We start from the raw sequence: 56,567 nt of genomic DNA, 5'->3' as shown, positions 1-56,567 counted from the left end.
GGTGCCCAGACGTTCACCGATGGCGACGGCGATGGCCACGCTGTCCCGGAACTCGCTCGAGGTGTGCGGATGCGACAGCAGTCCGCGTTCTCCGGCAGCGATGTTCCCGGCCGCGAAGTTCAGATGTGTCAGTCGGACCCCGGCGTCGGAGACCGCACCGATGAACGCTTCGACGTCGCGATCGGTGGGGACGGCGGTGTCGAAAGGCCACCAGAACTCGACGGCGTCGAAACCGGCGTCTCGGGCGGCCCGGGGACGCTGCAGCAGGGGAGTGTCGGTCAGCAGGATCGAGCAGTTGACGGTCAGTCGCTGCGTGTCCACCGCGGTCTAGATCTCGACAGCGTCGACGGTCATGGGATCACTCTAGCCAGGCGCGTCAAGAACAACGAGCGCCGCAAGTCCAACCTGGGTCTCACCGCAATAGCCAATGTTTCGTGACAATAAACACCGGCGTCACATTTCGGTAATGCGAATTCGGTCTCATCTTGTTAGACAAAGTTTCCTGATGTGAATCACCACAAACACCCGCAAGGAGAAGATATGACCGTCGACAGCGCCAAGGCCTTGGAGTTCCGTGTCACCAGCGACGCCTGGAAGTCGCTGCCCAAGATGCCCGAGGCAGAGTACCCCGGCACGGAGGGATTTATCGGTGACGTCTACGAGAACCCGGACGGCAGCACGATGTGCAGCGGGTTCTTCGAACTCCGCAGCACCGACGCCCCCCTGTACTACGAATACGAGTACGACGAGATGAAGGTCGTCCTCGAAGGCGAGTTCCTGCTGGAGAACAAGGAGACCGGTCAGAAGACCGTTGCGAAGGCCAAGGATGCGATCTTCTTCCCGAAGGGTTCGAAGATCTACTTCAGCACACCCGACCACGCGCTGGCGTTCTACACCGGCCACCGCGACGCGACGCTGCTCTGACCGCCATGTCCCAGATCGAGGTCTCCAGCATTCCCGACTGGGCGCGTCCCGAGGCGTCGACGACCGATCGCCTGCCAGATCTCGGTGAGCGTTCGTGCGTGGTTGTCGGCGTGGGCCGCACAGCCGAATCGGTCGTCGACCGTTGGACGCGGGAGTTCGGCGAAAGTACCGAGGTGACCCGAATCGTGGTCGACGATGTCGCCGATGCGGTCGACGAGCTCCGGCGACGAATCGGCTCGGCGACCGTCGGCCTACGGGTCGGATTCGCCGGACCCGCCGGTGCCTGTCTGCGGCTGCGCGGTGTCGCCACCTCCGCCGGTCTCGAGGATGACGAGATCTTCGTCGTCTGCTGTGGCGCCGGGCCGATCGACATCTTCTGCTCGCATTGCGGCACCACCACCGTTGCGATCGCGGATGTCGACGAGCTCGTCGACTGCGCGGCGTGTGGACGCACCCTGCTGGTCTATCACCACGTCTCCCGCCGCACCGGCCGGTACCTCGGATTCATGGTCGACGCCGAAACCCGACACCGGGCAGAACCCGCAAAGGAACTACAATCATGACCGCCATCGCGCCCGACGAGACGAGCTCGGTGGCCGCGCGTCCCGCCGAGCTGATGTCTCTCGTCGTCACCTCGATCGTCGAACCGGCGCCGGACATCCGCACGTTCACCCTTGCCGCCGACGACGGCCGAGAACTGCCCGGCTTCATCCCCGGCAGTCATCTCGTCGTCCACGCGGGGGCCCACACCAACGCCTACAGCCTGACCAACGACGGGACGCGTCCGACCGGGTACGTCATGTCGGTCCTGCGTGTCCCCGCCGGGCGCGGGGGATCGGTGTGGCTGCACGAGTCGGTCGGCATCGGCGACACCATCAGCGTCGGCCTCCCGCGCAGCGCGTTCGCGCCCATCGCCCGTGCGCGTAAGCATCTGCTCATCGCGGGTGGAATCGGCATCACGCCGATCCTCTCGCACGCTCGCGCGGCCCGGCGGTGGGGACGGGAGATGCAGGTGCTCTACACATTCCGTGAGGGCGCTGCCGCACACGTGCACGACGTCGTCGAGCTGACGGGCGGGTCGGCCGAACTGTTCACCGACCGTGCGACATTCACCGAACGTCTCGGCGCCGCCCTCGCCGGGCAACCCGTCGGCACCCACCTCTACACCTGCGGTCCGGCAGCGATGATCGACCATGTCGTCGGGGCCGCCACCGCCGCGGGCTGGCCGGATTCCCGGATTCATTTCGAGCGCTTCGGTATCGATGCACTCGACGCCGGCGATCCGTTCACCGTGCGGCTCACCGAGTCCGGTCGACTCGTCGAGGTTCCGTCCGGAACCAGCCTCCTGGAGTCGTTGGAGGACAACGACATCGACGTCCCCAACCGCTGCCGACAAGGTGTCTGCGGGGAATGCCGGATCCCCCTCACCGGAGGCCGGCCACTCCATCGCGACCTGTACCTCAGTGACGAGGAGAAGAACGCCTGTACCGCCCTGATGCCCTGCGTGTCCCGGGCCGAGCCCGGAGAAGTCCTGGAGTTGCCGCTGTGACCGTCACCGCCACCAAATGCTCTCTCGTCGAAGGCTTTCCGTTCCCCTTTATCGACGACCAGTACCGCTACAGCACCAACGTCGAACCCGCCGCGCACCCGGTCGTCACCGCCGCCGGCCAGTGGGGCGAGACCGTAATCGACATCGACGACGAGTACCACGACGAACTCGCCGAGCGTGCAGCGATCCTCGACGCGGACCCCACTCGTCATGCCGTACTCCCGCATATGCGGCCGGCCGCCTGGGATGCCATGGTCACCATCATGCGGGAGCTGGCGCTCACCAACCCGAACCAGATGCGATTGACCTCGACCGGCGGCGACGCGTGGCGGTGGGAGAACGACATCCTCGGCCTCGTGCAGGACTTCCGCTACGGCGACGCGGCGACCCTGCCCGAGGAACCGTTGCGGTACATCACCACTCAGGTGCAAGAGGACATCGCACTGCTCGACCAGCGCAACGGACAGCTGTTCGTCGACGCCGGCCTGATCACGTTCGCCGCCGACTGGAGCTTCGGCTTCGACGTCGGCATGAGCTTCCTCGAGATCCATGGCCCGGTGCCGCGTGTCCGCAAGGAAGGCGTGATCACCAGGGCGCACGAATTCCTGAAAAGGCTTCAGCCTCATCAGCCCTACCGGCGCACCAACTGGACGATGACCATCGGGCGGCGACTGGACGTCTCGACTGAACGTTATCCCGAATGGGGACCGGACCGGGAGATGATCCAACACGTCGACGACGAGACGTTCGGGCGGCTGGTGCATCTGCGTGTCGAGGTACAGCATCTCATCCGGCTGCCCGATTCGGGTGCGATCATGTTCCTGATCCGAACCCATCTGTTGCCGCTCGAAACCCTTGCCACCGTGGAGTCGTGGCGGCAGCGCACCGCCGCGGTGCTCGCCGGGTTACCCGACGACATGGCCGACTACAAGGGAATCATCAAGTACCGCAACCGGGCTGCCGATTGGCTGCGTGCGGCGGTGCCCCCGGCCGCGACCGCGGCGTCGGCCGAGCCGCATCCGGGATTGCCGCGGTGGCCGACGATTCCGGAGAAGGTGGACCCGACGGCGTCGGCCTTTCTGATCGTGGCCGCCGGGCAGCATCCACAGACCGGCCACGTGTCACGAAACTGGGTGGCGGCAGCCGAATCCGCCGCACCGACCCGGTTGCTGGTACTCGACACAGTGGAACGGGACACCGATCGGCGTTCGCTCGCCGACGCTCTCGCGCTCTGTACCACCGGCACGCGGATCATGGTCGTCGGCGGGCAGTACGACGTTCTGGTGGCGCTGTCGCAGGCACGAGCGGCAGGAGCCATCGCCGACGAGCTGATCGCCTTTGTCACCGACACCTCCGATCTCCCGCTGTACTGTGCGCACTGTCGTGACACCTATCGTGTGACGGGTATGCCCGGCGATGTCGTGGAGTGCCCCGGCTGTTCCCGGCACCTGGAGATCCATTCGCATCATTCAGCTACGCGCGGAAGCTTTCTCGCGTCCGCCGCCGACGTCGGGTAAGGGAGCCGATGACCATCACTGCCGCACACCCGCACCCCGGATATCTCACCGGCATCCGGACCGTCCGCGTGGTCGAGGTCAGACCTCTGACCCCCGAGATCACCCACTTCCGGTTCGCGCCCGACACCGCGGACAGTCCGTTGACCCCCTATCAACCCGGCAGTCACCTGATCGTGACCGCGGGCGACAAACGCAACGCGTACTCCCTCGTCGACGACGGCATGCTTCCCGACTCGTACGGCATCTCGGTGCTCCGCAAGGCAACCGGGGGAGGCTCGGAATGGTTGCACACCAACCTCGTCGAAGGGGCGAGCATCGAGATCGAAGGTCCCCGTTCGATGTTCGCTCCGGTGCTCGATCAGCGCCACGCGCTGCTGATCGCCGGCGGCATCGGAGTCACACCGATCCTGTCCCATGCCCGCGCCGCGGTTCGCTCGGGCACCAGCCTCGACATCGTCTACTCCTACCGCCCCGGCCACGCCGCGCATCTCGCGGATTTGAGAGCTCTCGCCGAGCATCCTGAGATCGCTCTGTACGAAGCGACCACCGTCGATAACACCCTCGACGTGCTCACCGAACGTCTTGCGGCACAACCGCTCGGCACGCATGCATATGCATGCGGGCCCGCGCCGCTGCTCGACGGCTACCAGACGCTGGCCGAAACGGCCGGCTGGCCGAGTGCCCGCGTGCACCTCGAACGATTCACCGCACCGCGGCAGGACCCCGGAGATCCGTTCACCGTGACTCTTGCCGATGGCGCCGTCCTCGACGTCCCCGCCGGCGTGTCGTTGCTCCAACGTCTGCTGGATCACGGTGTGCCCGTGCCGAATCTGTGCCGGCAGGGGGTCTGTGGTGAATGTCGTATCCCGGTGCGTTCCGGCACCGTCATCCATCGCGACTTCGTCCTCGACGAGGACGAGAAGCATGCCGGTGACTCCATGCTGTGCTGCGTATCGCGCGGCCACGACCTCGAGGTGGACCTATGACCCTGGCCATGCAACCGCCGACCCCGACCTCACGCGCCTACCTGGCACAGCCGGTCGATCACCTCGCCAATCTGCCCTGGCCGTTCCCGGACGAGCTCGAGGAATTCTCCTACAGCGTCAACGTCGAGCCCGCGCGGATTCCCCGGCGTACCCGTGGCGGCGAATGGGGTCGCCATCTCGTCGACCTGGGTGGCGCCGAATACCCGAGCATCATGGCCGACCGTCGACGCATCCTCGACGCCGACCCGTCCCGGCTCCGGGTCCGACCGGGGATGGAACTCGCGTGCTGGGATCTGCTGCTCTACTACCTGCGCGACCTCGATCTGGCCTACCCCGACCTCATGCATCTCACCGAATTGGGTGGCGGCCGATTCCGTTGGCGCAATGACCTTCTCGGCACCGACGCCGAGTTCGTCCTCGGCGATAGCGACACGCTTGCGGCCGGCCCACTCGACTTCCTCGCCCGTGAGGTCCCCGATGACCTGCTCCTCGTCGTCGAACGCGATGGCCGGCTCTACTTCGATGCCGGACTCGTGACCTTTGCCGCGGCATGGTCGGTGTCCTTCGACGTCGGCATGGACATGTACGAGATCCACGCGCCCGTACCCGGACTCATCCGCGACGGGGTGGTCGCTCGAGCGGAACAGTTTCTGCGCCGGTTACCCGCCGACCAGGTGTACCGACGCGTGAATTGGACACTGTCGGCATCGGATTCGCACAAGCTCGATGTCAGTCTCGAAGAACTCCCCGAATGGCACGACGACGTACCGGCGATGGTCCGGGATGGCGACTTCGCCCGCGCGCGGCTGCGCATCGAGCTCGAACACTTTGTGCGGCTACCGATGTCGGGCGCGGTGACCTTCAACATCCGCACCTTCATGGCTTCACTGGAGGAGATCCGACGGATCCCCGAATGGGCCTCGCAACTGGCCACGGTCATCGAGACGCTGGATGAGAACATCGCCGCCTACAAGGGTTTTCTCGACTACCGCGGCGACGTCGTCGCCTATCTCCGCGGACAGTGACGTCCCACCCACTCAACCCGATCGATCGAAGGATTGTCATGGAAGCCACGCTTTCCGCGCATGCGGATCTGTCATGGATGCTGGCCGCATTCGCATTCTTGGTGCTCATGATTCCCGGCCTCGCCCTCTACTACGGGGGCATGCTGGGGTCGCGCAACGTGCTCAACATGATGTCGATGGTGTTCGCCACGCTCGGCATCACCTGCGTCATCTACGTCCTCTACGGCTACGGGCTGGTCTCCGGGTCGTCGGTGCATGGGTGGGGGATCATCGGGAATCCGATGGACTACCTCGGCCTGAACGACCATCTCGCCGACGACGAGTCGGGTGGTGTGCAAGTCCTCTACCTCGCCGCCTGGTTCATCCTGTTCGCCGCCATCACGGTCGCCATCGTGGCGAGCGGCGCGGCAGGTCGGATGAAGTTCTCGGCCTGGCTCCTGTTCGTGCCGGTCTGGCTCACCCTGGTGTACTTCCCGGTGGCGCACTGGGTGTTCTCGGCCGATACCGACACCGGTTCCGGCGGGTTCCTGCTGAACAAGCTGAAGATCCACGACTTCGCCGGTGGCACTGCGGTTCACATGAATTCCGGCGTCGCGGCTCTGGCGCTCGCGATGGTCCTCGGCGCGCGCCGCAAGCGGATGGAACGCCCTCACAACGTGCCGATCGTGCTGCTCGGCGGTGGCATCCTCTGGTTCGGGTGGTTCGGTTTCAACGGCAGCTGTGCCGGCGGAGCGAACTTCGTGACCCAGTACGTCGTTCTGAACACCCTGTTGGCCGGAGGGGCCGGCATGCTGGGCTTCTGGATGATCGAACGCTGGCGGGAAGGTCACGTCACCGCCCTGGGGTCCATCACGGGTGCCATCGCCGGACTCGTGGGCATCACCCCGTCGGCCAACACCGTCACCCCGCTCGGGGCGCTGGCCGTGGGCATTCTGGCCGCAGGTGTCGTCGCGTTCTTCCTGAGCTTCAAGAGCCGGTTCCGGGTCGACGACACGCTGGATGCGTTTGTCGTCCACGGCATCGGCGGCATCGTCGGCACACTCTGCATCGCGCTGTTTGCCGCGGGATCCGCGCCGGCCGGAGTGACCGGCATCCTGTTCGGTGGCGGTTTCGACATCCTGTGGCGTGAGCTCGCCGGGATCGTGATCACCTGTACGTTCTCGTTCGTGATGACCTACCTGATCGCCAAGGCGCTCGACAGGACGATCGGGCTGCGCGTGGACGAGGAGACCGAGGTCGCCGGACTCGACTCGACGATCCACGCAGAGTCTGCGTACGAGATCCCGGCGGCCGGGGTCGGCCACGCGTCGGGCCTCACCGAGGCGATGCTGACGCGGATGCCGACAGGGTCCTACGCCGAAGAGGCCCCGACGGCCTGACGCGCGACGTGCACGCCCCGGGTCAGATAGGTCTACTGTCAGGAAACCCGTGAGTAGACTCCCACTCATGAGCAGCGAATCGGTCAACGTCGTTCGCGACAACGGCAATCCGGCTCCGGTGCAACGCGAGGTCGTCGGCGAGCCACCCAGTGGCGGCGACCTCGAACGCGCGATCGCCCATCAGGTACGGGTGTTGCGACGCAACGCCGGCCTGTCGGTTGCCGACATGGCCGCCAAGGTCGGTATCTCAAAGGCGATGTTGTCGAAGATCGAGAATGCCCAGACATCCTGCAGCCTGTCCACTCTCGCGAGATTGGCGGCGGGACTCGACGTGCCGGTCACCTCACTGTTCCGCGGCGCCGACAGCGAACGTGAAGCGGTCTTCACCGAGGCCGGCAAGGGGTCGGTCATCGTCGGACGCGGCACGCGGGTCGGCCACCACTACGAGCTCCTGGGGGCGCTGCGCGGCCAGAACAAGCGACTCGAGCCGGTCTTGGTGACCCTGACCGACGACAGTGAGGTGTTCCCGCTGTTTCAGCATCCGGGCACCGAGCTGCTCTACATGCTCGAGGGTGTGATGGTCTACGGACACGGCAATGCTGCCTACACGCTGCGGCCCGGCGACAGCCTGCTCCTCGACGGCGAGGGCATCCACGGGCCGCAGGATCTGGTGCGCCTGCCGATCCGTTTCCTCGCGGTGACCGCGTACCCGGACAACCACGAATCGCCGTGACCACGAGCTCTACGGATATTGACGATCGACGAAACCGGCTGCGGTGCAGCCGGTTTCGTCGTCTCTTCGCCTGTTCGGGCGGCGTGGTCATCCACGGGTCAACGGGGGTTCTGAGGGGCTGGCCGACACTCAGCGCTCACTCGTCCGAAACGTTGCCGTAATGACGCGGGTGTCTACTATTAGTAGACAAAAGTTCACATCAGTAGTCATACTGATCTCGACACCCACAACGCGGAGACTCATCATGACCGACACCCACGACCTCGCCGACCTCTGTGCGGCCTCGGGGACCACCTTCATCCTCGCGCTGTTCGTCGACCTTCGCGGTAAGCCCTGCGCCAAGCTGGTGCCGGTGGAGGCCGTCGACGAACTCGCCACCAACGGAGTCGGATTCGCCGGCTACGCGGTCGGGGCGATGGGACAGGAACCCAAGGACCCGGACCTTATCGCCATCCCGGATCCCGCGTCTTTCCTGCCGATCCCGTTCATCAAGGAAGGACTCGCGATCGTCCACTGCGACCCGCACGTGGAAGGCCGCCCGTGGCCGTTCGCGCCACGCAACATCCTCAAGGCGCTGATCGCGCAGGCCGCCGACGCGGGTTTCGAGCCGTGGGTGGGCGCCGAGGTCGAATACTTCCTGCTGAAGCGCGCCGAGGACGGCTCGCTGGTGACCGCGGACGCCGCCGACAACTCGTCACAGCCCTGCTACGACGTGCGCGGACTGACCCGCATGTACGACCACCTCACCTCGGTGTCGACCGCCATGAACCAGCTCGGCTGGAGCAACTATGCCAACGATCACGAGGACGGCAACGGTCAGTTCGAGCAGAACTTCGCCTACTCCGACGCGCTGACCACTGCCGACCGCGTCGTCACCCTGCGGTATCTGCTCTCCACCATCGCCGCCGAACGCGGCATGATCGCCACCTTCATGCCCAAGCCGTTCGCCGAACGCACCGGTTCCGGCCTGCACCTGCATCTTTCGCTGACCTCGGCCGGCAGCCCGGTGTTCCCGGGGGCCGGGGGCGAGGACGAGCGCGGCCTCGGCTTGTCGCCGACCGCCTACGGTTTCGTCGGCGGAGTGCTCGAGCACGCCTGCGCGCTGCAGGCCGTGATGGCACCAACGGTCAACTCCTACAAGCGCACCGGCGCCACGGCCACCCGTTCGGGCGCCTCGTGGGCGCCACGCAAGGCGACCTACGGTGGGAATGACCGCACACACTACGTCCGAATCCCCGACGAGCAGCGGGTGGAGCTGCGCGGCGGCGACGGCTCGGCCAACCCCTACCTCGCCATCGCCGCGGCGCTCGGTGCGGGTCTGGACGGCATCAAACGCAGCCTCGACCCCGGCGCACTGGGCACCGGCCCCGCACACGTCGCGGACCTCCCGCTCACCCTGCTGCACGCCGTCGATGCGCTCGACGCCGACTCGATCATCACCGGAGTACTCGACGCCGCCATGCCCGACGACTGGCCGCAAGACACGTCGAACGTCTCCGCGTACTTCTCCAACCTCAAGCGGGACGAGTTCTTCGACTGGCACTCCGCCGTATCGCCGTGGGAGGTCGACCAATACCTCACCGCCTTCTGACCCAAGCACTTTCGACCACAGACAAGCAAAGGAACACCAATGTGTGGAATCGTCGGGCTGCACCTGCGCAGCCCCGAACTCTACCCGCAACTCGGAGCACTGCTGTCCGGGATGCTGTGTGAAATGCAGGACCGGGGAGCCGATTCGGCAGGTATCGCGGTGTACGGCAACGCCGACTGGGCCCCGGCCGGCCACGGCTGCGTGAGCCTCCTCGGTGTCGACGCCGACCACACCACCGCAAGTGCCGCGGTCACCGCGATCCTCGGCACCGACGTCGCGGCACTGCGGGTCGACGACACTCTCGTCCTGTCCGCTCCGGTGCCGTCCGACGAGCTGCTCGTCGCCGCCCGCGCGGCGTACCCGACCGCGCTCGTGGCCGGCTTCGGCGCCGACCTGACCGTTCTCAAGGGTGTCGGAACCCCGACAGAGCTCAGCGAATCCTGGGGACTCGCAACGGCTTCGGGATGGCAGGGAGTCGGCCACACCCGCATGGCCACCGAGTCGGCCGTCACCCCGTCGGGAGCTCACCCCTACGCCGTCGGCCCTGAACAATGCCTGGTGCACAACGGGTCGTTCGCCAACCACGCCACCATCCGACGTGAACTCCGTTCCCAGGGAATCGAATTCGACAGTGAGAACGACACCGAGGTGGGTGCGCGGTTCGTCGCACAGCAGCTCGCCGCCGGCCGCGACGTCGAGACCGCCTTGAAAGAGCTCTGCACCACCTTCGACGGGTTCTACACACTCCTGGTCTCCAACCGCGACTCCTTCGCCGTGGTCCGAGACGCCATCGCCTGCAAGCCCGCAGTCATCGCCGAGACCGACGACTGGGTCGCTATGGCCAGTGAATATCGCGCCCTGGCACACCTGCCCGGCGTCGAACACGCCCGCATCTGGGAACCGGAACCGGAGGTTGTCTACGCATGGACTCGCTGAACACCAACCACTTCGACCTCGCCACCACACCGCTGCGGGAGGTGAATGCCGCACTGCACCAGGGCTTCTCCGACGCAGGGGTCACCGGTGAGATCACCATCGACAATCCGGCCGGCGCACACAACGTCGCGGTGGGACTCAACGCGCCCATCAAGGTGACCGTCAACGGCCACGTCGGCTATTACGCCGCCGGCATGAACCAGCAGGCGGAGGTCGTCATCGAGGGCAACGCCGGTACCGGTGTCGCGGAGAACATGATGAGCGGCACCGTCGTCGTCAAGGGCAACGCATCGCAGTCGGCGGGAGCCACGGCGCACGGCGGCCTGCTCGTCATCGAGGGTGACGCGGCGGCGCGCTGCGGCATCTCGATGAAGGGAGTCGACATCGTCGTCGGCGGCAACGTCGGGCACAACAGCGCATTCATGGCCCAGGCCGGTCGCCTGGTCATCCGCGGCGACGTCGGCGACGGGCTCGGCGACTCCATCTACGAAACCCGGATCTACGTGCGCGGCACCGTCAAATCCCTGGGCGCCGACTGCATCGCCAAACCGATGCGCGACGAGCACCTCGAAGAGCTAGCCGGACTGCTCAAGGCCGCGGGGTTCAAGGACGACGACCCGAAGGCCTACACCCGCTATGGCTCGGCGCGCGAGCTGTACCACTTTCACGTCGACAACGCTGCCGCGTACTGAGATTCGACTCGGTGGGCGGGTGCGTGGGTCTCGATGCGCACGGCTCCTTCGTCGCCGGGCTTACTCGACCGGCGGAGGGGAGTGCAGGTCTCGATGCGCTCGGCTCCTTCGTCGCCGGGCGTACTCGACCGGCGGAGGGCGCGTGGTCTCGATGCGCACGGCCTACCGAGCAACGAGGAGCGGGGCGCCCGTTCCGCGGTGGGGCTGGGAGCCATACTCGAAGAGTCCTCGCCGCTGATCGAGTAAGCGTGCGAGCTTGCGAGCCCGCGCATCGAGATCTCCTGCCGGATGGTCTCGATGCGCTCGACCAGCGGGAATGCTATCCGAGCAACGAGAAGCGAGACCCGTTCTCCGCTGGTCGAGTAAGTGAGCGAGCGCTAGCGAGTGAACGCATCGAGACCCGGATCAACCCACACAACACCAACTTTCACACAATCCCGGAGAAACACCATGACCGACAACCTGTCCCTCGGCCAACGTGGCCTGCGTGAATCGGCGACCTTCGACCGCGCCGCGATCGCCGAGATCCAGCGCGCCGCAGCCACCGGCATCTACGACATCCGCGGCGGCGGCGCCAAGCGCAAGGTTCCGCATTTCGACGACCTGCTGTTCCTCGGCGCGTCGATGTCGCGGTATCCGCTCGAGGGCTACCGCGAACGTTGCGGCACCGACGTCATTCTCGGCGACCGCAACGCCAAATATCCTTTGCACCTGGATATTCCGGTCACCATCGCCGGTATGTCGTTCGGCGCACTGTCCGGCCGTGCCAAGGAGGCGCTCGGTCGCGGCGCATCGGAGGTCGGCACCTCGACGACCACCGGCGACGGCGGCATGACCCCGGAGGAGCGCGGCCAGTCCAAGCACCTCGTCTACCAGTACCTCCCGTCGCGGTACGGCATGAACCCCGACGACCTCCGCAAGGCGGATGCCATCGAAGTCGTTCTGGGGCAGGGAGCCAAGCCCGGCGGTGGTGGAATGCTACTGGGGCAGAAGATCTCCGAACGCGTGGCCGGGATGCGGACCCTACCGCAGGGCATCGACCAGCGGTCGGCGTCACGGCACCCGGACTGGACCGGACCCGACGACCTTGCCATCAAGATCGGTGAACTCCGCGAGATCACCGACTGGGAGAAGCCCATCTACGTCAAGGTCGGCGCCACCCGTACCTATTACGACGTCAAGCTCGCCGTCCACGCCGGGGCGGACGTCGTCGTCGTCGACGGCATGCAGGGCGGAACCGCAGCGACGCAAGAGGTGTTCATCGAGCACGTCGGCATCCCGACGCTGGCCGCGATCCCGCAGGCCGTGCAGGCCCTGCAAGAACTCGACATGCATCGCAAGGTGCAGCTGATCGTGTCCGGCGGCATCCGCACCGGCGCCGACGTCGCCAAGGCGATGGCGCTGGGGGCCGACGCCGTCGCCATCGGCAGTGCGGCGCTGATCGCGTTGGGCGACAACGATCCCCAGCACGAGGACGAGTACCGCGAGATCGGCAGCGCGGCCGGGTTCTACGACGACTATCAGGACGGCAGGGACCCCGCCGGCATCACCACCCAGGACCCGGAACTCGCCGCCCGCTTCGATTCGATCGAGGGTGGCCGCCGCCTCGCCAACTATCTGCGTGTACTCACCATGGAAGCGCAGACCATCGCCCGCGCATGCGGCAAGGCGCATCTACAGCACCTCGAGCCTGAAGACCTCGTGGCTCTGACCATCGAATCCGCCGCCATGGCGCGTGTCCCGCTCGCCGGCACATCGTGGATTCCCGGTGTGAGCGGAGCATTCTGATGGCGACCGAAACCGCGGACGTCGTCATCGTCGGCGGCGGGTTGGAAGGCGCCGCCACCGCCTGGGCGCTGAGCGAACGGGGCATCACCGATGTGGTTGTCGTCGAACGGGATACCGTCGGCGCCGGGATGACCGGCAAGTCGTCGGGCATCGTGCGCTGCCACTACGGGGTCGGCTCGCTCGCGGCGATGGCCGCCGTCGGACTCGAGGTGTTCGAAAAGGCCGAGGACATCTTCGGCGTCGACATCGGCTTCCGGCAGACCGGCTACGTCGTCGGCGTGGGTGAGCCGAACGTCGATAACCTCCGTAAATCGCTTGCCGCGCAACGTGAGGTCGGGGTCCAGACCGAAGAGATCGACAGATCCGAGGTGGCCCGGCTCTGGCCGGTGGCCGACCTGGATCCGTTCGCCGCCTTCGGCTGGGAGGCCCGTGGCGGCTACGGCGACGCGTATCAGACGGCGCAAGCATTCTCCGGTGCCGCACGCGCGGCGGGGATGCGACTGCGCCAGGGCACGGAGGTGACCGGACTGGTTGTCGAGGGCGACCGGGTCACCGGCGTCACCCTCGCCGACGGCACAACCATCTCCGCGGGCACCGTCGTCGTCGCGACCGGGGTCTGGACGCGCCCCTTCCTCGCGCCGTACGGGCTCGACATCCCGATCCGGGTACACCGCGAACAGATCGTGATGATCGACCCGGGAACCGATCTCGGTGCCGTCCCGGTGTTCTCGGACCTGGTGTCGCTGCAGTACGTTCGGCCCGATGTGAACGGCGAGATCCTGTTCGGCAACTCCGATCTGGCCGAACTCGAGATCGCCGATCCGGACGGCTATCTCAACCGTGCCACCGAGTCGTTCATCGACCTCACCGTCGACAAGGTCGGCACCCGGTTCCCGGCCCTGGAGAACGCGTCGATCAGCAGCAGCTATGCGGGTTGCTACGACGTCACCCCGGATTGGAACCCGGTGATCTCGCGCACGCCGCTCGACGGACTGATCGTCACAGCCGGTTTCAGTGGACACGGGTTCAAGATCTCGCCGGCGGTCGGGCGCCTGGCCGCCGATCTCGTTGTCGACGGGCGCTCGAGCGATCCACGGATACCGGAAACCGACTTCCGCCTCTCACGCTTCGCCGACGGCGACCTCCTGACCACCAGGTTCCCTTACGTCGGGGCGGGGGAGATGCGCTGAGGGGGCCGACGCCGGTCCGATCACGCTTCGCCGACGGCGACCTCCTGACCACCAGATTCCCTTACGTCGGGGCGGGGGAGATGCGCTGAGGGGGCCGACACCGGTCCGATCACGTCTCGCCGAGACGGTGAAGGAGTTGCGCCAGCCGGGTCACGTCGTCGGGTTCCCAGCGGGAGAGCCGTGCACGCCATTCCGCCAGCGCTGTCGCATGGACGGCGTCCATCCGCTCATGGCCGAGTTCGGTGAGGGCCACGAGCCTCGCTCGCGCATCCTGCGGATCGGGTTGACGCTCGACGAGGTCGAGCCGCACCAGGGAATCGATCTGTCGGGTCAGCGTGGACTTCTCGAGTCCCAGCTCGTTGACGAGCTGGGACATCGGCACGGCGTCGTTGCGGGTGAGCAGCGCCAGGAGTGCATAACACGTCGGGTCCACCCGTGGATGGATCGCGCGGGAGCGTTCGCGTGACTGGATACGTCCCCGTCGCCACATGTCCACCAACTCGGCCTCGAGTTCGGTGATGGGGTCCGAAGTCACCTTTCGCTCGCTTTCTCGGAGTGGACGGTCGATACGACAGCGTACCCATCGCGCGTCTCCGCCGGAACAAACAAACAGCCACACGGCGTTGCAGAATCCTGTGGTGGGTCGCGCCACCTGCACCCACGGAGAGGAACCCCAACGATGACCGTCACCGTCGACATCTGGACCGACATCAACTGCCCGTTCTGCTACCTGGGCAAAGGTCGATTCGAGGCTGCGTTGCGCGATTTCCCGCAGCGCGACGACGTCGTGGTGGTGCATCGCTCCTTCGAGCTCGATCCATCCGTACCGTCCGACATGTCCGGCCCGGTGGAACAGTACATCGCGGGCAAATACGGCATCGGCGTCGAGCAGGTCCTCGCCAACGAGCGCGGTATCGCCGCGCAGGCGGGCGAACTGGGACTGCCGTACAAGGTGGGCGGGCGAGACTACGGCAGCAGCTTCGACATGCACCGCCTACTGCATTTCGCCCTGGCGCAGGGGAAGCAGGAGAGTCTTCTCGACGCGCTCTATGCCGGCAACTTCGCCGACGACGCGCCGCTGTTCGGTGACCGCGAACGGCTGGTCGGAGTGGCGGTCGACGCCGGCCTCGACGAACGCTCCGTCCGAACGGTTCTCGACTCCGACGCCTACGCCGACGATGTGCGGCGCGACGAACAGCAGGCCGCCGCCCTCGGCGTCAGTGGTGTGCCGTTCTTCGTCTTCGGTGGAAAGTACGGTGTCTCCGGTGCCCAACCCGTCGAAACCTTCACGCGTGCACTGGAACTCGCGGCAGGAGAGCAGGTCGTGACGGTGGGTGCGGACGGGGCGGCCTGTGGACCCGATGGTTGCGCGGTGCCACAGAATTGACCTGCACGCTGCCACGCGACTGACGTCGGCTGCCGCACATGGTGATGTGCGGTGCCGCAGCGGATACAGATGCGGTGTGAGCGGTCGGTCGCACCAATAGTTGTCGTGGCCGACCTGCTGCGCCGCAGTTATATTCGCCCCTCACTCACTCCCTCGGCACCCGCCCTCACTCACTCCCCGGCACCGGGTGATATCCCCCCTCGGGACGGTACAGATGGGCGTCGCCGAATTCGTTCGGCACTCCTTCCGGTGTGAGTGCCGAGATGTAGTGGTGCGGACCGTGATCGTCGATGGAGTACTCGAACGGAATCTCACGGAGGACGGGAATCTGGCGGGCGGCGAACGACAACGGCAGCCCGAGCAGACCCAGGAACCCACGATCCTGCGCGATCGGTTTGTCGCTGTTCTCGCTCCAGCCCTTCTCCACGTCGAATCGGTACTCCTGCCCGAAATGGGCGAATTTGCCAACGGTTGTCGGCGGGAGGTGGGGCACCGGATCCCTGCTGTACACATATCGGATCGTGCGGTTCTGCAAGAATTCGTCGGCGCGGCAGACGGTGGCGAAGTCGGGCTCGCCCACCATCGGCTGCCCGAAGGTGTACGTACCGCGGAACGCATCGGCGAACCGGCTCACGTATTCCGGTTCGGTCGCGAGCATGACTGCCATCAGGGCGGCCATCGCGCCGCCGAGACTGTGGCCGGTCACGTACAGCGTGGACATCGGCTCGAGCGTGCCGGAGGCGTCGGGGTCATCCGGATCCGAGGTGGCCTCTCGGAAACCATCCTCGCCCCGAACAGGATTCGGCTCCACGATCGGCATGCCGTTCGCGGCGCGTTTGAGCGCCTGGATGATGACGTAGCGGGTGCTGCGGACGTTTCGGTAGAAGCCACCATGAATCGCGTAGGTCTTGCCGTCGTGGCCCGGAAACGGGAAAGCGATCTGATCGGGGTGTGCGTCAAGATCTCCGAGCCAACTGATCACGTCAGCGGGTTTGGTGCCGCGGTAGGCGAGGATCACCACCCGCCCGTCGGCGCTCTGCACCACATAGGCGCTCGATGTGATGAACATGGCGTCCACGGAGAACGTCGCCTGCAGACATCTGTTGTCCAGCATCCCCATTCGAGCCATCATCGCGGTCATCGTCGACGCATCGGAATACGCGTAACCGGAGGCCACCGCCATCGTGTGCTGCACAGTCGGATCCGGGTACCGGGATGCGCCGGCCAGGTCGTCGACGAGGTCCGGGTAGACCGGGAACTCGGCGGTCGGTGAGTCCAACATGGTTGGTCGCAGCGTCGCTTCCGACGGCGCGACCGCGGCAGAGATGTGCATGTCCCGAGCTTAGTGGTGCCGTTGATTCATCCGGCGCAATCGGTGGAACGATGGGCGACTGGCAAGGCCGTGTAGCGAGCGATGACGGAGACATCGTCATCGACGACAACGCGGCCAGTCCTCCATCGAACCCCGAAGACCCCCGGCGAATTCGCGGACAGGACCGCTTGATCGGCGAACGCCGCCGCGGTTGCTCGTTGCGGAGTGGTATCGAATCCCTGCAAAGTCTGCACCCCCTACCTAGAGTTGAACCGTCCATGAACGGCTGTACCGGGTCGGTGAAGGGATCGCCACGATGTCCACTACAGGTTCACCGCTCAAAGGCGCACCAGCTGCCAGCCTGCGCGAGCTCACACTCCGGGGCATCATCCTTGGCGGCCTGATCACCCTGGTGTTCACCGCCGCCAACGTCTATCTGGGACTGAAGGTCGGCCTGACGTTCGCCACCGCGATCCCCGCCGCGGTCATATCGATGGCGATCCTGCGGTACTTCGCCAATCACTCCATCGTCGAGAACAACATCGTGCAGACGATCGCGTCGGCGGCCGGCACGCTCTCGGCGATCATCTTCGTGTTGCCCGGCCTGATCATGATCGGCTGGTGGACCGGATTCCCGTATTGGACGACGGTCGCGGTGTGCCTCATCGGCGGCATCTTGGGCGTCATGTACTCGATCCCGTTGCGCCGTGCCCTGGTCACCGGATCCGATCTGCCGTATCCGGAAGGCGCGGCCGCGGCCGAGGTGCTCAAGGTCGGTGACACCGCGCAGGGAGCCGAGGAGAATCAGCGCGGTCTTCGGGTCATCGTCGTCGGCGCCGTGGTCTCCGCCCTGTTCTCGATCGCGACGCAGACCAAGGTCATCGCCTCCGAGATCAGCGGTTTCGTCCGTGTCGGTTCGGGCGGCACGATGTTCGGCGCCAGCCTGCTGTTCTCGCTGATCGGTGTCGGCCACCTGGTCGGCGTCACCGTCGGCATCGCGATGCTCGTCGGACTCGTTCTCTCCTACGGGATTCTGCTGCCGATCCGCACGTGGGGAGATGTACCGGGCTCCGGGTCGATCGACGACGTGGTCAGTTCGGCTTTCAGCAACGAGGTCCGGTTCATCGGCGCGGGCGCGATCGCCATCGCGGCCATCTGGACGCTGCTCAAGATCATCGGCCCGATCATCCGCGGCATCACCGAGGCGCTGGTGTCGGCGCGGACCCGGAAGGCCGGCACCAAGGTTGACCTGACCGAGCAGGACATCCCGATCACCATCGTCGGCGGGGTGATCGTGGCGTTGCTCATCCCGATCGGATTCATGCTGTGGGACTTCGCCCACGACACGGTGCTACACGGCAGCATGGGGGCCGTCATCACGGTCAGCATCATCTTCGTGTTCCTGATCGGCCTGATCGTCGCATCGGTCTGCGGTTACATGGCCGGTCTGATCGGGTCGTCGAACAGTCCGATCTCCGGCGTCGGCATCATCGTGGTGCTGGCCGCCTCGGTGCTCATCAAGATCACCTTCGGCGAGAGCACCTCCGAGGAGGCCGCCGCACTGGTCGCCTACACCCTGTTCACGTCGGCGATCGTGTTCGGTGTCGCGACGATCTCCAACGACAACCTGCAGGACCTCAAGACCGGCCAGCTCGTGGGTGCGACACCGTGGAAGCAGCAGGTCGCCCTGATCATCGGTGTGGCGTTCGGGTCGGCGGTGATCCCGCCGGTCCTGCAGCTGATGCAGACGGCGTTCGGGTTCGCCGGGGCACCGGGCGCGGGCGAGGACGCGTTGGCGGCGCCGCAGGCGGGACTCATCTCGTCGCTCGCGCAGGGTGTGTTCGGCGGCGACCTCGACTGGGCGCTGATCGGTGCGGGCGCGCTCATCGGCGCGGTCGTCATCGCGATCGACGAGTTCCTGGGCCGGAATTCGACCCGCTACCGACTGCCACCGCTGGCCGTCGGCATGGGCATGTATCTGCCGATGGCGGTGACCCTCATCATCCCGATCGGCGCGTTCATCGGCCGCTGGTACAACCACTGGGCGGAGCGAACGGGCGGCAACGTCGAACGCAAGAAGCGGCTGGGCGTGCTGCTGGCGACCGGCCTGATCGTCGGCGAGAGTCTGTGGAACGTGGTCTTCGCCGGCATCGTCGCCGCGACCGGACGCGACGACATCCTCGCGATCGTCGGCGACGGCTGGGAGACCGGGGCAGAGATCCTCGGCGTGGTGGCGTTCGTGCTCGTCACCGCCGGGCTCTACAAGTGGACGCAGAGGGAAGGCAGCAGGCCCTGACGTCGGGGCACGGTTCGGTGCGTCAGGTGCAGTCGCCGATCGCCTGATCGAGAATCTCGAGGCCGAGACGCAGTTCCTCGTCGGTGATGGTGAGCGGCGGGGCGATGCGGAAGATCCCGCCCATGCCCGGTAGCTGGACGATGTTCATGTGCAGGCCGAGGTCGTAACAGCGGCGGGTTACGGCCGCACCGAGTTCATCTGCACCACTCTTGGTTTCGTGATCGGTGACGAGCTCGATGCCCTGCATCAGACCGCGGCCCCGCACGTCCCCGACGACGCCGTGCCGACGGGCGATCTCGAGCAGACCCTCTCGCAGCGCCGCTCCGGCCTGCTGCGCGCGGGCCGCGAGATCGTCGCGGATCAAGACGTCGAGCACGGTGTTGCCCACGGCGGCGACGAGCGGGTCGGAGACGTGGGTGGTGAAGAACAGGAAGCCGCGGTCATGGGCGCGCTGCTCGATCTCGGCGGACGTGATGGTCGCGGCGAGCGGCAGGCCCGCGCCGAGGGTCTTGGACAGCGTCAGGATGTCGGGCACGACGCCGTCACGCTCGAACGCGTACCAGGTTCCGGTGCGGCACAGTCCGGTTTGTGCCTCGTCGAGGATGAGCAGCATGCCGCGCTCGGCGCACTTGTCCTTGAGTGCACGCAGGTAACCGAGCGGCAGATCGAGCAGCCCGCCCGACGACAGGATCGGTTCGACGATGCACGCGGCGAGCGAGCCGACTGACTGGGCGTCGATCATCTCGAAGCCGTAGTCGAGTTGGCGTCGCCAGTCGTGTGAGCCGTCGGGGTGGGTGAAGTCGGGTCGGTAGGCGTTGGGGGTGGGGAGCGCGAGGTTGCCGGGTGCGACGGGGCCATAACCCTTGCGCCCCGAACTGTAGGTGGCGGCTGCGGCGGCGTGCGTCATGCCGTGCCACGACCGCGCAAACGACACGATCTCGTGCTTGCCGGTGACCAGCTTCGCCATCCGGATCGCGGCCTCGTTGGATTCGGCGCCGGTGGTCAGCAGCACCACTTTGTCCAGCGGGTCGGGCAGCGACTCGGCGAGACGCCGGGACAGGTCGACCACCGGCCGCGACAGCATGCCGCTGAACAGGTGATCGAGCGTGGCGACCTGATTCTGCACGGTCGCGACGATGTCCGGGTGTGAGTGACCGAGAATCGCGGACATCTGGCCGGAGGTGAAGTCGAGCAGCGATCTTCCCGACGCGGTGTAGAGATAGCTGCCCCGGGCGCGCTCGATCAGCTCCGGCGAATAGCTCGGGCAGTAGCGGATCAGATGCCGTTGGGGATCGTCGTCGGTCGGGACCTTCGACTCGACATCCGCTCGGGTGCTCGTCATGTTCTCACCGTAGTGGGTCGGGTGGGCTAGCGTTTTGTGGCGGAGCATGCGCAGACAGAGAGGAGCTGCCGATGTCATCACTCGACATCGCGACGGCCGACGCCGTACAGATCTGGACCATCAACCTGCCGGACGTGGGGAACGCGATCACCGGTGCGGAACTGATAGCGGAGTTCGAGGCCGCCGTCGATGAGGCCAACGCCGACAGCGAGATCCGTGCCGTGGTACTCACCGGTGCCGGCCACATCTTCTCCTCGGGTGGCAACGTCCAGGAGATGGCCGACTCGGAGGGGCTCTTCGGACTGTCCGGCGCGGCCCAGCGGCACGGATATGCCTCTGGCATTCAACGCATTCCGCGGGCGATGCTGCGATGCGAGGTGCCGGTGATCGGAGCGGTGAACGGTGCCGCCGTCGGTGCCGGCTGTGACCTGGCGATGATGTGCGATATCCGTGTCGCCGGCGAATCTGCTTTCTTCGCCGAGAGTTTCGTGCAGCTGGGGTTGATTCCCGGCGATGGCGGGTCGTGGTTCCTGCAGCGGGCCGTCGGCTATGAGCGGGCAGCCGAGATGACGTTCACCGGCGACCGGGTGACTGCGGCGACGGCGCTGGAGTGGGGACTGGTCAGCCGAGTCGTTCCCGACGACGAGCTGCTGTTCGAGGCCACGCAACTGGCGCGGAGAATCGCCCGCAATCCCGGTCACGCGCTGCGGATGGCGAAGCGGCTGTTGGCGGAATCCCGCACCAGTTCACTGGATTCGGTGCTCAACCTGGCGGCCGCAATGCAGCCGTTGGCGCATCAGACGCCCGAGCACCGGGAACGTATCGCGCGATGGAGCAAGAAGTAGGCGGTTCGGGTCGAACGTCCCTACCCATCCCGTTTCGCCGCGCGGGACAATCGAGGTATGGGTGAGATCAAGCAGTTCCGGATGACTCCGATGCGCAAGATCGGCGAGAAGGTGATGCCGCTGCCGGTGCGGTGGGGGCTGGTGCCGCACACCTACATGCTCACCACGCTCGGCCGGAAAACCGGCGAGGAGCACAGCCATCCGGTGAGTCTCGTCGAGCGTGACGGGTCGCGCTGGCTCGTCGCGCCCTACGGTCCCGTCGGATGGGTACACAACGCACGCGCTTCGGGGACGGTGCGCATCACCCGGCGCGGCGAGAACCAGGAATGGGCTGTCCGCGAGGTGACCTCACCCGAGGAGGCAGCGCCGGTTCTCAAGGACTATCTGCAGATCACCGGGCCGCCCCGCGACTATTTCCTGGCGAAACCTGATGCGCCGCTGGAGGAGTTCGCGGCCGAGGCGCAGCGTCACCCGGTCTTCGAGCTGACGCCGCTCGCGGTGTGACCGGTCCGCGCCCGGTCCGTGCACTCCCGCAGTTGCCAGACTCCGAGTCGGTGACGGCGTCAATCCCGTTCCTGCGTGACGAGATCCGTGGCAGCGATGGCGGCGTGGCGGCACGCGCTGACCAGGTCGGCGCCCCGGGCGAGATATCCGGCCACCGTGCCGGCGAACAGATCACCGGCACCGGTGGTGTCCACGGCCTCGACACGGCGAACTCCGATGCGCGCGATGCCCTGTTCGGAGGCCGTGATCACCCCCTCGCCGCCGAGCGTGATCACGGCCGACCGGGACTTCTCCAGCAAGCCGCGAGCGTGGCCCTCCGGGTCGTCGGAATCGCCGGATCCGTAGAACGCGGCCTCGTGCTCGTTGACGATCAGTGGGTCGGCGGCCGCGAGGATGACCGCGTCGAGCTCGGTGACGGGGCTGGGGTTCAGGACGAGTCTGCGGTCGGCGCGGCAACACCACTCGGCGACGGACCGGGTGACCTCGACGGGTGATTCGAGCTGTGTCACCACAATTCGTGGGTCGATGGCCTCCAGCGCCGAGCTCACCTCGGCGGCCGTCTGGGTGGCATTGGCGCCCGACAACACGATGATCCGGTTGGCGCCGGTCTCATCGACCTCGATGATGGCCTGCCCGCTGATCCCCTCGGTGCGCCGGACATGCGTGACGTCGACACCACCCGCGCGTTGGGCGTCGAGCATGCGATCGGCGGCATCGTCGTCGCCGACGACACCGATCAGGGCGGTGCGGGCGACCGCCGCTGCCGCCAGCGCCTGGTTGGCACCCCTCCCGCCCGGCCGCTCCGTACGGGGACGCCCCATGACCGTCTCGCCCGGGTTGGGCATGCGCTCGACATGGATGACGATGTCGAGATTGAGCGTGCCGACGACGGCGACCTCGATGGGTGTGTGGGTCACGGTCTCGATTATGCCGTTGGTGTGTGAGGTTTCGACTCGCCTTCTGCTGGCGCTTCGGGCGGCTCCACCGGCGGGGGGTGGCTTGAACCGGCGGGGCGGTTTCGACTCGCCCTCCGCTGGCGCTCCGGGCGGCTCAACCGGCGGGGGCGGGCTCAACCGGCGGGGGCGGGCTCAACCGGCGGGGGCGGCTCAAGCGGCGGTTGGGGGGTCAACCGGCGGGGGTGGGCTCAACCCGGCGGGGTCGCTCCGGCGCTGTGGGTGTCAACCGGTCACGAGGCGGCCAACGTCATCCGCACCGGCAGCGACTCCCACGAGCGCAACGTGTTGTTCAGATGTCGCTTCGGTGGTGCGCTCAGTTCGATGGTCTCCACCCGCGCGGCCAGTGCGGTCAGCAGCGCCTCGGATTCCAGCCGAGCGATGTGCTGGCCCACGCACTGGTGGATGCCCATGCCGTAGCCGACATGTCCGGACGGGTCGCGGGACAGGTCGAACTCTTCGGGACGGTCCCAGCGACGCGGGTCGCGGTTGGCGGCCCCGAGGAACATCAGGATCTTCTTCCCGTCCGGGATGGTGACTCCACCGATCTCGACATCCCTTGTGGCGGTGCGGAAGAACGTCTGCACCGGCGACTCCCAGCGGACCGCCTCGTCGAAGGCGGTGCGGGCCAGGGACAGATCCTCGCGGACACGCTGCCACTGCTGCGGGTGGGTGGCGAAGGCGTAGAGGACGGCCGCCAGTCCGTTGACGGTGGTGTCGACGCCGGCGGTCAACAGTGAGCGGACGATTCGCGGGGCCTGCTCGTGGGTGATGTCGCCGCGGTCGGCCGCCGCCCAGATGTCGGCACCGAATCCGGTGTCGGCGAGGTTCTCCCGCTCGCACTGCTCGGCGACCCAGGTGGAGAGTTCCGCGACACGCGCGTCGCCGGCGGCGACGAGACTGTTGTGCGGGCCGAAGGCGTTGAAGGTGTGATTGCCGTAGGGCAGAAGGTTTTCCCGGCCTTCCGGTCGGAGGCCGACCGCATCCGGGAAGACCCGCAGCGGAAAGGCTTGCGCGAGTTCTGGCAACGCATCGAACTCGGTGTGCGCGTCCAAGACCTGGTCGACGAGGTCGACCGCGTCGGCCAGCCAGCCGTCGCGGAGCCTGCGGATCGAACGTGGCGACAGGATCTTCGACAACACAGCGCGCGGTGCATCGTGGTGTGGCGGATCCGCCTCGAGCAGCAGGCTCGGTGGGCGCCAGGGCTTTTCGAACCGAAAATTGCTCAGGCCGACGCCCGCGCCGGATTGGAACGACTGCCAGTCCAGGAGCGCGGCGTGCACCTCGTCGTATCTGGCCATGCCGTAGACGTCGTAGGTCTCCAGGTAGACGACCGGCCCGGCCTCGCGGAGGTCCTCTTGGGAGGGCAGCGGATCGGCGAGCAGGTCGAGGTCGAACGGGTCGATGGTGCTGGTGGGTACGGTGGGGGTGTCGGCGACGGGAGCGGACATCGGATCTCCTTGGAGGGCAGGCGGATCGATCACAGATCGAGCACGAGGCGGTCGGAGCAGGCGCGGGAGACACAGACGAGCATGCAGGTGTTGGCGGCGCGCTCGTCGTCATCGAGCACCGAGTCGCGATGGTCGGGGGTGCCGTCGAGAACCGTTGTCTCGCAGGTGCCGCACAGTCCTTCGCGACAGGACGACAGCACGTTGACCCCGGCCTCGGCGAGGGCTTCGAGAACCCCGTCGTCGGGTCCGACGGTGACAACCCGTCCCGAACGGGCCAGTTCGACGTCGAAGGGCGCGTTGCGCGTCTGGTCGGCCGTGCCGGGCGCCGAGAATCGCTCCAGTCGCAGTTGGCCGACGGGCCAGTGGCCGGTCAGCGCGACGATATCGTCGAGAAGCGATTGTGGCCCACAGACGTACACGCGTGTGTCCGTGTCCACCGCGGCGAGGTGGGCAGACAGATCGATGCGCCCGGTTTCACTGCTGGCCACGATCGAGACGCGGTCGCCATAGGCTGCCAGGTCGTCGGCATACGCCATCGTGTCGCGGTGGCGGCCGGTGTAGAGCAATGCCCAGTCGGCCCCGACGATCTCGGCCTGTTGCACCATCGGCAGCATCGGCGTGATGCCGATGCCGCCGGCGATGAACAGGTATCGTCTTGCGGGCGCCAGGCGGAAGTTGTTGCGCGGACCGCCGATTCCCACCAGGTCGCCAACCTGCAGACCGTCGTGGATGAACGCCGATCCACCGCGACCGTCGGTCTCGCGGCGCACCGCGATCCGATACGTGTATGCGTCCCAACGATCTCCGCTCAGCGAATACTGTCGGGTGAGTCCGTTGGGCAGGATCACGTCGATGTGCGCGCCGGGCGCCCAGTCTGCGAGCCGGCGGCCGTCGGGGTGTTCCAGGGTCAGCTCGACGACGTCGCGGGCGACGACCACCCGATCGCGAACCCGAAGTCGGTTCGCCGTCTGGGATGGGGACTGCATCGTCATGTGGTCACTCCTCGATCTGTGTGCTGGATCAAGGGTGCGTGGATGAGTGGCGCAGGCCATAGTCGCTTCTCAATCATTGAGAGAACGGGTGTCGATGACCCTGGTCTCGATGCGGCGCCGGTTCCTGAGTAAGCGAGGAACGAGACGCATCGAAGGGCGCAGCGCTCGGTGCCTCACTCGACCAACGGGTCGTCCCCGCCGCTGATCGAGTGAGCGAGCGAGCTTGCGAGCCCGCGCATCGAGATCACTGCGAGGTGGTCTCGATGCGCTCACTCGCTGGCGCTCGCTCGCTGACTCGAAGAGTCGCCACACCCCGCTGATCGAGTGAGGCCCCGAGCTTGCGAGGCGCCGCATCGAGATCTCGTTCACCGTTGATCTCGATGCGCTCGCTCGCAAGTTCGCGGGCTTACTCGATCAGCGAAAAGGGCTGCGACTCCTCCCAGCCCACGCTGGCCGCCTGCGGCGGCCCAGGTTACTTACTCGACCAGCGGGTAAGCGTGCGATTCGTGCTGGTTTGCTTCGCTCGACCGGCGGACATGGCGGCGACTCGTGCGGGGTCGTCCGGTGCTACCAGCGGAAGTGGCGGCGGGGAGTTCCTGATCTCACTGGTGCCCAGGTGTGGACGCCGTCGCCATCACGCGGGAGATGCCCCGCGCCGCGGCCTGCAGTGCCGGGATCTTGGTGAACGCGGCGTCGTCGTTCGGGACGATCAGGGCGAGGGCGGCGACGACGGAGTTGTCGTGGCCGCGGATCGGTGCGGCGATGCCGGTGGTGTCGGGGTAGATGTGTCCGGGGCACAGGGCATAGCCCTCGCGACGGATGTGGGCGAGTGCGGTCCGGAGTTGGGCGGCTGTGTGGATCGTCTTGTCGGTGAAGGCCTTCATCGGTCCGCTGGCCACGGCTTCCTGCAGGGCGGGATCGGCATGGGCGAGGAGCACCAGGCCCGAAGACGACGCGTGCAGCGGGAGTCGTCCGGCGATCCGCGTGTAGTTGACCACCGGATTCGGCGAGGTGAGCCGTTCGAGGAACAGCACTTCGGTGCCGTCGAGCACGGCGAGTTGGGTGTCGTTGCCGATGACCTGATGCAGGTCCTCCATGAACGGCATTGCGGCGGCACGGAGTCCGACGGCAGGGGATGAGCGGGACGCCAACTCCCACAGCCGGACTCCGATGCGGACAGATCGTCCGTCGCGTTCGAGCCATCCGGCAGCGGCGAGTTCCTCGATGATGCGGGACGCGGTGGCGACGTGGAGTCCCGAGCGCCGCGCGATGTCCCCGACGGTCAGCGAGGTGTCGTCGATGCCGAATGCCTCTACCACGCGGACGGCGCGCGCGATCACCGATTCGCCGGTGGAGACGCGCGGCATGTGGTGTGGTCCTGTCCTGGTCGGTCATCGTGGGCGTTATCAACCCACCATGACCTTCTCACAGATGCGCGTAGTTGCTCTGTGGCGGCGGCCCGACCATCACGACGTCGAGGTCGGCGATCTGACCGAGCTTGGCCATCAGCGTGGCCGGGTTGACCAGTCCTTCGGTGTAGACGTTGTCGGTGGTCTCGTCGCCGGTGCGGTCGAAGAACGGCTCGAAGACGTCGGTCGTCAACACGCCGAGCATCCGGGTGTTGTGCGCGCCGAAACAGTAGCTGTGGATGGTGCCCGCCGGTGCATGGACGTAGTCGCCCGGTGTGACGAGGACCTCGGTTCCGTTGACCGACAACCAGACCCGCCCGGACAGGCAGAAGAAGTTCTCGGTGTGGTGCTGGTGGAAGTGCTGCGGGATGTAGGGCTGTTTGGCGCCGACCGTGGTCACCGAGAAGTAGCGGCTGCCGGTGTTCGCGCCCCGCGCGGAGAAGGTGTTGACGGCGTCCGGCCACTCTCGGTGCTGGCCTTCGTGGGCGCGGATGAAGTACGGTTCGATGCCCGCCGGGAGTGTGGTGTCCCAGGCGTCGGACGCGTCGACGTGACGCAGGTCGTGGGTCTGCCAGCCGCCGGGCAGGCCGTCGGTGTCGGTGGATCGGGCGCGGTAGATATGCTGTGCCACTTCGGTTTCCGTGTCGATAAGCGCATCCAGGGCGCCGCCGGGTGCCGACCACAGCAAGAACTTCGACAGGTGCTGGGTGAACCGGTAGGCGACCGGCGCGCCGGCAGGGACGTGGATGGAGTCGCCGGGACCGAGGACGCGGCTCTCGCCGGGCAACCAGAATTGGACGGCGCCGTCGAACACGTAGAACGAACGTTGGTGACCGGCCAGGCTGTGGAACGGTGCGCCGGCCCCGCGGGGCCCAAGCACGAAGGCGGCGTCGAATCCGCCTCCGCTGTCAGAGGATCGGGCGATGACCGTCCAGAGTTGGTTGCCGATCTCGTAGCGCTGTCCCTCGCCGGTGGGCAGGTAGTAGGGGACGGGCTCGCCGGGCAGGGAGCCGACGACCGGCGCGAGGGAGTGGATGGCGTCGAGGTCGTTGACCGTCATGCGGATTCCTTTGTCTTCAGGGCGGTTGCGTTCTGAGCTGTTGCCGGTTCGGTGACGAGATGGGTGGTGAAGAACCGGCCGATCGTGTCGAAACCGAATCGGGTGCGTTCTTCGGTGGTCGCGGAACGGTGGGTGGCGGCGGCGGTTCCGTCGGCCTCGAGGCGTCCGTCGTCGAAGACCGTGGCCATCGCGACGTCGAGCCGGCCGCCCGGGTTGAGGAAGCCGTGCCGGTAGTCGTCGACGAGGTAGAGGTCGCTGACGACGTCGTGCGCGATCAGTGCCTCATGCAGCAGCTCGCTGTGCCGGTGGGGACGAGAACGTCGCCGGTGCCATGGGAGATCTGGAACGGCGGCGCCGCCGGGGTCACCTGGAGGTGTGGACTCGCGTCCCGCGCGCGTGCCGGTTGCTCGTCGGGCAGTCCGCCGATCAGCCGCGTCTCGGGGGAGTTCCGCGGATCGGTCCCCGGCAACGGGGCGCCCGGCGCTACATCGGCCTCGGTGAGATCCACCGGCCCGTACGATTCCGCGACCGCCTGCACTGACGCATCCCCTTCGGCGTCTTCGCCGGGCAGGGTCGGGAGATGCCCGGTGAGTCCGGCGAGCGCGGCGAGGTGCCCGCCGGCCGAGGCGCCCCATATGCCGATCCGTCCGGGATCAATGCCGAGGTCGACCGCGTTGCGGCGTAGGAACCGGATCGCCGCCCGCACGTCATGGAGTTGGGCCGGGAAGATCGCCTCCCCGGTCAGCCGATAGTCGATCGACGCCATCGCGAGACCCGCGTCGGCGAAGTACGTCCAGAGGTCGGGTGCGAGGGTGCGGTCACCGGTGAACCATCCGCCGCCGTGTAGCCAGATCACCACCGGCGTCGTGCCGGACGGCTGGTCGGGCAGGTAGAGGTCGAGGAGCAGCGGGCCGGTCGGACGCTCGCGGTAGGTGAGCGTCCGGGGCTCGGCAACAACTGTTTCTGCGTCGGTCACGCCGACCATCGTGCGGTCCGGATCACATCGAAGTCCATCAGGAATCGCCGGATGGACGTTCGGGTCACCCGAACGATCGGGCGTCGCGAACGGTGCGGGCGACGACGTCGGCGAACTCCGCGAGGGTCGGGTCCGGTCGTCGTCGGGGCAGGCAGAGATAGGTCGTCAAGCGGGGTGCGGTGGCGAACGGGATGAACCGGATGCCGGGCCGGGCGTAGGACTCGGCGGCGGATTCGCCCGCGAGGTTGACGCCCGCGCCGACGCCGCAGAGTTCCAGGATCTCCTCGAAGCTGTGGGCGATCGGGCGAAGGGTGAGGTCGGCGGTGTCCCCAACGAGGGTCTGCAGCCACCTCGACGACGTGTCGCTGTCGCGTACCGCGATGAGGGTCTCGCCGGACAGGTCCTCGCGCGTCACCGAGGTCTGCGCGGCCAGCCGATGATCGTCGCGCATCACCACTACGCATCCCTCATCCCACAGTGGTTGTGCACGAACGCCTTTCGGTGCTGCGCCGGCCTCGGTGACGAATGCGCAGTCGACCTCGTCGTCGGCGAGTGCGCGGTGGGCGCCGTCGAGGCCGAGGTGCTTGATCTCCCAGGTGACCTCGGGCATCGCCGCGGTCGCGGCGGCCATCGTCGCGCGGAACCGGGCGCTGGACACCATCAGTCCGACGCGCACCGACGTGCGCCGCCGGCCGCCTTCGCTCCACTCGACGACCTCGTCCATCGAGGCCAGCGCCTGCCTGGCGAGGGGGAGCAGTTCGGCGCCGGCCGCGGTCAACGTGACCCGTCGTGGCGTGCGCTGCAGCAGGGGCCGCCGGGTGCGCTTCTCCAGTACGGAGACGTTCTCGCTCACCGTCGACGGACTCAGATGCAAGGATTCCGCCGCGCGACCGAAGTGCAGGTGCTCGGCGACGGCGACGAAGCAACGGAGCTGCTGTGTGGTGATGTCCATGGGGCTCGTCCGATGGTAGGACGCGGCGGCGACCGGCGGGTGTCGGTTTGCTCGGTGCGTACCGACGACGGGCAGCCTCGCGTAACCGCGCACGCTGGGCGGTCAGGCGACAATTATTGACGCGTGTTCGCCAGATCTGCGCGGTTGTGCGGGGGCCTCGACGGTGGTCGGCCCCGAGCGACGTCACAGAGTCACCGAATGCCGTCCCGGCTCTCGCGGCTTTCGCTCAGTGAAGAACGGGCGGCCTCGCGTAACCGCGCACGCTGGGCGGTCAGGCGACAATTATTGACGCGTGTTCGCCAGATCTGCGCGGTTGTGCGGGGGCCCGCCGGCGGCCGCTCCCGAGCGGGGTCGTAACGAGACCGAATGTCGTCCCGGCTCTCACGGCTTTCACTCAGTGAAACAACGTCGTCGACACGTGTGACCCGGACCTCTTAGATTTGCCTTCATCCCCGGCGTCACCATTCGCCACGCCGGACCGGAGCGCCACAGAGAACGGACACCACCATGAGCCCACTCGCGGACACCACCCGCACCCAGGTTGCGATCGTCGGCGGCGGACCCGCCGGCCTGATGCTCTCGCACCTGCTGCACAACGCCGGCATCGAGAGTGTCGTCATCGACAACCGCACCGTCGAGCAGATCGAGACGACCCACCGGGCGGGCATCCTCGAACGCGACAGCGTGCGGTTGCTGGTCGACTCCGGTGTCTCCGACCGCGTCCTCACCGACGGCCACGAACACGAGGGCATCGCGCTGCGGTTCGGCGGCGTCAGCCACCGCATCGACTTCCAGAAGCTCACCGGAGCGTCGTGCTGGCTCTACCCGCAGACCGAGGTGTTCATCGACCTGCACCGCGCCCGCACCCGCGACGGCGGCGACGTGCGGTACGGCATCACCGACGCCGAGGTCACCGGTGTGACCGACGCGCCCGTCGTCCGCTACACCGACGCCGACGGCGCGCGGCACGAGATCACCGCCGACCTCGTGGTGGGCGCCGACGGGTCGCGCAGCATCTGCCGCGGCCTGGTGGAGAACGCCCACCAGTACTTCCGCGAATACCCGTTCGCCTGGTTCGGCGTCATGGTGCAGGCCCCGCCGAGCGCACCCGAACTGATCTACACCCGGGCGCCCGAGGGCTTCGCGCTCATCAGTCAGCGCACCGACACCGTGCAGCGCATGTACTTCCAATGCGATCCCACGGAGAATCCCGACGACTGGTCCGACGACCGCATCTGGGATCAGCTGCACACCCGGCTGTCCGGCCAGGACGGCTTCCGGCTCAAGGACGGCCCGGTGCTCGAACGCACCGTCCTGCCGTTCCGCAGCTTCGTCCAGTCGCCGATGCGCCACGGCAAACTCCTGCTCGCCGGCGATGCCGCCCACACCGTTCCCCCGACCGGCGCCAAGGGCCTCAACCTCGCACTTGCCGACGTCCGGGTGCTCGCCGACGTCATCGAACGCGCCGTCAACAAGAACGACTCGGACGCTCTGGACACCTACACCGACCGCGCCCTGTCCCGGGTGTGGAAGGCGCAGCACTTCTCGTACTGGATGACCACCATGCTGCACAACGTCGACGGTGCGTCGGACTTCGACGAACAGCGTCAACTCGGCGAGCTGGAAACGCTCGTCGCGTCGGAGGCCGGCTCGACCTACCTGGCGGAGGGCTACACGGGTTGGCCGCTCCACTGAGTCTCCACCACCGGGCCCACGGGCCGAGTGCACCCGATACCGTTGAGCGATGACCGACATCCTGTGGCCCGGCGACCAGCATGCCGGTGACGTCTTCTCCGACACCGCGGTCCTCGACGCGATGATCGCACTCGAGGCGGCGTGGTCATCGGGACTCGCGAAGGCGGGTATCGCGCCGGCCGAGGTGACGGTAAGCGCCGAACGGTTGCGTTCATTCGTCTCCGACGTGGACCGAGAAAAGATCGCCCTGGCCGCGGAATCCGGTGGCAATCCCGTCATCCCGCTCGTCAAGACCCTGCGAGCCGGACTCGGCGACGGCGATGCGGCGACCTGGCTGCACCGAGGTCTCACCAGTCAGGACCTCGTCGACACCGCACTGGTGTCCTGTGCGGCAACAGCTTTCGAGCAGATCCGTGGCGAACTCGGCGAGCAGGTGCGAGTTCTGTCGCGGCTGGCCGACGAGCATCGTGCCACCCCGATGGTGGCACGCACGCTCACGCAGCAGGCGATCCCGATGACCTTCGGGCTCAAGGTCGCCGGCTGGCTGCGTGGCGCCCTCGACGCCGTCGAGCAGGTCGATCGACTGGTGTTCCCGGTCCAGATCGGTGGTGCGGCTGGCACTTTGGCCGCCGCCCATGAGCTCGCCGCGGCGCTGGGAGAACCCGACGCGGCCGTCGTCGAGGCCACGACGGTGGCCGCGCGGGAGCTGGGTCTGGAACCCACGGTGCCCTGGCATACCGTGCGCACCGCGATCACCCGTGCCGGTGACGCCGCCGTCGGCTGCACCGATGCCTGGGGCCATCTCGCCAACGACATCCTCACATTGGCGCGCACGGAGGTCGGGGAACTCGGGGAAGGGGCGGCCGGCGGGTCGTCGACGATGCCGAACAAGGCCAATCCGGTTCTCTCCGTGCTCGTTCGACGAGCCGGGCTCACCGCTCCGATGCTGGGGGCGACGCTGCACGTGGCCGCTGCCGATGCTGCCGAGGAGCGGTCGTCGGGTGCCTGGCACGCCGAATGGGATGCGCTACGAACGCTGTTGCGGCATACCGTCGTCGCCGGTCGGCAGACCACGCGCCTCGTGTCGGATCTGCGGGTGCACGCAGATCGTATGCGCGCCAACCTCGATGCCGCGGGCGACGCGGTCACCGCCGAGCAACGCACGATGGCCGGCCTCGCCCACCATGCACCGGAGGGTGAATACTTCGGTGCCGCAGACAGACTCATCCAGATCCAACTCGACCGGGCACAAGGAGTTCAGCAATGACGCGATACGACGACGGCATGGTGGTACGCCGCGAGGTACTCGGCGACGCGCACGTCGACCGGGCAACCGCCGCGATCACCGACCTCACGCAGGAGTTCCAGGAGTTCATCACCGAATACGCGTGGGGCAGCATCTGGACCCGACCCGGACTGGACCGTCGCAGCCGATCGATGATCACCCTGACTGCGCTGATCGCGCGCGGCCATCACGAGGAACTCGCGATGCACGTGCGTGCGGCGCTGCGAAATCGGTTGTCGCGGGATGAGATCAAAGAGGTGATCCTGCAGTCGGCGATCTATTGCGGTGTGCCCGACGCGAATACCGCCTTCCGGATCGCCTCGAACGTGTTCGCGGAGATCGACGCGGAGAGCTGATTCCTTGCGGATGCGTCGGCTTGCATGGGCCACACCTCTGGAAATGGTTCGCGTGCACTGTGCACGCCTGCAGCCCTCACAGCTGTGGCTGGTGTCAGGTCGCGGACGGGAGATGTGACGCACTCCCCACGACCGATAACTTGTCAAATTATTGACAAACTCAACGGTTTGGTTTTACGGTGATTGTCACCACAACCCGAACCCGATGAGGAGCAGCGCACCATGCGTAACCAAGGAGTGGGCGGCTGGCCCTACCGAGTAGCCCGTCAAGAACCCGACGCACCGGCGATCGTCTTCCGCGATCAGGTGACGACCTACCGCGAGCTCGATTCCCGCACCACCCGGTTGGCGCATGCGCTCGCCGATCTCGGCGTGACGAAGGGCGACCGAGTCGCTCTGTTGAGCGCCAATCACCCCGCCTACCTGGAGGGATTGTTCGCCGCCGGGCTACTCGGCGCGATCCTGGTGCCGCTGAACGCACGTCTCACCGCCCCCGAGGTGACCTACACGCTGCGCGATTCGGGCGCCCACGTCCTCATCTACTCGGCCGACCTCGCCGACATCGCGGAGTCGTCCGCGGCGGAGGCCGGGACCGAGCGCCTGGTCGTCATCGACGGCGAACCCGGCGTGGGGACCCTCGGGTACGAGCAGGCCATCGAGCAGGCCGGCGTCGAGCGCATCGACACCGAGGTCGGCCACGACGACCCTTGCTTCATCATGTACACCTCCGGCACCACCGGTCACCCCAAGGGTGTCGTGTTGACGCAGGGTGCGGTCACGTTCGCGGTGATGAACGTCGTCATCGATCTCGACTTCACCAGCGACGAGGTCTCGCTGGTCACCGCGCCGCTGTTCCACACGGGCGCACTGAATTTCGTCGCACTGCCCACGCTCCTCAAGGGCGGGACGCTGATCATCGAAGAAGGCTTCGACGCAGGCCGGGCGCTGCAACTCGTCGCCGAACGCGGTGTCACCTACTCCTTCGGCGTGCCGACCATGCTCGACGCGATGAGCGCGCATCCGGACTGGGCGACGACCGATGTCTCGTCGATCCGCCGGTGGATCGCCTCCGGCGCGCCGGTGCCACCGCGCACCTTGAACACCTACGCAGCGCGTGGCATCGCGCTGTGCCAGGGATACGGCCTCACCGAGGCCGGACCCGGCGCGCTGATCCTCAAGCCCGGCCACGTCCAACGCAAGCTGGGCACGGCCGGCGTCCCGCACTTCTTCGCCGACGTGCGCGTGGTCAACGAGGACGGCACCGAAACAGCCACGGGCGAGCGCGGTGAGATCCAGGTCCAAGGGCCGAATCTCTTGCGGGAGTACTGGAATCGTCCGGACGCCACCGACGACGCGTTCACCGAGGACGGCTGGTTCCACACCGGAGACGTCGGCGTGCGCGACGACGAGGGCTACATCTCCATCGTCGACCGGCTCAAGGACATGATCATTTCCGGCGGCGAGAACATCTATCCGGCGGAGGTCGAGGCGGCCATCCTGGAAATGCCCGGCGTGCTCAGCTGCGCCGTGTTCGGCACCCCGAACGAGAAGTGGGGCGAAGTCGGTTGTGCTGCAATCACTCTTGCAGCGAACGCGGCACTGTCGTTCACCGAACTGGAGAGCTTCCTCAAGGCGCGTCTGGCCCGCTACAAGATCCCGAAGTCGATGGTGCTGATCGACGACCTCCCGCGCAACGCGACCGGGAAGATCCGCAAAGATCAACTGCGGGAGATGTATCCGGCGCCGGTGTGATGTGTTTGCGTTGGGCGCCCTTCGACACGCTCGCTCGTTCCTCGCGGGCTGCTCGGGGGGCGAGGGGAGCCTCGCGCGCTCGTTCCTCGCGGGCTGCTCGGGGGGCGGTAGGACGTTGACCAACACGCGGTACAGTGCTTTCACTGAGTGAAAGGACTGCGCTGATGGCGGGCAACACGGGTGCGCCGGGGCAATCCGTCGCCGCACGCACCCTGGCCGTGCTGGGCACGTTCGACGACAACCACCGCGCGCAGACCCTGACCGAGATCGCCGGTCGCGCCGAGCTTCCCGTCCCGACGGCGCACCGATTGGTGCGTGAACTCGAGACCTGGGGTGCACTGGTCCGCCGACCCGACAACACCTTCGTCATCGGTCGCCGCCTCTGGGACCTCGGACTCCTTGCGCCCATCCAATCCGGCATCCGCGAGGTGGCGGCACCGTTCATGCAGGACCTCTACGCCGCGACCCTGGCGACGGTGCACCTGGCGGTGCGTGAGGGCACGCAGGTGCTCTACCTCGACCGATTGTCCGGCCGGGCGTCGGTGCCGGTGGTCAGCCGTGTCGGTGGGCGACTCCCGCTGTATTCCACCGGCGTCGGGAAGGTGTTGCTGGCCCATGCCCCCGACGACATCCGCCGCGCGGTGATGTCGGACCTACGGCCGATCACCCGGCACACCATCGTCGCGCCGGGTGTCCTCGACCGGCAATTGCGCCAGATCCGCCAGCAGGGCTACGCGACGACCGTCGAGGAGATGACGATGGGTGCGTGCTCGGTCGCGGTGCCGGTCCGGGCGGGTGACGACGTGGTGGCCGCCCTCGGGGTCGTGGTCCCGACGCTGGGGCGCAACCGCGCGTCCCTGGTGGCCGCGGCGCAGGTCGCGGCGGCGAGCATCGGCCGCATGGTGGGTCGTTAGGAAGCCTCCCACGGCAATCATTGACAAACTCAATAATTAAAGAATATCGTGATTGCTACCACATCCACCGGATCAGGGAGCGTCACCAGTATGCGTAATCAGGGCGTGGGCACTTGGCCTCACCGGACGTCGCGGCAGAAGCCGGATGCCACCGCGATCGTGTTTCGCGATGCCGAGACGACGTACCGTGAACTCGACGACCGCACGACGCGGCTGGCCCACTCCCTCGCCGACCTCGGTGTGGAGCGCGGCGATCGTGTGGCGCTGCTGAGCGCGAACCATCCGTCGTACCTCGAGGCGCTGTTTGCCGCCGGCCTGCTCGGCGCGATCCTGGTCCCGCTCAATGCACGGCTGACCGCGCCCGAGGTCACCTACGCACTACAGGACTCCGGTGCCCGCGTCCTGATCCACTCGGCCGAGTTGGGCGAGGTCGCGGTGGCTGCAGCGGGCGAGGCCGGGACCGGGCGCCGCATCGTCGTCGACGGCGAACCGGATGCCGATGCCCTCGGTTACGAGGCGATCATCGCCACCGGCCGCACCGAGCGCATCGAAGTCGAGGTCACCCACGACGACCCGTGCCTCATCATGTACACCTCCGGCACCACCGGAAACCCCAAGGGGGTGGTGCTGACCCACGGCGGCGTCACGTTCGCGGTGCTCAATCCGATCGTCGACCTCGATCTGCTCAGTGACGAGGTCTCGCTCGTCGCCGCACCGCTGTTTCACACGGCCGCACTGAATTTCATCTCGCTACCGACCATCCTCAAGGGTGGCTCGGTGGTCATCGAAGAGGGCTTCGAGCCCGGGCGCATCCTGAAGGTCATCGCTGAGCGCAAGATCACCTATGCCTTCGGCGTGCCGACCATGCTCGACGCGATGAGCGCCCATCCCGACTTCGCGTCCGCCGACCTGTCGTCCATTCGGCGCTGGATCGTCGCCGCGGCGCCGGTGCCACCGCGCACGCTGAAGACCTACACCGCCCGCGGGGTCAAGCTCTGCCAGGCCTACGGACTCACCGAAACCGGTCCCGGCGCACTGGTTCTCACGCCCGCGTATGTCGAGGAGAAGCTCGGCTCGGCCGGCCTGCCGCACTTCTTCACCGACATCCGCGTGGTCGACCCCGACGGCGTCGAGACCAAGCCCGGCGAGCGCGGCGAGATCCAGATCCACGGGCCGAATGTCATGCGCGAGTACTGGGGTCGGGCCGACGCGACCGCCGCGTCGTTCACCGACGACGGCTGGTTCCGCTCCGGCGACGTCGGCGTGCGCGACGACGAGGGATTCGTGACCATCGTCGACCGCCTCAAGGACATGATCATCTCCGGTGGCGAGAACATCTACCCCGCCGAGATCGAGGCCGCCATCCTCGAGTACCCGGGTGTCATCGGGTGCGGGGTATTCGGTGTCCCACACGAGAAGTGGGGCGAAGTCGGTTGCGCCGCCATTACTCTCGACGACGGCGCGGCGTTGACGTATGAGGAGCTCGAGGCCTTCCTGACCGAGCGGCTGGCACGGTACAAGATCCCCAAGTCCATGGTGGTGCTCGACGAGATCCCCCGTAACGCGACCGGCAAGATCCGCAAGGACCGGCTCCGGGCGACCTATGCCACCCCGAACCCGGCCTGAGCCCTCGATGGTCACGACCATCTCGGGCAAGTGATCTCGGTGCGCTTCCTCGATCAGCGGTTGGCGCACGACGATTCAGGTCAGGAATCCGAGGTGTCGAAGGCGGTGCGGTACAGCAGCGAACGCAACGTCTCGAGCTGTTCGCGGTCGGCGTCGACGAACAACTCGCGCGCGACGTCCTTGGTGAGGCCGTGTGCGCGTTCGCAGAGTTCGCGACCGCCGTCGGTGGCCAGGATCAGTTTGTTGCGTCGATCGTCGGGATCGGTGGTCCGCACCACCAGGTCGCGGCCCTCGAGGTCGTCGACGAGTGCGACGATCTGGCTCGGATCGAGACCCACGTCGGACGCGAGACGCCGCTGCGTGATGCCGGTCGGTTCGTCGCACACCGCCGCCAGCACGCTGTAGGCGCGGACCTTGAGGCCGAGGGGTGCCAGGGTGCGATTCGTGGTCTTGACCAGGAGCGCGCTGACCCGCGCGATGAGGAACCCGAGGTCGTCCTCGAGGATTCGCCGCTTTGCCATCGGACTCCTTTCGCCTTCGGGAGTCTAGCAACAGAACAATCATTGACAAACTCAATCATTGCATGTCTAATCAAATGGAACGTTATGCACGCCCCAAGGAGGCACACATGGATCTCACCGGCAAAGTCGCCATCGTCACCGGCAGTGGACAGGGCCTCGGACTGGCCTACGCCAAGGAGCTGGCGGCCGACGGCGCGGCCGTCGTCATCAACGATGTCCGGCAGGAAACCGCGGACGCGGCGGTCGCCGAGATCACCGCGGCCGGCGGCAAAGCAGTGGCCGTCGTCGCCCCGGTCGGCAGCACCGAAACCGCACAGGCCCTGGTCAAGGCGGCCGTCGACAACTTCGGGCGCCTCGACATCCTGGTCACCAACGCCGGCATCCTGCGCGACAAGGTCCTCTGGAAGATGACCGACGACGACTTCGACGCAGTCATCAACGTCCACCTGCGTGGCACCTTCACGTGCGTGCGCGAGGCCGTGCTGCGATTCCGCGAGCAGGGCGAGGGTGGCCGCATCATCTGCATCGGCTCCCCGGCCGGACAGCGCGGCAACTTCGGCCAGACCAACTATGCGGGTGCCAAGGCCGGTATCGTCGGCATGGTGCGCACTTGGGCGATGGAACTGCGCAAGGCCGGCATCACCGCCAACGCGGTGTGCCCGGTCGCCGCCACCGCGATGACCGAGACCGTGCCGATCTTCAAGCCGTTCATCGACGAGGCCAAGGAGACCGGCAAGCTCGCCGACGTCATCCGTCGCGACGTCGGCATGGGTACCCCCGAGGACGTGGCCGGGGTCATCGCTTTCCTCGCCTCCGACGCCGCCGCCGACATCACCGGCCAGGCCATCTCCATCGGCGGTGACCGGCTGGCGCTGTGGTCGCATCCGGAGCTGGGCGAAACCGCCTACCACGACAACGGTTTCAGCGCAGACGACGTCGCGGCCGCGTGGCCCGGCACCTTCGCCAACAACCTCGAGACCGTCGGCGAGGAGTTCCCCGCCGAGGTCCTGGCGGCCGCGAAATGACCACCGACGGGGAGCGGCGCGAGCACGGGCGATCAAACGCCTGCTACGAGTACGGCGTCGACTTCGCCGCCATCAAGGCCATCGACATCCACACCCACGTCGAGATCGACGGGTGCGGGCACCGCTCGATGGACGACGAGTTGATGGCCGCGTCGGAGAAGTACTTCAAGTCCGGCGAGGAACGCACCCCGACCATCGAATCGATTGCCGAACACTACCGCGAGCGGAACATGGCGGCCGTCGTGTTCACCGTCGACGCGGCGTCGGCGTCCGGGCACACCCCGAACGACGTCGAGGAGATCGCCGAGAAGGCAGCACAATTCAACGACGTGCTCATCCCGTTCGGGTCCGTCGATCCGCTGCAGGGCAAGGCTGCGGTCAAGCGGGTGCACCGGCTCGTCGACGAATTCGGCGTCAAGGGATTCAAGTTCCATCCCAGCATGCAGGGCTTCGAACCGAACGACCGCCAGTTCTATCCGCTGTACGAGGTGATCGTGGAATGCGGTGTGCCGGCGCTGTTCCACACCGGCCAGACCGGCATCGGCGCGGGAATGCCTGGGGGACATGGCATCAAGCTGCGTTACTCGGACCCGATGCTGCTCGACGACGTGGCGGCCGACTTCCCCGACCTGACAGTGATCATGGCGCATCCGGCCGTTCCGTGGGTCGATCAGCAGATCTCGATCGCCACCCACAAGGCCAACGTGTACATCGACCTGTCCGGGTGGTCGCCGAAGTACTTCCCGCCGCAGTTGGTGCGCGCCGCAAACTCGATGCTGCGCCACAAGGTTCTGTTCGGCTCGGACTTCCCGGTCATCCAGGTCGACCGATGGCTTGCCGACTACGCGAAACTCGACATGAAACCCGAAGTCGAGCCGTTACTGTTCAAGGAGAACGCGATGCGCGTTCTCGGTATCAAGCACTGATCAACGCAGCACCAGAAGGACTTTCAATCATGGCTCTCGCAACCGAACCCGTTGTCACCAAAGTTGCCACCCTTGCCGATCTCGACCCGCTGGTCGGGCAGACCATCGGCGTCAGCTCCTGGATGCCCGTCGACCAGGACCGGATCAACACCTTCGCCGACGCCACGGACGATCACCAGTGGATTCACGTCGACCCGGCGCGCGCCACCGAGGAAAGCCCGTTCGGCGGACCGATCGCCCACGGCTACCTCACCCTCTCGCTGATCATCCCGATGTTCGAGGAGATCTTCGCGGTGGAGAGCGTCAAGATGGCAGTCAACTACGGGCTCAACAAGGTCCGCTTCACCAGCCCGGTGCCCGCCGGCGGCCGGGTGCGCCTGAACGCCACGCTGAAGTCGATCGAGCACCTGCCCAAGGGTGGCGTGCAGGTTGTCATCGACGCCGTCATCGAACTCGAGGGCAGTGAGCGTCCGGCCGTCGTCGTAGAGGGTGTGTACCGGTACTTCGAGTGAGGGTGTCTGCCACACTCGGCCAGCGGTGGGGCGTGTGCCTTCGTTGCTGATCGTGGAGGGCTACGGCTGATCGTGAAACATCCTTTCCCGCTGATCGAGTAAGCGAGGAGCTTGCGACGAGCGCATCGAGATCACTTGCCGCCCAGGTGGTCTCGATGCGCTCGGCTCCTTCGTCGCCGGGCTTACTCGACCAGCGGAGGGGCGCCGGGCTTGCTCGGCCGGCGGTGGGGGGACACGTTTTCGCTGATCGAGTAAGGCTCCGAGCTTGCGAGGCGCCGCATCGAGATCTGTTCTGGCGGTGGGGTGTCGGGCTTGCTCGACCTGCGGAGGGTGCCCACTCGACGGGAAACAGCGCCCAGTGGACGGGAACGGACGCCCACTCGACGGGGAACAGCGCCCAGTGGACGGGAACGGGCGCCCACTCGACGGGAAACAGCGCCCAGTCGACGCTATGCGTCCAGGGCAGTGAGGAATTCGTCGATCCGCGGCCAGGTTTCGGCGGTGGCGTCGCTGCCGGCGATCAGCCCCAGGTGGCTTGTCTCGACGGTGGTGAAGTGCACCTGTGGTGAGTCGGCGAAGATCTCGACACCGTGATGCGCGGCGGCCCAACTGACGATCGCGTCGCGGTGGCTGCCGAAGAGCTGGATCGGCACCGCAATCGACGTCAGGTCGATGGTGCGGCCGTCGAAATCCAGTACACCGGTGGCCAATTCGTTTCGGAAGACCAGGTTCTGCCACATCTGCTCGGACAATCGGCCTGGGTAGCCGGGCAGCGACTCCTGGAACCAGTCGATCACCTGCATTCGGGCCAGGGCTTCGGTGTTGTCGGCGTTACGCATGATGTAGCCCGGTTTCCGGAGTTCACGCTGCCACGCGGTGGCACGGTAGGCGGCTCGCACAAGGGGTGCCGGGATCCCGCCCATGGCTCTGAGGGCAAGCGTCACCGGAGTCGTCCCGATGGGTCGCGTGACCGCGCGCACAAGCGGATACGGTTGAACCAGAGCATAATTCAACGGAGTTCCGATGGCGGTGATCGATCGCACCGGTGACTCGGGGTGTGCCGCAACGGTGAGGAAGGCCACCGTGCCGCCCAGGCTCCACGCGGCCACGTCGACCGTCGAACCGGACGAGTAGTCGTCGAGTGCCCGCTCGATCGCCTCTGGGACGATGTCGTCGAAGAAATCCTCGAATCCCAGATGGCGGTCGGCGTAGTGCATCTCGCCGAAGTCGACGACGTACGGAATGCGGCCGGTCGACAGCAGGAACGCGACGATCGACATGTCGGGGGCCAGGTCGTAGCACCGCGCGGGCACGGCCAGCGGCGGCACCAGGAGGACGGGTGTGCGTCCGGACGCTCGCGCCGCGGCCAGGTCGTCGTCGGCGCCGTACCGGCACAGGGTGCGGTGCGGGCCTTCCGCGACGACCGTATGCGGAGTCGGCTGGTCGTCGGCGATGCGATCGCCGCGGGTCAGTCGGTACAGGGTGCGCACGCCGTCGAGCATGCGATGGATTGTATCGACGCTTCAGCGTTGCTCGGTCTGCCGCTCCACCAGTCCACCGATGCGGTAGTCGACGAGCTTGCGCATGACCAACGACGTGGTGGTGCGGGTGACGCCGGGGATGTCGAGGATCATGCCGGCGATGCGGTAGAGGTCGTCGGCATCGCGGGCCACCACGTGTACGAGCAGGTCGGTGACGCCGGACAGGCCGTGGACTTCGAGAACCTCGGGGATGTCGGCGAGGGCGTCGGAGATCGGCGACAGCAGACTCTGGGTGACGTCGGTGAGGATGAATGCGGTCAGTGGGTAGCCGAGTGCCGCGGGATCGATGCGACGATCAAACGACCGCAGGACCCCGCGCTGTTCGAGTTTGGTGAGCCGCGCCTGGACCGTGTTGCGTGATAGTCCGGTTCGTTCGGCGAGGGCGATCGTGGTGGCGCGGGGATCATCGGTGAGCGCGCGGAGGATGCGCGCATCGATGGAGTCGACCGTGCGGTTCGCTTCGGACAATGGTCACCTCGGGGCGGTCGACGACGCTCGCACGTGCAGAATGTTCAGGCAGACGGGTTGATCGTGCTCGAAGTGTAAACCGTCGAAGGAGTACCGATGTTCTATCTGACCGGCTTCGTCGTCTTCCTGGCCGAACTCGTCGCATGGGCGGGCGTGGCCTCGTTGGGGCTGCTGTGGCTGGGTAACACCCTCATCGGCTGGGTGGTATCGGTGCTGCTTCTGATCGTCGTGATCGGTTTCTGGAGCCGGTTCATGGCACCGAAGGCGCCTCATCGACTTCAGCCGGTGCCGTACTACGTCGTCAAGGCGATCATCTACCTTGGTGCGGTTCTCGCGATCGTCCAGGTGAGTCGGGTTGCGGCGGTGATCTTTGCGATCGTCGCGGTGGTGTCCGAACTCGCGATGCGACGGGTCGACACGGGATCAGACGGGTCCCCGGGCAGCCACCCGTGATCGGACTCAGCCGGCGACGGAACTCAGGATCGCCCGCGTGTACGCATCGGATCGGTCCGAGCCGATGATGCCGGGCGCCATCTTGTTCATGACGTAGGAGATGGTCATCTTCTGCAGCGGGAACATGACCGTCACCGACCCGCCCCATCCACCCCAGAAGCAGATGCGCTCGTCCGGGAGCGACGGAACCGTCTCGGGCTCGGGAAGCGCGAAGCCGATGCCGAAGCGCAGCGGTACACCGAGGACGAGGTCGACACCGCGCGCCTGCTCGTCGAAGATCTGGTCGATCGTCTTCTCCGACAACAGGTTCACCCCGTCGACAGTGCCGCCGCGGGAGATCGTCGAGAAGGTGCGGACCAGCGCGCGGGCATTGGTGTGCCCGTTGAGCGCTCCCATGTCGGCGCGCCGCCACTCGATGGTGTTGGCGGCGGCGGCATCGGCGGCCGGCCCGGTGAAGGTCTTGAACACCGGCGAATCGGTGTCCAGTGATGCGATGTCGATCGGAAGCGGTGGGGGAGGGATGATCTCGGCGATGCGGGCGTCGTCCTCGGGTTTCGCCCCGATCTGCAGGTCGACCCCGAGCGGTGCGGCGATCTCTTCGGCCACAAACTGTTTCAGGTGTTTGCCGGTGACACGTCGGACGATCTCGCCGAGCAGGTGGCCTTGGTTCTGGGCGTGGTACCCGGAGGCCGTGCCCGGTTCCCACCACGGTGCCTGGCGGGCCAGATGTGCGACCGACGAGTCCCAGTCGTACATGTCGGTGAGTTCGAATGGCTGATCCCATCCGGAGACGCCCGATGTGTGCGACATGACGTGGCGGACCTCGATGGCCTCCTTGCCGTTCTGTCCGAACTCCGGCCAGTACGTGGCGACCGGCTCATGCAGATCGATGAGTCCCCGTTCGACACAGATCAACACCGCCAGCGCGGTGACCTCCTTGGTCGTCGACCACACGTTGATGATGGTGTCGCGTTCCCACGGCAGGGTCTTTGCGGCGTCCCGATGACCACCCCAGAGATCGACGACGAGGTCACCGTCGATGTCCACGGCGATCGCCGCGCCGACCTCCTCGCCCGAGCGCAACTGCGCGGCGAGTTCGTCGCGGACGCGGTCGAAACGGGGGTCGTTGGTTCCGTGGATGTCGATGTCGGTGGGCACCATGGTCTCCTCTGGATGCGCTGTGATCTCCGCTAGACACTAGATCCGGACGGCCGTGCCGCGTCGGTACTTCGTCGAACCGGGCTTGCGGGTTGAGAGCCCGGGGTAATCGCTTCGCGCGTCCGGCGACCGGACAACCAGCCGCCGGACGCGCAGGTCATCGTGCGGCGTCGCGTAGTTCGCGCCGCAGGATCTTCCCGGTGACCGTCTTGGGAAGCTCCTCGACGATCTCCACCGACCGCGGGTACTTGTAGGCGGCCATCTGCTCCTTGCAGAACTCGACCAGTTCGTCGGGCGTCGCCGTGGCATCATCCCGCAGGGACACATATGCCTTCACGGTCTCCCCGCGGTACTCGTCGGGGATGCCGATCACCGCCGCCTCACGCACCGCGGGATGCGTGTACAGCACATCCTCCACCTCCCGCGGCCACACCTTGTAACCGGACGCGTTGATCATGTCCTTCTTGCGGTCGACGACGTAGTACCAGCCGTCCGAGTCCATGAATCCGACATCGCCGGTACGCAATTCACCGCCCGGGAGGGACTCGGCCGTCTTCTCCGGCTTGTTCCAGTAACCCTTGACGACCTGTGGGCCGGCGGTCGCGAACTCGCCGATCTCGCCGACCGGCACGTCGTCGCCGTGCTCGTCGATGACACGGACCACCGTGTTGAACACCGGTACGCCCACCGACAGGGCGCCCGACGTCGGGTCGACTGGGGCCCGCACTCCGAGCGGCACGCCATGCGAGGGCGACGACGTCTCGGTGAGCCCGTAGATGTTGTGGATGTAGGCGCCGAAGATCTTCTCCAGCCGATCGCCCATCGCGGGCGCGATCGGAGCACCTCCCGAGTAGAGGATGCGCAGGCTCGCAAAGTCATCCGGCGTTGCGCCCGGTGCCGCGGACAGTGCGTTGAACGCGGTGATCGCGGCCACCGTGAAGACCGGCTTGCGCTCCCGGATCGCGTCCAGGGTGACGTCGGGGGTGAAGCGATGTACCAGTGTCAGCGGCGTCCGTGCCAGCATCGCGAGCATGACGTGGCCGACGAGTCCGGTGATGTGGAACAGCGGTGCGATCCCGAGTACGCCCTCACCGGGTTTGAGTGCGGTCCAGTCCCGGTACGTCTGGGCGTTGAACGCCAGGTTGCCATGAGTGTTCATGGCGCCCTTGGGTTCTCCCGTGGTGCCGGACGTGTAGGTGAGGACGGCGGTGCCGTCGGTCGCCAAGGTCGGGGCCGGCACCGCCGCGCCGTCGTATCCGTCGATGATCTCGAGCAGGTCGAGGGTGTCCGGGCTTCGGTGCCGCCGTACTCCGTCGAACAGGCGGGTATCGTTGCGGGACTGGAAATCCAGTGGCGACGTGGTGATCACGGTGCGCACCGAGGTGTTCCCCGTGGCGATCACCTGCCGGGCCACGTCGGTGTAGAGATCATCGAGGGTCAGCACCGCGGTGGCACCCGAATCGGTGAGGATGTAGGTCAGCTCGCGTTGCTTGTTCATCGGGTTGACCGCCACCGCGATTCCGCCGGCCCGCCAGGCTGCGATCAGCCCGATGACGAACGACGGATTGTTCTGCACGTAGACCGCGAGGCGATCTCCCGGCGAGAACCCCTCGGCGACTAGGGCCGCGGCGAGCGCGGAGGCGGCCCGATCCACGTCGGCGAAGGTGAGTGTCGCGTCGAAATAGTAGATGAACGGCGCAGCGGGATCGTCGGCGACGGCCGCGTCGAACACGTCGAGTGCGGTCCGATACTCGACGTCGATGTCGGCCGGGCTGCCCGCCGGGTAGCGGGCGAGCCACGGCCGGTCTGCGTAACTCACTTGACCACCACCGGATTGACCGGCGAACCGGTGGCATTGTGAATCTTCAACGGCGCTGCCACATAGAAGAATTCGTAGACGCCGTCGTCGGCGCAGTCGGCGGCCAGCTTCTCCAGATCGCAGATCTCGGTGAAGGCGATACCCAGGTTCCGCATCAGGGCGTTGTGGAGCACCAGCGCCACCCCGTTGTGCGGGTCGGTGGTCACCTCATTCGCGATGGTGTCGGTGACGAGATTCGGAATCTCCTTGCCGGAGAACCATTCCACGAGTTCCGGCGAGTAGACGAGGCCGGGTTCGCAGAAGTCGTCGTAGAACTTGTCCCCCTGCCGGAAGAACAGCTCGAGGTGATTGGTGCGGATCAACAGGATGTCGCGTGGCTTGATCTCGATTCCCTGAGCGGCCGCACACTTCTCCAGGTCCGTGTGATCGAAGGTCTCGCGCGGGCCGAGGCACTCGACACCACGGAACCGGGCCATGTCGAGCAGCACCGCCCGCCCGGCGACGCCGCGCTGCGCGATGGGTTCGACGCTGGCCTTGTCCAGGCCGCCGATGGTGGTACGTGCGTCGTAGCCGTTCCAGATCTGTCCGTCGTACCAGACGTGTCCGAGGGCGTCGTACTGGGTGGAACCCTGCAGGAAGGCGTTGATCTTGTCGTCGGCATAGTGCAATCCGCCGGGGAACGCCGGTCCGTCGCCGCCTTCGTCCCAGTGTGACTCGTCGAGGATCATCTCCCGTGTCGCGGGACTACGGCCGGGCCAGACCGGGTCGCCGTTGGGATCGCCGATCAAGCGCTGCAGCGTGAACAGTGCGCCCTTCTTGATGAGTGAGGCGCCGGCGAGGACTTGTTCCGCGGTGAGGTAGTTGAGGCTGCCGACCTCGTCGTCGGGTCCCCACTTGCCCCAGTTGGAGGGGGAACCGTCGAGGAGTTCGGTCAGGTCGGGTGCGGTGGTCATGATGCGGCCTCTCCGTTGAGTGGGTGGCAGTGAACTGAACATCGGTGATCGAACGTTCGGGAAGTTCAGTGAGATGAGCATCACAAGAATTCCGGCCGGCGTCAAGGGGTTCGCGCCACTCGAATGATGCTGCGGTGTGGCGGGATTCGCCGACGCGCAGGTTCAGCTCGGCTGAACAGCCATCATTGCGAGGGCGTGCTGGGCATACTGTCGGGCCACCTCCGGCGGACTGAGCGTTCCGCTCGCGGAGAACCAGTAGGGCAGCGCCATGCACATCGTCGCGACCGCGCGTGCCGTCTCACGGGGAGTGTCGGTGGCAAACGACCCTTCGCCGACGGCTTCGATGGCGGCCGAATCGAGGCGCTCTTGCAGACGGCGGCGCACGCCCACGATCCGACTGCGGTCCGGTTCTTCGAGGCTGCGCATCTCGGTGGCGGAGATGAACGCGAGATCGCGACGCATCGCGTGGCAGAGCGCCAGCGCCTCCACCATGCGGGCGAACCGTTCGGCCGCCGGCCCGCCTTCCGAATCTGCCGCGGCCACACGCCATTCGATGTCCTGCAAGGTCAGGTCCATCAGGGTGACCAGGAGGTGTTGCTTGCTGCGGTGATAGTGATAGATGCCCGCGACGCTGCTCTCGGCGGCGGTCGCGACGAGTCGCATCGTCGCCCCGTGATACCCCATCTCGGTGAACACCTCGACGGCCGCGCGTAACGCCGGATCGAGGTCGAGGTCGGCGAACTGTCGCCAGTCTGACGTGGCGGCCGGAGGCCCCGCGGGCTCCGGGGTGGTGGTGACCGGGGTGAGCAGATGTGCCGGCGGCATGTCGAGCGTGTGCGCGATCTGCTGCAACCGATCGATCGTCAAAGAGACCTTGCCGTTCTCGATCGCGCTCATGGTCCCGACGCTGACACCGATCGCGGAGGCGAGTGCGCGAAGAGTGAAACCCGACCGCTGCCGCGCTTGTCGCACCGCAGCTCCCGTCGCGCTGAGTTCAGTCACCCTGAACACAGTAGTGCTGCGGGTGGCCGGAGAAGGCGAGATCGCGCGGTCTCGTTCCACCGGCCGCGGGCAACGTCCTAGACTTCTGCCGACAGTGATCCGAGGAAGGGGTTCGGCGTGAGCGCCTACGACGACCTGCCCTGGCTCGCGCACTACGACGGGCGACCCGCGCACCAGCGGGTCGAGTTCGCGACCGTCGTCGACATGTTCGACGCCGCGGTGTCGGCGGAGCCGGACGAGCCGGCGATCCGGTACTTCGATTCGACGATGACGTGGGCCGAACTCGACGCCGCATCTGACGCTGTGGCGTGGCTGCTCCGCGCACGAGGCTTTCGTCAGGGGCAGCGATGCGCGCTCTACCTCCAGAACGATCCCGCCTTCGTCATCGGCCTGGTTGCGGCGTGGAAGGTCGGCGGGATCGCGGCCACCATCAGTCCGATGAGCAAGGCCGACGAGTTCGCCTACTTTCTGCGGCGCTACACGCCGACCGCGCTGATCGCGCTCGACGACCTGTACATCGAGGTCGCGCGGGATGTGCTCGCGGACCCGGAACGTGACCTCGCCGTGCCCATTGTGCTCACGGCGTCCGCGCGTGATTTCCAAAGTCGTGATGATCCACGGGTTTTCGACCGAAGTCGAATCAGTCCACCGGCGGACACCGTCGATCTGGCCGCGCTGGTCGATGCGGAGAAACTCTCGACTGGCCGCCGGCCGATCGGCCCCGGTGACGTTGCGGTGTTGCTGAGCACCTCGGGCACCACGGGATTTCCCAAAGGAGCGCAGATCAGTCATGCGAATCTGACCTTCAACACCCAGATCTACCGCGACTGGACGAGATTGCTGCCCGGCGAGCCGATCTTGGCGCTGGCACCCATCTTTCACGTGACCGGGTTGGTGGGTGCGGTGACCCTGGCCATGCTTTTGCGGTCGCCACTGGTCCTCACCCATCGCATTCTCCCGCCCATCGTCGCCGATGCCATCAGGGAATGGCGACCGGCCTTTGCTGTCGCAGCCATCACCGCCTATCTGGGCCTGGCCGACGAATCCGACATCACCGCCGCAGAGATGGCACCGCTGCGTGTTCGCTACTCGGGTGGGGCGCCGATCGAACCCGCTGTCGCGCAACGACTCGAGGATCGATTGGGCGGTTACATCCACAACATCTACGGACAGACGGAGACGACGTCGCCCTCACATATCGTGCCGGTGGAACTGCGGGCGCCGGTGGATGCCGAAACCGGCGTGCTCTCGGTCGGTATTCCGGTATCCAACACCGTTGTCCGCGTTGTCGACGATGCCGGCCGGGATCTACCCGCAGGTGAGATCGGTGAGCTGATCACGACCGGTCCGCAGGTCATCGAAGATACTGGGACGATCCGGAATCCACCGCCGCAGCGCTCGCCGGAGGCGAATTGCACACCGGCGACATCGGTTTCATGGACGACGAGGGTTGGTTCTACGTCGTCGACCGGAGCAACGACGTCATCAACGCGGCCGGCTACAAGATCTGGCCGCATGAGGTGGAGCAGGTCTTGACACGGCACACCGAGGTCGTGGAGGCGGCGGTCGTCGGTATCGCCGATGACTACCGGGGCGAGAGCGCCAAGGCGTTTGTGGTGGTGCGGCCCGGTAGCGCGGTGACCGAACGCGAGCTCGTCGACTACTGCCGAAATCGGATGGCGGCGTACAAGTATCCGCGAGAAGTGGAGCTGGTGGGGTCTTTGCCGCGCACCACGACGGGAAAGCTGTTGCGGCGCAAGCTGCGGTGAGTGATCCCGGTCTCGATACGCGCCCGGTTCCTGAGCAAGCGAGGGGACGAGCGCGTCGAAGGGCGCTTCACTCGGTGCCCGATCCGAGGAGCGTCCCCCGCTGATCGAGTAAGGCTCCGAGCTTGCGAGGTGCCGCATCGAGATCACTTGTCGCCAAAGGGAAGTGGTCTCGATGCGCGGCCGGTTCCTGAGCAAGCGAGGGACGAGCGCGTCGAAGGGCGCTTCGCTCGGTCGCTTACTCGACCAACGAGAGGGGAGCGGGTGCGGGGGCATGGGTGGAACGCACTGAAGGCCCCGCCGGTATCGACGGAGCCTTCAGTCTTCCTGTGAGAGCAGAAGTTACAGCCCCATGTCCCGACCGATGAGGTCCTTCATGATCTCGGTGGTGCCACCGAAGATCGTCTGGATGCGCGAGTCGGTGTAGGCGCGGGCGACGCGGTACTCGTTCATGTAGCCGTAGCCGCCGTGCAACTGGAGGCAGTTGTCGATGACGCGCTTGGCCAGCTCGGTGCACCACCACTTGTTCTTGGCGGCGTCGACGGCGGTCAGCTCACCGTCGACGACGGCCTGCAGGCAGCGGTCGATGTAGGTCTCGGCGATGTCGAGTTCGGTGGACATCTCCGCGAGGGTGAACCGGTTGTGCTGGAAGGTGCCGATCGGCTTGCCGAACGCCTTGCGGTCCTTCGTATATTGCAGCGTCTCCTCGAAGACGGCGCGCGCGCCGGCGATGGCGCCGACGCCGATGGACAGGCGCTCGGACGGCAGGTTGTGCATCAGGTGATAGAAGCCCTTGCCCTCCTCGCCGAGGAGATTCTCGGCCGGGACGCGGACATCGTTGAAGTGCAGCTCGGCGGTGTCCTGAGCCTTGAGACCCATCTTGTCGAGCTTGCGGCCACGCTCGAAGCCCTCCATGTCGCGCTCGACCACCAGCAGGGAGAAGGCCTTGTGTCCGGCCGCGGGGTCCGGGTTGGTGCGGCACACCACGACCACCAGGTCGGAGTTGATGCCCGAGGAGATGAAGGTCTTGTTGCCGCTGAGGATGTAGTCGTCGCCGTCGCGCTTGGCCGACGTCTTGATGCCGGCGAGGTCGCTGCCCGCACCGGGTTCGGTCATCGCTACGGCGAGAATCGTTTCGCCGGTGGCCATGCCGGGCATCCAGCGCTTGCGCTGCTCGTCGTTGGCCAGGTGCAGGAAGTACGGCACGAGGACGTCGTTCTGCAGGCTCAATCCGGGTGCGGCGCCACCGAATCGGGCGAACTCCTCGACGACGACGGCATTGAAGCGAAAGTCGTCGGAGCCTCCGCCGCCGAACTCTTCGGGAATGTTGAAGCCCAGCAGTCCGGCGTCGCCGGCCCTGACGTAGGCCTCGCGGTCGACCTGGCCGTTGGCCGTCCACTTCTCGACGTTCGGGGCACACTCACGGGCCAGGAACTCACGGGCGGTTTCCCTGAGCTGCTCGTGCTCGGGCTCGAAGACGGTGCGTTTCATGATGTTTGCTCCTCTGGTGGGTCGTGGTCAGTGGGTGGGTGGCTGTGCGCCGACGGCGCGTAGGGAGGTGGCGACATAGGTCGCGGCCACCTGATCGGGGGTACGGGGGCCGGAGTGGCGGTACCAGCCGGTGACGGATTGGCAGGCGCCGAGCAGGTAGCGCAGCACCTCTTTGACCTCTTCGTCGATGTGGAATTCGCCCGACGCCATGCCGCGGCGCAGGACGTCCTCGATCATGTCCTCCATCTCGGAACGCAATGCGACGTAACGCTCGCGGCGTGGGTCGGTCGCGTCGAGATGCCGGAACTCGCTTGCCACGCTGGCCAGTTCGAGGTCGCCGGTCATGTGCAGGACGATGGCCTCGATCGCGTTGGACAGCTGATCGGTGGGCGTCGATGCGTCGCCGACCGCGGCGGTCACCCGGCTGAGGACCGATTGCATCCCCGACTCGAGCAGCGCGAACAAGATGCCCAGCTTGTTGTCGTGGTGGTAGTAGAGCGTGGGCAGCGACACCTCGGCGCGGTTGGCGATGTCACGGATGGAGGTTCCGTGAAAACCGCGGGCGTGAAAGGCGTTACGTGCCGCCTCGAGGGTCGGCGGTAACGGGACGGGCTCGATCCGGCGCCAGTCGGTGTCGTCGCGGGTGTCGGTCGGCACCGACGAGGTGCCGACCGACGTCGAGGCATCAGACACGTTCGATGATGGTGGCGTTGGCCATGCCCGCGCCCTCGCACATCGTCTGCAGGCCGTAGCGGCCCTCGGTCGCTTCGAGGTGATTCACCAGGGTGCTCAGCAGTCGGGTGCCGGAGGAGCCGAGCGCGTGGCCCAGGGCGATGGCACCGCCGCGCGGATTCAGCTTTGCCGGATCGGCGCCGAACTCATGGGCCCAGGCCAGCGGCACCGACGCGAAGGCCTCGTTGACCTCGTACGCATCGATGTCGTCGATCGACAGGCCCGAGCGCGAAAGGATCTTGCGCGTGGCCGGAATCGGCGCGGTGAGCATGAAGATCGGGTCGTCGCCGGCGAGGGCGAACGAGTGGAACCGGGCGCGCGGCTTCAGGTTCAGCTTGGACGCCATGGTGTCGCTCATGATCAGCGCGCCCGAGGCGCCGTCGGTGAGCGGGGACGAGTTGCCCGGTGTGACGTGCCAGTTGATCTCCGGGAACCGTTTCGCGGACTGCTCGGAGTAGAACGACGGCTTCAGTCCGGCGAGCCCTTCGGCGGTGGTGGAGGCACGCACGGTCTCGTCGACGGTGTGCGTGATGGTCTCGCCGTCGGTGGTCTGCACGTCGATCGGGACGATCTCCCGGTCGAAGAAGCCATCGCTCGCGGCCTGGGCGGCCCGGCGATGTGACTCGGCGGCGAACTGATCGAGGGCGTCCCGGTCGAGTTTCCACTTCGCGGCGACCAGTTCCGCGGAGATACCCTGTCCGACAAGTCCTTCGGGGTATCGCGCGGTGATGCTCGGGCCGTACGGGTTCTGGCCGGCGACGGTGAAGCCCATCGGGACGCGGCTCATGGACTCGACGCCGGCGGCGATGACGATGTCGTAGGCGCCCGCGATGACACCCTGCGCGGCGAAGTGTGCGGCCTGCTGACTCGAACCGCACTGGCGATCGACGGTGGTGGCGGGCACCGATTCGGGGAATCCGGCCGACAGCAGCGCGGTGCGCGAGATGTTGAGGGCCTGCTCGCCGGCCTGCCCGACGCAGCCGCCGATGACGTCGTCGACCAGTGCGGGGTCGAGATCGTTGCGCTCGACGAGGGTGCGCAGGACATGGGCGAGCAATTCGACGGGCTGCGTGTTGGACAGGGCGCCGCCGGGCTTGCCCTTTCCGGATGCGAGGCGGGCTACGTCGACGATGACGGCTTCGGGCATGGGATGGATCCTCTCGCTCGGTGGCAGCGGTATCGGCGGGGCAGAGGCGAGCGCCGCCGATCTAACGCTCGATATACAGGTCTAGCACGCCGAGAGCCGCCGGATCAACAGATTCGGCGGCTCTCGTGGAATGTGGCTCTGCTAGGACACGCCTAGATCGCGCCCTTGTCGGCGTCGCCTGCGGGAACCGCGGTGAAGGTCTTCACGTCGAGCGGGCCGGCCAGCTTGTCGCCGATCGCCTTGCCGAGCTCGGCGAGCGCGGGCGCCTTCATGTGGGCTTCGAGTGCCTCCGCTGACTCCCAACGCTCGATCATCACGAGGTCCGTCGAATCGCCGGTCGCCTCGTGGAGTGCGTATTTGCCGGACCCGGGCTCGCCGTGCACCTGCGGGATGGCGGTGAGGATCGCCTCGCGGACAGCGGACTCCTCGCCGGGCTTGGGGGAGATGGTGGCGACGACGATGACTTCGGACATGACACAACGCTCCTGGAGTTCGATGGGTGATCCGGTGATCGACGTTAGGTCATGCGGCAGCAATTGGACTCCGTTTCCCAAGGCGTGGGACGCTTAATCGCCGCCGGGCTGCTCCAGATACGCGACGATCGCGTGCGCGAACCCGCGGCGGGCGTCGTCGTCGTCTTCGTAACTGCCCAGCTGCGCCTCGGACACCAGCCCGCGCATGGCCCCGGGGATGAAGGCGGCCACATCCCGGACGCGCGCCGGGTCGACGTCCAGATCGGCAAATGCCTTCTGGCATGCGCGAGCCCACGATTCCTTCCACGACGCGAACTCGGCCGCGGTCTGTGGATACAGCCTTTCGAGCTCGTCGTGGTCGCGGGGCAGGGCGGCGCGGAGGTTCTCGATCGCGAGGGAGTCGACGGTGGTCAATCCGTGGAAGAGCATCTCGACGATCTCGACGACCCGTCCGGCCAGCGGCGCGGTGTTGTTCTCGCGGTACGGCAGTTCGCCGCGTCGGTCGGCGGTGGCGCGCAGCACCGCCGCCCATAGGCCGTCGACGTCGCCGAACTGGTACTTCACCGTTCCCCAGGTGGCCCCGATGTCCTTGGCGATGCGATTGGCCGACACCGACCCGGGTTCCCCCGAGGCGAGAGCCCGTACGGCTGCATCGAGCATCGCCTCGCGTGTCGCGAGGCCCCGGCGGTTGGTGCGACGTGTGCTCGCCTCGATCTCGGCGGTCATGGGGCCTGAGCCTACCCGGCCGCCATTCTTTCGTAGAACCCTCTGTTGTTTTTTCACAGAGCCCACTATGGTTCTCGATGAGGCACCGCAGTCCACTCGTCGAGAGGAGCGTCGCGCATGGCCAAGACCCCGTTGTCGATGGAACCGACCGGCTGGTTCCAGGTCGCGTGGTCGACCGAGGTCGGTGTCCGCGATGTGCGGAGGATGAAGTACTTCGGACGCGAGATGGTCGCGTGGCGGTCGGTCTCGGGGGCGGTGTCGGTCTTCGACGCGTACTGCGAACATCTCGGTGCGCATCTCGGATATGGCGGCCATGTCGAGGGCGAGAATCTGGAATGCCCCTTCCACGGGTGGCAGTGGAATGCCGAGGGCCGCAACGTCTGCATCCCGTACGAGAAGCATCCCAACAAGGGACGTCGCATCCGCAGCTACCCGGTGGTGGAGCGCAACGAGGCGATCTGGATCTGGTACGACAAGCACGGTCGCCCACCGTATTTCGACGTTCCCGACATCTTCGCCGACTTCGGCGACGACGCGACCGCCGCCGACTACTATCCGCCGGTTCCCGCGGCCACCCTGTTCCGTCCCGGCCTGGAGATACATCCGCAGTACATCATGGAGAACGGCGTCGACTTCGCCCACTTCAAGTTCGTCCACAAGACGCCCTTCATGCCCGAGTTCACCCGCCACGACTTCTCCGGCCCCGTCTCCCACGTCGACTTCACCATCGCGTTCGAGGAAGGTGCCACGCTCGAATCTGCCACCAGCGGAGTCGAATCCATCAACGCCGGCCTGGGCTGCTCGGTCACCAAGAGCTGGGGCATGGTCGACAACCGCACCATGCCGGCGGTGACGCCGGTCGATGAGCACACCTCCGATGTCCGGTTCACCGTCTGGATCGGCCGCAAACACGGTGAGGAATCCGGCGACATCACCGACTACGGAAAAGCGATGGCGGGCTTCGTCGTCGACCAGTTCGAAGCCGACATCCACATCTGGTCGCATCAGCGCTACTCGGACCCGCCGGCGTTGTCGCGGAAGGAATTCCAGGGATTCACCGCTCTCCGCGAATGGGCTCGACAGTTCTATCCCGACGGTGGTCTCGACGGGGTGGATCCGCGACCCTCACACGGCGGCGCCATCGTGTCGGCCCGATCCTGACCTCCGCGACGACGCCCACCCGACCAGCAGAAAGGCCGTCAATCATGACCTCCTCCACCACGATCCGCGTCTTCCAGGTGGCCACCGGCAATCTCGGCACCGAGATGATCGGCCGCATCCAGAGCCATCCTGACCTGGAACTCGTCGGGCTCCATTGCTATACACCGGAGAAGATCGGCCGCGACGCGGGCGAGATCGTCGGCATCGACCCGATCGGCGTCCGTGCCACCGGCACCGTCGAGGAGATCATCGCCGCGCAGCCGGATGTGCTGACATTCCACGGCGTCTTTCCCGACGAGGATCTCTATCTCCGAGTCCTCGAGGCCGGGATCAACATCGTCACGACGGCCGACTGGATCACCGGATACCACCGCGACACCAATCATCCGCGCCCCGGAGGGCGCAAGACCACCGATCTCATCGAGGAGGCGTGCCAGAAGGGTGGTGTCACCTTCTACGGCACCGGCATGAATCCCGGTGCGTGCCAGGTGATCGGCGTGGTCCAGTCGATGGACGTCGCGGACATCGAGAACATCACCGTCACCGAGTCCGTCGACGTGTCATGCCACCACTCGGTGGAGACGTGGAAAGAGGTCGGCTACGGCAAACCGGTCGACGATCCGAGCCTGCCCGGCTCGCTCCGCAAGTTCACCGAGGTGTTCGCGGATTCTGTCTACCTGATGGCCGACTGCTTCGACCTTCAACTCGACGAGGTCAGGTTCGACCACCAGTTCGCCGCATGCACCAAGGACGTCGACCTCGGCTGGTACTTCCTCCCCGAGGGATCGTTGGGCGGCAACTACATCAAGTATCAGGGCATGGTCGACGGGATACCCCGGGTCGAGACGCACCTCGAGTGGCAGATGACGCCGTACACCGATCCGTCGTGGGATATCAAGGGCTGCTACATCACTCACATCACCGCCGATCCGTCCATCTACAGCAAGCATATGATCTTCCCGAAACGTGGTGTGGATCTGTCGAATCCGGACTCGTTCGCCTCCATCGGCATGACCGTCACCGGAATGCCGGCGCTGAACTCCATCACCTCGGTCGTCGCGGCGCGCCCCGGCATCATCACCAGTGCCGATCTGCCGTTGCGGGGATTCGCCGGGCGTTTCAAGCTCTGACTGCGTGTCCGTCGGTCGGCGTAGGGTGGCCGCATGGCCCGAACCGTAGCGAGATCCGACGCCGTGGACCGAACCGCATTGCTGGACTTCGTCCGTCCGCGACACCGCATGATCCTGACCACCACGCGGGCCGACGGCGGACCGCA

The 56,567-nt window shown here is 66.5% G+C and carries 54 protein-coding genes and 1 pseudogene (2 of these 55 only partly in view); 31 read left to right on the top strand and 24 right to left on the bottom strand.

Annotated features, from left to right (window positions below):
- Positions 1–321: the 5' portion of a hydroxypyruvate isomerase family protein gene (locus ACWDTI_RS02555; protein WP_449736453.1), read on the bottom strand. It extends 495 nt beyond the left edge of the window; only the first 321 of its 816 coding nucleotides appear in the window; it begins with the start codon at positions 319–321; its stop codon lies off the left edge, out of view.
- 219 nt (positions 322–540) lie between these two features.
- Here ACWDTI_RS02555 and ACWDTI_RS02550 point away from each other — a divergent pair, with 219 nt between their 5' ends.
- The 13 genes from ACWDTI_RS02550 to ACWDTI_RS02490 all read left to right on the top strand — a co-directional run bounded on the left by ACWDTI_RS02550 (position 541) and on the right by ACWDTI_RS02490 (position 14,310).
- Positions 541–924: an ethanolamine utilization protein gene (locus tag ACWDTI_RS02550; protein WP_449736452.1), complete on the top strand. Its 384-nt coding sequence runs from the start codon at positions 541–543 to the stop codon at positions 922–924.
- 5 nt (positions 925–929) lie between these two features.
- A complete protein-coding gene (locus tag ACWDTI_RS02545) occupies positions 930–1,487 on the top strand; it encodes a dimethylamine monooxygenase subunit DmmA family protein (RefSeq protein WP_449736451.1) in 558 nt (185 codons plus the stop codon).
- The gene (locus ACWDTI_RS02540; RefSeq protein WP_449736450.1) at positions 1,484–2,473 is read left to right on the top strand and encodes a PDR/VanB family oxidoreductase; all 990 of its coding nucleotides are present in this window, start codon (positions 1,484–1,486) and stop codon (positions 2,471–2,473) included. Before ACWDTI_RS02545 ends, ACWDTI_RS02540 begins: the two co-directional genes overlap by 4 nt.
- Positions 2,470–3,990: a heme-dependent oxidative N-demethylase subunit alpha family protein gene (locus tag ACWDTI_RS02535; protein ID WP_449736449.1), complete on the top strand. Its 1,521-nt coding sequence runs from the start codon at positions 2,470–2,472 to the stop codon at positions 3,988–3,990. Before ACWDTI_RS02540 ends, ACWDTI_RS02535 begins: the two co-directional genes overlap by 4 nt.
- Positions 3,991–3,998: 8 nt before the next feature.
- Positions 3,999–4,976: a PDR/VanB family oxidoreductase gene (locus ACWDTI_RS02530; protein ID WP_449736448.1), complete on the top strand. Its 978-nt coding sequence runs from the start codon at positions 3,999–4,001 to the stop codon at positions 4,974–4,976.
- Entirely contained in the window at positions 4,973–6,001 is a 1,029-nt protein-coding gene (locus ACWDTI_RS02525; protein WP_449736447.1) for a heme-dependent oxidative N-demethylase family protein, read from the top strand. The genes ACWDTI_RS02530 and ACWDTI_RS02525 overlap by 4 nt, the downstream gene beginning before the upstream one ends.
- Positions 6,002–6,039: 38 nt before the next feature.
- The gene (locus ACWDTI_RS02520) at positions 6,040–7,380 is read left to right on the top strand and encodes an ammonium transporter (protein ID WP_449736446.1); all 1,341 of its coding nucleotides are present in this window, start codon (positions 6,040–6,042) and stop codon (positions 7,378–7,380) included.
- 67 nt (positions 7,381–7,447) lie between these two features.
- Positions 7,448–8,113 carry a helix-turn-helix domain-containing protein gene (locus ACWDTI_RS02515; protein WP_449736445.1) on the top strand — a complete coding sequence of 222 codons (666 nt, stop codon included), beginning with the start codon at positions 7,448–7,450 and terminating at the stop codon, positions 8,111–8,113.
- A gap of 244 nt (positions 8,114–8,357) precedes the next feature.
- Positions 8,358–9,704, top strand: a complete 1,347-nt coding sequence (gene glnT / locus ACWDTI_RS02510) for a type III glutamate--ammonia ligase (protein ID WP_449736444.1) — start codon at positions 8,358–8,360, stop codon at positions 9,702–9,704.
- A 39-nt stretch (positions 9,705–9,743) separates the two neighbouring features.
- Entirely contained in the window at positions 9,744–10,640 is an 897-nt protein-coding gene (locus ACWDTI_RS02505; protein WP_449736443.1) for a glutamine amidotransferase, read from the top strand.
- The gene (locus ACWDTI_RS02500; RefSeq protein ID WP_449736442.1) at positions 10,628–11,332 is read left to right on the top strand and encodes a protein glxC; all 705 of its coding nucleotides are present in this window, start codon (positions 10,628–10,630) and stop codon (positions 11,330–11,332) included. Before ACWDTI_RS02505 ends, ACWDTI_RS02500 begins: the two co-directional genes overlap by 13 nt.
- 450 nt (positions 11,333–11,782) lie before the next feature.
- Positions 11,783–13,120 (top strand): FMN-binding glutamate synthase family protein, encoded by a 1,338-nt coding sequence (locus tag ACWDTI_RS02495; protein ID WP_449736441.1) that lies wholly within the window; start codon positions 11,783–11,785, stop codon positions 13,118–13,120.
- Positions 13,120–14,310, top strand: coding sequence for an NAD(P)/FAD-dependent oxidoreductase (locus tag ACWDTI_RS02490; protein ID WP_449736440.1), 1,191 nt, complete (start codon positions 13,120–13,122; stop codon positions 14,308–14,310). Before ACWDTI_RS02495 ends, ACWDTI_RS02490 begins: the two co-directional genes overlap by 1 nt.
- Before the next feature lie 109 nt (positions 14,311–14,419).
- Here the strand turns inward: ACWDTI_RS02490 and ACWDTI_RS02485 are convergent, their stop codons facing one another.
- The gene (locus ACWDTI_RS02485; protein ID WP_449736439.1) at positions 14,420–14,845 is read right to left on the bottom strand and encodes a MarR family winged helix-turn-helix transcriptional regulator; all 426 of its coding nucleotides are present in this window, start codon (positions 14,843–14,845) and stop codon (positions 14,420–14,422) included.
- A 144-nt stretch (positions 14,846–14,989) separates the two neighbouring features.
- Between ACWDTI_RS02485 and ACWDTI_RS02480 the strand changes: the two genes are divergently transcribed.
- Positions 14,990–15,697: a DsbA family oxidoreductase gene (locus ACWDTI_RS02480; RefSeq protein WP_449736438.1), complete on the top strand. Its 708-nt coding sequence runs from the start codon at positions 14,990–14,992 to the stop codon at positions 15,695–15,697.
- 166 nt (positions 15,698–15,863) lie between these two features.
- On the opposite strand, the gene ACWDTI_RS02475 is transcribed toward ACWDTI_RS02480, so the two are convergent.
- Entirely contained in the window at positions 15,864–17,030 is a 1,167-nt protein-coding gene (locus tag ACWDTI_RS02475) for a lipase family protein (RefSeq protein ID WP_449736437.1), read from the bottom strand.
- Positions 17,031–17,325: 295 nt separating this feature from the next.
- Between ACWDTI_RS02475 and ACWDTI_RS02470 the strand changes: the two genes are divergently transcribed.
- A complete protein-coding gene (locus ACWDTI_RS02470; RefSeq protein WP_449736436.1) occupies positions 17,326–19,305 on the top strand; it encodes an OPT family oligopeptide transporter in 1,980 nt (659 codons plus the stop codon).
- Positions 19,306–19,327: 22 nt separating this feature from the next.
- On the opposite strand, the gene ACWDTI_RS02465 is transcribed toward ACWDTI_RS02470, so the two are convergent.
- The gene (locus ACWDTI_RS02465) at positions 19,328–20,647 is read right to left on the bottom strand and encodes an aspartate aminotransferase family protein (protein WP_449736435.1); all 1,320 of its coding nucleotides are present in this window, start codon (positions 20,645–20,647) and stop codon (positions 19,328–19,330) included.
- A gap of 71 nt (positions 20,648–20,718) precedes the next feature.
- On the opposite strand from ACWDTI_RS02465, the gene ACWDTI_RS02460 reads away from it, so the two are divergent.
- On the top strand, positions 20,719–21,492 hold the full coding sequence (locus tag ACWDTI_RS02460; protein WP_449736434.1) for a crotonase/enoyl-CoA hydratase family protein: 774 nt from the start codon (positions 20,719–20,721) through the stop codon (positions 21,490–21,492).
- A gap of 57 nt (positions 21,493–21,549) precedes the next feature.
- The gene (locus ACWDTI_RS02455; protein ID WP_449736433.1) at positions 21,550–21,996 is read left to right on the top strand and encodes a nitroreductase family deazaflavin-dependent oxidoreductase; all 447 of its coding nucleotides are present in this window, start codon (positions 21,550–21,552) and stop codon (positions 21,994–21,996) included.
- Positions 21,997–22,055: 59 nt separating this feature from the next.
- On the opposite strand, the gene ACWDTI_RS02450 is transcribed toward ACWDTI_RS02455, so the two are convergent.
- The 8 genes from ACWDTI_RS02450 to ACWDTI_RS02415 form a co-directional block, all read right to left on the bottom strand.
- The gene (locus tag ACWDTI_RS02450; protein ID WP_449736432.1) at positions 22,056–22,913 is read right to left on the bottom strand and encodes a ribokinase; all 858 of its coding nucleotides are present in this window, start codon (positions 22,911–22,913) and stop codon (positions 22,056–22,058) included.
- Between the two features lie 269 nt (positions 22,914–23,182).
- Positions 23,183–24,400 carry a cytochrome P450 gene (locus ACWDTI_RS02445; RefSeq protein ID WP_449736431.1) on the bottom strand — a complete coding sequence of 406 codons (1,218 nt, stop codon included), beginning with the start codon at positions 24,398–24,400 and terminating at the stop codon, positions 23,183–23,185.
- Positions 24,401–24,429: 29 nt separating this feature from the next.
- Positions 24,430–25,392 carry a PDR/VanB family oxidoreductase gene (locus tag ACWDTI_RS02440; RefSeq protein ID WP_449736430.1) on the bottom strand — a complete coding sequence of 321 codons (963 nt, stop codon included), beginning with the start codon at positions 25,390–25,392 and terminating at the stop codon, positions 24,430–24,432.
- A 602-nt stretch (positions 25,393–25,994) separates the two neighbouring features.
- The gene (locus ACWDTI_RS02435; protein WP_449736429.1) at positions 25,995–26,759 is read right to left on the bottom strand and encodes an IclR family transcriptional regulator; all 765 of its coding nucleotides are present in this window, start codon (positions 26,757–26,759) and stop codon (positions 25,995–25,997) included.
- A 58-nt stretch (positions 26,760–26,817) separates the two neighbouring features.
- A complete protein-coding gene (locus tag ACWDTI_RS02430) occupies positions 26,818–27,861 on the bottom strand; it encodes a quercetin 2,3-dioxygenase (RefSeq protein ID WP_449736428.1) in 1,044 nt (347 codons plus the stop codon).
- Positions 27,858–28,049, bottom strand: coding sequence for a hypothetical protein (locus ACWDTI_RS02425; protein ID WP_449736427.1), 192 nt, complete (start codon positions 28,047–28,049; stop codon positions 27,858–27,860). The genes ACWDTI_RS02430 and ACWDTI_RS02425 overlap by 4 nt, the downstream gene beginning before the upstream one ends.
- 86 nt (positions 28,050–28,135) lie before the next feature.
- A complete protein-coding gene (locus ACWDTI_RS02420; RefSeq protein ID WP_449736426.1) occupies positions 28,136–28,837 on the bottom strand; it encodes an alpha/beta hydrolase fold domain-containing protein in 702 nt (233 codons plus the stop codon).
- Positions 28,838–28,901: 64 nt separating this feature from the next.
- On the bottom strand, positions 28,902–29,789 hold the full coding sequence (locus ACWDTI_RS02415; RefSeq protein ID WP_449736425.1) for a LysR family transcriptional regulator: 888 nt from the start codon (positions 29,787–29,789) through the stop codon (positions 28,902–28,904).
- A gap of 507 nt (positions 29,790–30,296) precedes the next feature.
- Here ACWDTI_RS02415 and ACWDTI_RS02410 point away from each other — a divergent pair.
- The 6 genes from ACWDTI_RS02410 (at position 30,297) to ACWDTI_RS02385 (ending at position 37,417) form a co-directional block, all read left to right on the top strand.
- Positions 30,297–31,484 carry a 4-hydroxybenzoate 3-monooxygenase gene (locus ACWDTI_RS02410; RefSeq protein WP_449736424.1) on the top strand — a complete coding sequence of 396 codons (1,188 nt, stop codon included), beginning with the start codon at positions 30,297–30,299 and terminating at the stop codon, positions 31,482–31,484.
- Between the two features lie 49 nt (positions 31,485–31,533).
- The gene (locus ACWDTI_RS02405) at positions 31,534–32,751 is read left to right on the top strand and encodes a lyase family protein (protein WP_449736423.1); all 1,218 of its coding nucleotides are present in this window, start codon (positions 31,534–31,536) and stop codon (positions 32,749–32,751) included.
- Entirely contained in the window at positions 32,748–33,125 is a 378-nt protein-coding gene (pcaC, locus tag ACWDTI_RS02400; RefSeq protein ID WP_449736422.1) for a 4-carboxymuconolactone decarboxylase, read from the top strand. The genes ACWDTI_RS02405 and pcaC overlap by 4 nt, the downstream gene beginning before the upstream one ends.
- Before the next feature lie 222 nt (positions 33,126–33,347).
- A complete protein-coding gene (locus tag ACWDTI_RS02395) occupies positions 33,348–34,877 on the top strand; it encodes an acyl-CoA synthetase (protein ID WP_449736421.1) in 1,530 nt (509 codons plus the stop codon).
- A 164-nt stretch (positions 34,878–35,041) separates the two neighbouring features.
- Positions 35,042–35,791: an IclR family transcriptional regulator gene (locus ACWDTI_RS02390; protein WP_449736420.1), complete on the top strand. Its 750-nt coding sequence runs from the start codon at positions 35,042–35,044 to the stop codon at positions 35,789–35,791.
- Between the two features lie 105 nt (positions 35,792–35,896).
- Complete coding sequence (locus ACWDTI_RS02385) at positions 35,897–37,417, top strand: acyl-CoA synthetase (protein WP_449736419.1); 1,521 nt, start codon at positions 35,897–35,899, stop codon at positions 37,415–37,417.
- A gap of 80 nt (positions 37,418–37,497) precedes the next feature.
- Here the strand turns inward: ACWDTI_RS02385 and ACWDTI_RS02380 are convergent, their stop codons facing one another.
- Positions 37,498–37,938 (bottom strand): MarR family winged helix-turn-helix transcriptional regulator, encoded by a 441-nt coding sequence (locus ACWDTI_RS02380; protein ID WP_449736418.1) that lies wholly within the window; start codon positions 37,936–37,938, stop codon positions 37,498–37,500.
- 107 nt (positions 37,939–38,045) lie between these two features.
- Here ACWDTI_RS02380 and ACWDTI_RS02375 point away from each other — a divergent pair, with 107 nt between their 5' ends.
- Genes ACWDTI_RS02375 through ACWDTI_RS02365 form a run of 3 tightly spaced genes read left to right on the top strand, consistent with a single transcriptional unit; the run spans position 38,046 to position 40,401 of the window.
- Positions 38,046–38,963, top strand: a complete 918-nt coding sequence (locus tag ACWDTI_RS02375; protein WP_449736417.1) for an SDR family oxidoreductase — start codon at positions 38,046–38,048, stop codon at positions 38,961–38,963.
- Positions 38,960–39,889, top strand: coding sequence for a 4-hydroxyphenyl-beta-ketoacyl-CoA hydrolase (couO, locus tag ACWDTI_RS02370; protein WP_449736416.1), 930 nt, complete (start codon positions 38,960–38,962; stop codon positions 39,887–39,889). Before ACWDTI_RS02375 ends, couO begins: the two co-directional genes overlap by 4 nt.
- Before the next feature lie 29 nt (positions 39,890–39,918).
- Positions 39,919–40,401, top strand: a complete 483-nt coding sequence (locus ACWDTI_RS02365) for a MaoC family dehydratase (protein ID WP_449736415.1) — start codon at positions 39,919–39,921, stop codon at positions 40,399–40,401.
- Between the two features lie 449 nt (positions 40,402–40,850).
- Here ACWDTI_RS02365 and ACWDTI_RS02360 read toward each other — a convergent pair whose 3' ends face one another.
- Both ACWDTI_RS02360 and ACWDTI_RS02355 read right to left on the bottom strand, forming a co-directional pair.
- A complete protein-coding gene (locus ACWDTI_RS02360) occupies positions 40,851–41,903 on the bottom strand; it encodes an alpha/beta hydrolase (protein ID WP_449736414.1) in 1,053 nt (350 codons plus the stop codon).
- 21 nt (positions 41,904–41,924) lie between these two features.
- Positions 41,925–42,410: an Lrp/AsnC family transcriptional regulator gene (locus ACWDTI_RS02355; protein WP_449736413.1), complete on the bottom strand. Its 486-nt coding sequence runs from the start codon at positions 42,408–42,410 to the stop codon at positions 41,925–41,927.
- Between the two features lie 96 nt (positions 42,411–42,506).
- Here ACWDTI_RS02355 and ACWDTI_RS02350 point away from each other — a divergent pair, with 96 nt between their 5' ends.
- Positions 42,507–42,863, top strand: a complete 357-nt coding sequence (locus ACWDTI_RS02350) for a YrdB family protein (RefSeq protein ID WP_449736412.1) — start codon at positions 42,507–42,509, stop codon at positions 42,861–42,863.
- 6 nt (positions 42,864–42,869) lie between these two features.
- On the opposite strand, the gene ACWDTI_RS02345 is transcribed toward ACWDTI_RS02350, so the two are convergent.
- From ACWDTI_RS02345 to ACWDTI_RS02330, 4 genes are all read right to left on the bottom strand, one after another.
- Positions 42,870–44,024, bottom strand: a complete 1,155-nt coding sequence (locus tag ACWDTI_RS02345) for a serine hydrolase domain-containing protein (protein WP_449736411.1) — start codon at positions 44,022–44,024, stop codon at positions 42,870–42,872.
- 154 nt (positions 44,025–44,178) lie between these two features.
- Positions 44,179–45,840: an AMP-binding protein gene (locus ACWDTI_RS02340; RefSeq protein WP_449736410.1), complete on the bottom strand. Its 1,662-nt coding sequence runs from the start codon at positions 45,838–45,840 to the stop codon at positions 44,179–44,181.
- Complete coding sequence (locus ACWDTI_RS02335) at positions 45,837–46,793, bottom strand: cyclase family protein (protein ID WP_449736409.1); 957 nt, start codon at positions 46,791–46,793, stop codon at positions 45,837–45,839. Before ACWDTI_RS02335 ends, ACWDTI_RS02340 begins: the two co-directional genes overlap by 4 nt.
- A gap of 162 nt (positions 46,794–46,955) precedes the next feature.
- Complete coding sequence (locus ACWDTI_RS02330) at positions 46,956–47,795, bottom strand: TetR family transcriptional regulator (protein ID WP_449736408.1); 840 nt, start codon at positions 47,793–47,795, stop codon at positions 46,956–46,958.
- Between the two features lie 117 nt (positions 47,796–47,912).
- Here ACWDTI_RS02330 and ACWDTI_RS02325 point away from each other — a divergent pair.
- A pseudogene (locus ACWDTI_RS02325) lies at positions 47,913–49,564 on the top strand (class I adenylate-forming enzyme family protein).
- 339 nt (positions 49,565–49,903) lie between these two features.
- Here ACWDTI_RS02325 and ACWDTI_RS02320 read toward each other — a convergent pair.
- The 5 genes from ACWDTI_RS02320 to ACWDTI_RS02300 form a co-directional block, all read right to left on the bottom strand.
- Positions 49,904–51,052 (bottom strand): acyl-CoA dehydrogenase family protein, encoded by a 1,149-nt coding sequence (locus tag ACWDTI_RS02320; protein ID WP_449736407.1) that lies wholly within the window; start codon positions 51,050–51,052, stop codon positions 49,904–49,906.
- A 27-nt stretch (positions 51,053–51,079) separates the two neighbouring features.
- Positions 51,080–51,745, bottom strand: coding sequence for a TetR/AcrR family transcriptional regulator (locus ACWDTI_RS02315; protein WP_449736406.1), 666 nt, complete (start codon positions 51,743–51,745; stop codon positions 51,080–51,082).
- Positions 51,738–52,931 carry a thiolase family protein gene (locus tag ACWDTI_RS02310; protein WP_449736405.1) on the bottom strand — a complete coding sequence of 398 codons (1,194 nt, stop codon included), beginning with the start codon at positions 52,929–52,931 and terminating at the stop codon, positions 51,738–51,740. The genes ACWDTI_RS02315 and ACWDTI_RS02310 overlap by 8 nt, the downstream gene beginning before the upstream one ends.
- A gap of 152 nt (positions 52,932–53,083) precedes the next feature.
- Complete coding sequence (locus ACWDTI_RS02305) at positions 53,084–53,404, bottom strand: putative quinol monooxygenase (protein ID WP_449736404.1); 321 nt, start codon at positions 53,402–53,404, stop codon at positions 53,084–53,086.
- Positions 53,405–53,497: 93 nt separating this feature from the next.
- The gene (locus ACWDTI_RS02300) at positions 53,498–54,130 is read right to left on the bottom strand and encodes a TetR/AcrR family transcriptional regulator (protein WP_449736403.1); all 633 of its coding nucleotides are present in this window, start codon (positions 54,128–54,130) and stop codon (positions 53,498–53,500) included.
- Positions 54,131–54,247: 117 nt separating this feature from the next.
- Between ACWDTI_RS02300 and ACWDTI_RS02295 the strand changes: the two genes are divergently transcribed.
- The 3 genes in view from ACWDTI_RS02295 to ACWDTI_RS02285 are tightly spaced (at most 44 nt apart) and all read left to right on the top strand, a layout consistent with a single transcriptional unit that may run on beyond the window.
- Positions 54,248–55,291 carry a Rieske 2Fe-2S domain-containing protein gene (locus tag ACWDTI_RS02295; RefSeq protein WP_449736402.1) on the top strand — a complete coding sequence of 348 codons (1,044 nt, stop codon included), beginning with the start codon at positions 54,248–54,250 and terminating at the stop codon, positions 55,289–55,291.
- 44 nt (positions 55,292–55,335) lie between these two features.
- Positions 55,336–56,421, top strand: a complete 1,086-nt coding sequence (locus ACWDTI_RS02290) for an NAD(P)H-dependent amine dehydrogenase family protein (RefSeq protein WP_449736401.1) — start codon at positions 55,336–55,338, stop codon at positions 56,419–56,421.
- Positions 56,422–56,454: 33 nt separating this feature from the next.
- Positions 56,455–56,567, top strand: partial view of a PPOX class F420-dependent oxidoreductase gene (locus ACWDTI_RS02285; protein ID WP_449736400.1) — the 5' portion only. It continues 373 nt past the right edge of the window; the window shows 113 of its 486 coding nt (coding positions 1–113); it begins with the start codon at positions 56,455–56,457; its stop codon lies beyond the right edge, outside the window.

This window comes from Gordonia sp. NPDC003424, assembly GCF_053588655.1.
The sequence above is the reverse complement of the archived record's forward strand: the minus strand, read 5'-3'. Positions and strand labels throughout refer to the sequence as shown.

Bases quoted from the DNA above. Each gene is read 5' to 3' on its own strand.
- ACWDTI_RS02550 (WP_449736452.1), top strand. From the start codon at position 541: ATGACCGTCGACAGCGCCAAGGCCTTGGAGTTCCGTGTCACCAGCGAC.
- ACWDTI_RS02545 (WP_449736451.1), top strand. From the start codon at position 930: ATGTCCCAGATCGAGGTCTCCAGCATTCCCGACTGGGCGCGTCCCGAG.
- ACWDTI_RS02540 (WP_449736450.1), top strand. From the start codon at position 1,484: ATGACCGCCATCGCGCCCGACGAGACGAGCTCGGTGGCCGCGCGTCCC.
- ACWDTI_RS02530 (WP_449736448.1), top strand. From the start codon at position 3,999: ATGACCATCACTGCCGCACACCCGCACCCCGGATATCTCACCGGCATC.
- ACWDTI_RS02525 (WP_449736447.1), top strand. From the start codon at position 4,973: ATGACCCTGGCCATGCAACCGCCGACCCCGACCTCACGCGCCTACCTG.
- ACWDTI_RS02520 (WP_449736446.1), top strand. From the start codon at position 6,040: ATGGAAGCCACGCTTTCCGCGCATGCGGATCTGTCATGGATGCTGGCC.
- ACWDTI_RS02515 (WP_449736445.1), top strand. From the start codon at position 7,448: ATGAGCAGCGAATCGGTCAACGTCGTTCGCGACAACGGCAATCCGGCT.
- glnT (WP_449736444.1), top strand. From the start codon at position 8,358: ATGACCGACACCCACGACCTCGCCGACCTCTGTGCGGCCTCGGGGACC.
- ACWDTI_RS02505 (WP_449736443.1), top strand. From the start codon at position 9,744: ATGTGTGGAATCGTCGGGCTGCACCTGCGCAGCCCCGAACTCTACCCG.
- ACWDTI_RS02500 (WP_449736442.1), top strand. From the start codon at position 10,628: ATGGACTCGCTGAACACCAACCACTTCGACCTCGCCACCACACCGCTG.
- ACWDTI_RS02495 (WP_449736441.1), top strand. From the start codon at position 11,783: ATGACCGACAACCTGTCCCTCGGCCAACGTGGCCTGCGTGAATCGGCG.
- ACWDTI_RS02490 (WP_449736440.1), top strand. From the start codon at position 13,120: ATGGCGACCGAAACCGCGGACGTCGTCATCGTCGGCGGCGGGTTGGAA.
- ACWDTI_RS02480 (WP_449736438.1), top strand. From the start codon at position 14,990: ATGACCGTCACCGTCGACATCTGGACCGACATCAACTGCCCGTTCTGC.
- ACWDTI_RS02475 (WP_449736437.1), bottom strand. From the start codon at position 17,030: ATGCACATCTCTGCCGCGGTCGCGCCGTCGGAAGCGACGCTGCGACCA.
- ACWDTI_RS02470 (WP_449736436.1), top strand. From the start codon at position 17,326: ATGTCCACTACAGGTTCACCGCTCAAAGGCGCACCAGCTGCCAGCCTG.
- ACWDTI_RS02465 (WP_449736435.1), bottom strand. From the start codon at position 20,647: ATGACGAGCACCCGAGCGGATGTCGAGTCGAAGGTCCCGACCGACGAC.
- ACWDTI_RS02460 (WP_449736434.1), top strand. From the start codon at position 20,719: ATGTCATCACTCGACATCGCGACGGCCGACGCCGTACAGATCTGGACC.
- ACWDTI_RS02455 (WP_449736433.1), top strand. From the start codon at position 21,550: ATGGGTGAGATCAAGCAGTTCCGGATGACTCCGATGCGCAAGATCGGC.
- ACWDTI_RS02445 (WP_449736431.1), bottom strand. From the start codon at position 24,400: ATGTCCGCTCCCGTCGCCGACACCCCCACCGTACCCACCAGCACCATC.
- ACWDTI_RS02440 (WP_449736430.1), bottom strand. From the start codon at position 25,392: ATGACGATGCAGTCCCCATCCCAGACGGCGAACCGACTTCGGGTTCGC.
- ACWDTI_RS02435 (WP_449736429.1), bottom strand. From the start codon at position 26,759: ATGCCGCGCGTCTCCACCGGCGAATCGGTGATCGCGCGCGCCGTCCGC.
- ACWDTI_RS02430 (WP_449736428.1), bottom strand. From the start codon at position 27,861: ATGACGGTCAACGACCTCGACGCCATCCACTCCCTCGCGCCGGTCGTC.
- ACWDTI_RS02425 (WP_449736427.1), bottom strand. From the start codon at position 28,049: ATGGCCACGGTCTTCGACGACGGACGCCTCGAGGCCGACGGAACCGCC.
- ACWDTI_RS02415 (WP_449736425.1), bottom strand. From the start codon at position 29,789: ATGGACATCACCACACAGCAGCTCCGTTGCTTCGTCGCCGTCGCCGAG.
- ACWDTI_RS02410 (WP_449736424.1), top strand. From the start codon at position 30,297: ATGAGCCCACTCGCGGACACCACCCGCACCCAGGTTGCGATCGTCGGC.
- ACWDTI_RS02405 (WP_449736423.1), top strand. From the start codon at position 31,534: ATGACCGACATCCTGTGGCCCGGCGACCAGCATGCCGGTGACGTCTTC.
- pcaC (WP_449736422.1), top strand. From the start codon at position 32,748: ATGACGCGATACGACGACGGCATGGTGGTACGCCGCGAGGTACTCGGC.
- ACWDTI_RS02395 (WP_449736421.1), top strand. From the start codon at position 33,348: ATGCGTAACCAAGGAGTGGGCGGCTGGCCCTACCGAGTAGCCCGTCAA.
- ACWDTI_RS02390 (WP_449736420.1), top strand. From the start codon at position 35,042: ATGGCGGGCAACACGGGTGCGCCGGGGCAATCCGTCGCCGCACGCACC.
- ACWDTI_RS02380 (WP_449736418.1), bottom strand. From the start codon at position 37,938: ATGGCAAAGCGGCGAATCCTCGAGGACGACCTCGGGTTCCTCATCGCG.
- ACWDTI_RS02375 (WP_449736417.1), top strand. From the start codon at position 38,046: ATGGATCTCACCGGCAAAGTCGCCATCGTCACCGGCAGTGGACAGGGC.
- couO (WP_449736416.1), top strand. From the start codon at position 38,960: ATGACCACCGACGGGGAGCGGCGCGAGCACGGGCGATCAAACGCCTGC.
- ACWDTI_RS02365 (WP_449736415.1), top strand. From the start codon at position 39,919: ATGGCTCTCGCAACCGAACCCGTTGTCACCAAAGTTGCCACCCTTGCC.
- ACWDTI_RS02360 (WP_449736414.1), bottom strand. From the start codon at position 41,903: ATGCTCGACGGCGTGCGCACCCTGTACCGACTGACCCGCGGCGATCGC.
- ACWDTI_RS02350 (WP_449736412.1), top strand. From the start codon at position 42,507: ATGTTCTATCTGACCGGCTTCGTCGTCTTCCTGGCCGAACTCGTCGCA.
- ACWDTI_RS02345 (WP_449736411.1), bottom strand. From the start codon at position 44,024: ATGGTGCCCACCGACATCGACATCCACGGAACCAACGACCCCCGTTTC.
- ACWDTI_RS02335 (WP_449736409.1), bottom strand. From the start codon at position 46,793: ATGACCACCGCACCCGACCTGACCGAACTCCTCGACGGTTCCCCCTCC.
- ACWDTI_RS02320 (WP_449736407.1), bottom strand. From the start codon at position 51,052: ATGAAACGCACCGTCTTCGAGCCCGAGCACGAGCAGCTCAGGGAAACC.
- ACWDTI_RS02310 (WP_449736405.1), bottom strand. From the start codon at position 52,931: ATGCCCGAAGCCGTCATCGTCGACGTAGCCCGCCTCGCATCCGGAAAG.
- ACWDTI_RS02305 (WP_449736404.1), bottom strand. From the start codon at position 53,404: ATGTCCGAAGTCATCGTCGTCGCCACCATCTCCCCCAAGCCCGGCGAG.
- ACWDTI_RS02300 (WP_449736403.1), bottom strand. From the start codon at position 54,130: ATGACCGCCGAGATCGAGGCGAGCACACGTCGCACCAACCGCCGGGGC.
- ACWDTI_RS02295 (WP_449736402.1), top strand. From the start codon at position 54,248: ATGGCCAAGACCCCGTTGTCGATGGAACCGACCGGCTGGTTCCAGGTC.
- ACWDTI_RS02290 (WP_449736401.1), top strand. From the start codon at position 55,336: ATGACCTCCTCCACCACGATCCGCGTCTTCCAGGTGGCCACCGGCAAT.